Annotated in this window: 54 protein-coding genes (2 of these 54 cut by a window edge); 31 read left to right on the top strand and 23 right to left on the bottom strand. The window is 61.1% G+C overall.

Features of this window, described 5'->3' with window-relative positions; genetic code table 11:
* Together modC and MD273_RS00735 are read left to right on the top strand one after the other, a co-directional pair.
* A protein-coding gene (gene modC, locus MD273_RS00740; protein ID WP_239035865.1) for a molybdenum ABC transporter ATP-binding protein crosses the window boundary here: on the top strand, window positions 1–543 show its 3' portion. It extends 540 nt beyond the left edge of the window; only the last 543 of its 1083 coding nucleotides appear in the window; its start codon lies off the left edge, out of view; the stop codon is at window positions 541–543.
* Between the two features lie 98 nt (window positions 544–641).
* Window positions 642–1523, top strand: coding sequence for an alpha/beta fold hydrolase (locus MD273_RS00735; RefSeq protein WP_239035864.1), 882 nt, complete (start codon window positions 642–644; stop codon window positions 1521–1523).
* On the opposite strand, the gene crp is transcribed toward MD273_RS00735, so the two are convergent.
* Entirely contained in the window at window positions 1520–2161 is a 642-nt protein-coding gene (gene crp, locus MD273_RS00730; RefSeq protein ID WP_007153756.1) for a cAMP-activated global transcriptional regulator CRP, read from the bottom strand. The two genes, MD273_RS00735 and crp, sit on opposite strands and share 4 nt — an antisense overlap.
* A gap of 246 nt (window positions 2162–2407) precedes the next feature.
* Between crp and MD273_RS00725 the strand changes: the two genes are divergently transcribed.
* From MD273_RS00725 to MD273_RS00710, 4 genes are all read left to right on the top strand, one after another.
* On the top strand, window positions 2408–2830 hold the full coding sequence (locus MD273_RS00725) for an OsmC family protein (protein WP_239035863.1): 423 nt from the start codon (window positions 2408–2410) through the stop codon (window positions 2828–2830).
* 219 nt (window positions 2831–3049) lie between these two features.
* Window positions 3050–3841 (top strand): adenosylmethionine decarboxylase, encoded by a 792-nt coding sequence (gene speD / locus MD273_RS00720; protein ID WP_239035862.1) that lies wholly within the window; start codon window positions 3050–3052, stop codon window positions 3839–3841.
* Between the two features lie 154 nt (window positions 3842–3995).
* Complete coding sequence (locus tag MD273_RS00715) at window positions 3996–4598, top strand: FMN-dependent NADH-azoreductase (protein ID WP_239035861.1); 603 nt, start codon at window positions 3996–3998, stop codon at window positions 4596–4598.
* A gap of 38 nt (window positions 4599–4636) precedes the next feature.
* Window positions 4637–5482, top strand: a complete 846-nt coding sequence (locus MD273_RS00710; protein WP_239035860.1) for a pirin family protein — start codon at window positions 4637–4639, stop codon at window positions 5480–5482.
* Between the two features lie 4 nt (window positions 5483–5486).
* Here the strand turns inward: MD273_RS00710 and MD273_RS00705 are convergent, their stop codons facing one another.
* The gene (locus MD273_RS00705) at window positions 5487–6353 is read right to left on the bottom strand and encodes a phosphoribulokinase (RefSeq protein ID WP_239035859.1); all 867 of its coding nucleotides are present in this window, start codon (window positions 6351–6353) and stop codon (window positions 5487–5489) included.
* A gap of 19 nt (window positions 6354–6372) precedes the next feature.
* Window positions 6373–10128 (bottom strand): DUF1631 family protein, encoded by a 3756-nt coding sequence (locus tag MD273_RS00700; RefSeq protein ID WP_239035858.1) that lies wholly within the window; start codon window positions 10126–10128, stop codon window positions 6373–6375.
* Window positions 10129–10291: 163 nt separating this feature from the next.
* Here MD273_RS00700 and MD273_RS00695 point away from each other — a divergent pair, with 163 nt between their 5' ends.
* Window positions 10292–11362, top strand: coding sequence for an aminopeptidase (locus MD273_RS00695; protein ID WP_239035857.1), 1071 nt, complete (start codon window positions 10292–10294; stop codon window positions 11360–11362).
* Here MD273_RS00695 and argA read toward each other — a convergent pair.
* From argA to coaBC, 7 genes are all read right to left on the bottom strand, one after another.
* Window positions 11336–12643 (bottom strand): amino-acid N-acetyltransferase, encoded by a 1308-nt coding sequence (argA, locus tag MD273_RS00690; protein ID WP_239035856.1) that lies wholly within the window; start codon window positions 12641–12643, stop codon window positions 11336–11338. The two genes, MD273_RS00695 and argA, sit on opposite strands and share 27 nt — an antisense overlap.
* 13 nt (window positions 12644–12656) lie before the next feature.
* Entirely contained in the window at window positions 12657–13826 is a 1170-nt protein-coding gene (gene argE, locus MD273_RS00685; RefSeq protein WP_239035855.1) for an acetylornithine deacetylase, read from the bottom strand.
* A gap of 45 nt (window positions 13827–13871) precedes the next feature.
* Window positions 13872–15122, bottom strand: a complete 1251-nt coding sequence (locus tag MD273_RS00680; RefSeq protein ID WP_239035854.1) for an acetylornithine deacetylase — start codon at window positions 15120–15122, stop codon at window positions 13872–13874.
* A gap of 18 nt (window positions 15123–15140) precedes the next feature.
* Window positions 15141–16037 (bottom strand): acetylglutamate kinase, encoded by an 897-nt coding sequence (gene argB / locus MD273_RS00675; protein WP_239035853.1) that lies wholly within the window; start codon window positions 16035–16037, stop codon window positions 15141–15143.
* Window positions 16038–16100: 63 nt separating this feature from the next.
* Window positions 16101–18725, bottom strand: a complete 2625-nt coding sequence (locus MD273_RS19025; protein WP_285229107.1) for a phosphomannomutase/phosphoglucomutase — start codon at window positions 18723–18725, stop codon at window positions 16101–16103.
* Window positions 18726–18816: 91 nt separating this feature from the next.
* Window positions 18817–19278 (bottom strand): dUTP diphosphatase, encoded by a 462-nt coding sequence (dut, locus tag MD273_RS00665; protein WP_239035852.1) that lies wholly within the window; start codon window positions 19276–19278, stop codon window positions 18817–18819.
* The gene (gene coaBC / locus MD273_RS00660; protein WP_239035851.1) at window positions 19275–20471 is read right to left on the bottom strand and encodes a bifunctional phosphopantothenoylcysteine decarboxylase/phosphopantothenate--cysteine ligase CoaBC; all 1197 of its coding nucleotides are present in this window, start codon (window positions 20469–20471) and stop codon (window positions 19275–19277) included. The genes dut and coaBC overlap by 4 nt, the downstream gene beginning before the upstream one ends.
* A gap of 189 nt (window positions 20472–20660) precedes the next feature.
* On the opposite strand from coaBC, the gene radC reads away from it, so the two are divergent.
* The 3 genes from radC (at window position 20661) to rpmG (ending at window position 21958) form a co-directional block, all read left to right on the top strand.
* Window positions 20661–21335, top strand: coding sequence for a RadC family protein (radC, locus tag MD273_RS00655; protein ID WP_239035850.1), 675 nt, complete (start codon window positions 20661–20663; stop codon window positions 21333–21335).
* A gap of 219 nt (window positions 21336–21554) precedes the next feature.
* Window positions 21555–21791: a 50S ribosomal protein L28 gene (gene rpmB, locus MD273_RS00650; protein WP_008939672.1), complete on the top strand. Its 237-nt coding sequence runs from the start codon at window positions 21555–21557 to the stop codon at window positions 21789–21791.
* Between the two features lie 11 nt (window positions 21792–21802).
* A complete protein-coding gene (gene rpmG / locus MD273_RS00645) occupies window positions 21803–21958 on the top strand; it encodes a 50S ribosomal protein L33 (RefSeq protein ID WP_008939673.1) in 156 nt (51 codons plus the stop codon).
* Window positions 21959–22025: 67 nt separating this feature from the next.
* Here the strand turns inward: rpmG and MD273_RS00640 are convergent, their stop codons facing one another.
* From MD273_RS00640 to MD273_RS00630, 3 genes are all read right to left on the bottom strand, one after another.
* Entirely contained in the window at window positions 22026–22886 is an 861-nt protein-coding gene (locus MD273_RS00640; protein WP_239035849.1) for an endonuclease/exonuclease/phosphatase family protein, read from the bottom strand.
* Between the two features lie 57 nt (window positions 22887–22943).
* Window positions 22944–23579 (bottom strand): thiol:disulfide interchange protein DsbA/DsbL, encoded by a 636-nt coding sequence (locus MD273_RS00635; RefSeq protein ID WP_239035848.1) that lies wholly within the window; start codon window positions 23577–23579, stop codon window positions 22944–22946.
* A 157-nt stretch (window positions 23580–23736) separates the two neighbouring features.
* Window positions 23737–24345 carry a c-type cytochrome gene (locus MD273_RS00630; protein WP_239035847.1) on the bottom strand — a complete coding sequence of 203 codons (609 nt, stop codon included), beginning with the start codon at window positions 24343–24345 and terminating at the stop codon, window positions 23737–23739.
* A gap of 174 nt (window positions 24346–24519) precedes the next feature.
* On the opposite strand from MD273_RS00630, the gene yihA reads away from it, so the two are divergent.
* Window positions 24520–25158: a ribosome biogenesis GTP-binding protein YihA/YsxC gene (gene yihA, locus MD273_RS00625; RefSeq protein ID WP_239035846.1), complete on the top strand. Its 639-nt coding sequence runs from the start codon at window positions 24520–24522 to the stop codon at window positions 25156–25158.
* Window positions 25159–25351: 193 nt separating this feature from the next.
* Here yihA and MD273_RS00620 read toward each other — a convergent pair whose 3' ends face one another.
* Complete coding sequence (locus MD273_RS00620; protein ID WP_239035845.1) at window positions 25352–26020, bottom strand: TetR/AcrR family transcriptional regulator; 669 nt, start codon at window positions 26018–26020, stop codon at window positions 25352–25354.
* Between the two features lie 177 nt (window positions 26021–26197).
* Here MD273_RS00620 and MD273_RS00615 point away from each other — a divergent pair, with 177 nt between their 5' ends.
* The 5 genes from MD273_RS00615 to MD273_RS00595 all read left to right on the top strand — a co-directional run bounded on the left by MD273_RS00615 (window position 26198) and on the right by MD273_RS00595 (window position 30997).
* On the top strand, window positions 26198–27643 hold the full coding sequence (locus MD273_RS00615; RefSeq protein WP_239035844.1) for a coniferyl aldehyde dehydrogenase: 1446 nt from the start codon (window positions 26198–26200) through the stop codon (window positions 27641–27643).
* A 75-nt stretch (window positions 27644–27718) separates the two neighbouring features.
* Window positions 27719–28357: a hypothetical protein gene (locus MD273_RS00610; protein ID WP_239035843.1), complete on the top strand. Its 639-nt coding sequence runs from the start codon at window positions 27719–27721 to the stop codon at window positions 28355–28357.
* Window positions 28358–28383: 26 nt separating this feature from the next.
* Window positions 28384–29976, top strand: a complete 1593-nt coding sequence (locus tag MD273_RS00605) for a GMC family oxidoreductase (RefSeq protein ID WP_239035842.1) — start codon at window positions 28384–28386, stop codon at window positions 29974–29976.
* Between the two features lie 277 nt (window positions 29977–30253).
* Window positions 30254–30730, top strand: coding sequence for a pantetheine-phosphate adenylyltransferase (coaD, locus tag MD273_RS00600; RefSeq protein WP_239035841.1), 477 nt, complete (start codon window positions 30254–30256; stop codon window positions 30728–30730).
* A gap of 18 nt (window positions 30731–30748) precedes the next feature.
* Window positions 30749–30997 carry a YfhL family 4Fe-4S dicluster ferredoxin gene (locus MD273_RS00595; RefSeq protein WP_239035840.1) on the top strand — a complete coding sequence of 83 codons (249 nt, stop codon included), beginning with the start codon at window positions 30749–30751 and terminating at the stop codon, window positions 30995–30997.
* Between the two features lie 59 nt (window positions 30998–31056).
* Here the strand turns inward: MD273_RS00595 and MD273_RS00590 are convergent, their stop codons facing one another.
* The 4 genes from MD273_RS00590 to MD273_RS00575 form a co-directional block, all read right to left on the bottom strand.
* Window positions 31057–32226, bottom strand: coding sequence for a DUF945 family protein (locus MD273_RS00590; RefSeq protein ID WP_239035839.1), 1170 nt, complete (start codon window positions 32224–32226; stop codon window positions 31057–31059).
* A gap of 15 nt (window positions 32227–32241) precedes the next feature.
* A complete protein-coding gene (gene ppk1, locus MD273_RS00585) occupies window positions 32242–34386 on the bottom strand; it encodes a polyphosphate kinase 1 (RefSeq protein ID WP_239035838.1) in 2145 nt (714 codons plus the stop codon).
* 54 nt (window positions 34387–34440) lie between these two features.
* Window positions 34441–35463, bottom strand: coding sequence for a porphobilinogen synthase (gene hemB, locus MD273_RS00580; RefSeq protein WP_239035837.1), 1023 nt, complete (start codon window positions 35461–35463; stop codon window positions 34441–34443).
* A gap of 261 nt (window positions 35464–35724) precedes the next feature.
* On the bottom strand, window positions 35725–35946 hold the full coding sequence (locus tag MD273_RS00575; RefSeq protein ID WP_092003349.1) for a hypothetical protein: 222 nt from the start codon (window positions 35944–35946) through the stop codon (window positions 35725–35727).
* 275 nt (window positions 35947–36221) lie between these two features.
* Between MD273_RS00575 and MD273_RS00570 the strand changes: the two genes are divergently transcribed.
* The 4 genes from MD273_RS00570 (at window position 36222) to panP (ending at window position 41035) form a co-directional block, all read left to right on the top strand.
* Window positions 36222–36851, top strand: a complete 630-nt coding sequence (locus MD273_RS00570) for a TetR/AcrR family transcriptional regulator (protein ID WP_239035836.1) — start codon at window positions 36222–36224, stop codon at window positions 36849–36851.
* Between the two features lie 2 nt (window positions 36852–36853).
* Entirely contained in the window at window positions 36854–38554 is a 1701-nt protein-coding gene (locus MD273_RS00565) for an acyl-CoA dehydrogenase family protein (RefSeq protein ID WP_239035835.1), read from the top strand.
* Window positions 38555–38823: 269 nt separating this feature from the next.
* Window positions 38824–39165 carry a DUF503 domain-containing protein gene (locus MD273_RS00560; RefSeq protein WP_239035834.1) on the top strand — a complete coding sequence of 114 codons (342 nt, stop codon included), beginning with the start codon at window positions 38824–38826 and terminating at the stop codon, window positions 39163–39165.
* Window positions 39166–39358: 193 nt separating this feature from the next.
* Window positions 39359–41035: a pyridoxal-dependent aspartate 1-decarboxylase PanP gene (gene panP, locus MD273_RS00555; RefSeq protein ID WP_239035833.1), complete on the top strand. Its 1677-nt coding sequence runs from the start codon at window positions 39359–39361 to the stop codon at window positions 41033–41035.
* Window positions 41036–41273: 238 nt separating this feature from the next.
* On the opposite strand, the gene MD273_RS00550 is transcribed toward panP, so the two are convergent.
* Window positions 41274–41540, bottom strand: coding sequence for a hypothetical protein (locus MD273_RS00550; protein WP_239035832.1), 267 nt, complete (start codon window positions 41538–41540; stop codon window positions 41274–41276).
* 87 nt (window positions 41541–41627) lie between these two features.
* Window positions 41628–43190 carry an inorganic phosphate transporter gene (locus MD273_RS00545; protein WP_239035831.1) on the bottom strand — a complete coding sequence of 521 codons (1563 nt, stop codon included), beginning with the start codon at window positions 43188–43190 and terminating at the stop codon, window positions 41628–41630.
* Between the two features lie 205 nt (window positions 43191–43395).
* Here MD273_RS00545 and MD273_RS00540 point away from each other — a divergent pair, with 205 nt between their 5' ends.
* The 3 genes from MD273_RS00540 (at window position 43396) to MD273_RS00530 (ending at window position 47676) form a co-directional block, all read left to right on the top strand.
* Window positions 43396–44499, top strand: a complete 1104-nt coding sequence (locus tag MD273_RS00540; protein WP_239035830.1) for a GGDEF domain-containing protein — start codon at window positions 43396–43398, stop codon at window positions 44497–44499.
* Window positions 44500–44576: 77 nt separating this feature from the next.
* On the top strand, window positions 44577–45023 hold the full coding sequence (locus tag MD273_RS00535) for a flavodoxin (protein ID WP_239035829.1): 447 nt from the start codon (window positions 44577–44579) through the stop codon (window positions 45021–45023).
* A gap of 85 nt (window positions 45024–45108) precedes the next feature.
* Window positions 45109–47676, top strand: a complete 2568-nt coding sequence (locus MD273_RS00530) for an EAL domain-containing protein (RefSeq protein WP_239035828.1) — start codon at window positions 45109–45111, stop codon at window positions 47674–47676.
* Here the strand turns inward: MD273_RS00530 and MD273_RS00525 are convergent.
* The 3 genes from MD273_RS00525 to MD273_RS00515 form a co-directional block, all read right to left on the bottom strand.
* On the bottom strand, window positions 47673–48530 hold the full coding sequence (locus MD273_RS00525) for an acyl-CoA thioesterase (protein ID WP_239035827.1): 858 nt from the start codon (window positions 48528–48530) through the stop codon (window positions 47673–47675). The two genes, MD273_RS00530 and MD273_RS00525, sit on opposite strands and share 4 nt — an antisense overlap.
* Before the next feature lie 117 nt (window positions 48531–48647).
* A complete protein-coding gene (locus MD273_RS00520) occupies window positions 48648–49802 on the bottom strand; it encodes an FAD-dependent oxidoreductase (RefSeq protein ID WP_239035826.1) in 1155 nt (384 codons plus the stop codon).
* A gap of 17 nt (window positions 49803–49819) precedes the next feature.
* On the bottom strand, window positions 49820–49987 hold the full coding sequence (locus MD273_RS00515) for a rubredoxin (RefSeq protein WP_008173532.1): 168 nt from the start codon (window positions 49985–49987) through the stop codon (window positions 49820–49822).
* A gap of 298 nt (window positions 49988–50285) precedes the next feature.
* Here MD273_RS00515 and MD273_RS00510 point away from each other — a divergent pair, with 298 nt between their 5' ends.
* From MD273_RS00510 to rsuA, 8 genes are all read left to right on the top strand, one after another.
* Window positions 50286–50843 (top strand): hypoxanthine-guanine phosphoribosyltransferase, encoded by a 558-nt coding sequence (locus MD273_RS00510; protein WP_239035825.1) that lies wholly within the window; start codon window positions 50286–50288, stop codon window positions 50841–50843.
* On the top strand, window positions 50824–51369 hold the full coding sequence (locus MD273_RS00505) for a chorismate--pyruvate lyase family protein (protein WP_239035824.1): 546 nt from the start codon (window positions 50824–50826) through the stop codon (window positions 51367–51369). Before MD273_RS00510 ends, MD273_RS00505 begins: the two co-directional genes overlap by 20 nt.
* A gap of 84 nt (window positions 51370–51453) precedes the next feature.
* Window positions 51454–52341 (top strand): 4-hydroxybenzoate octaprenyltransferase, encoded by an 888-nt coding sequence (gene ubiA / locus MD273_RS00500; RefSeq protein WP_239035823.1) that lies wholly within the window; start codon window positions 51454–51456, stop codon window positions 52339–52341.
* A 76-nt stretch (window positions 52342–52417) separates the two neighbouring features.
* Window positions 52418–53110, top strand: a complete 693-nt coding sequence (gene phoB / locus MD273_RS00495) for a phosphate regulon transcriptional regulator PhoB (protein WP_239035822.1) — start codon at window positions 52418–52420, stop codon at window positions 53108–53110.
* 55 nt (window positions 53111–53165) lie between these two features.
* Window positions 53166–54488 (top strand): phosphate regulon sensor histidine kinase PhoR, encoded by a 1323-nt coding sequence (phoR, locus tag MD273_RS00490; protein ID WP_239035821.1) that lies wholly within the window; start codon window positions 53166–53168, stop codon window positions 54486–54488.
* A 177-nt stretch (window positions 54489–54665) separates the two neighbouring features.
* Window positions 54666–55871, top strand: a complete 1206-nt coding sequence (locus MD273_RS00485; protein WP_239035820.1) for a lytic murein transglycosylase — start codon at window positions 54666–54668, stop codon at window positions 55869–55871.
* 33 nt (window positions 55872–55904) lie between these two features.
* Window positions 55905–56933 (top strand): metal-dependent hydrolase, encoded by a 1029-nt coding sequence (locus MD273_RS00480; protein ID WP_239035819.1) that lies wholly within the window; start codon window positions 55905–55907, stop codon window positions 56931–56933.
* A 5-nt stretch (window positions 56934–56938) separates the two neighbouring features.
* A protein-coding gene (gene rsuA / locus MD273_RS00475) for a 16S rRNA pseudouridine(516) synthase RsuA (protein WP_239037579.1) crosses the window boundary here: on the top strand, window positions 56939–57200 show its start. The gene runs 437 nt beyond the window's last position; only the first 262 of its 699 coding nucleotides appear in the window; its start codon is at window positions 56939–56941; its stop codon lies off the right edge, out of view.

The raw sequence follows: 57200 nt of genomic DNA, 5'->3' as shown, positions 1-57200 counted from the left end.
AGGGATTCCCTGGCGATTCCGATCCTCTATGTCTCCCACTCCACCAGTGAGGTGGCCCGGCTGGCGGATCATATCGTGATGATGGATAACGGTCGGGTCATCGCCGACGGCCCGTTGCAAGAGACGCTCGCCCGGACTGATCAGCCTTTTGGCCTGGAAAAGGATGCCGGCGTCATCATGGAGGCGGTGGTCGGCGAGCGGGATCCGCAGTGGCATCTGTGCCGGGCAGACTTTGATGGCGGCCATCTCTGGCTTCGGGACGACGATGGACTCACCGCCGGCCAACGGATCCGGCTGCAGGTACTGGCCAGGGATATCAGCCTTGCCCTGGGCGAGCATACCGAGCAAAGCATTCAGAACCTGGTGCCGGCCACCATTGACGAAATCGCCTCGGACCTCAGTCCCGGAACGTCCATGGTCCGTCTGGTCGCCGGTGCTACGCCCTTCCTCGCCAGGCTCACCAGCCGCTCGGTGCATGCCTTGTCCCTGCAGCCAGGCCAAAGGGTCTGGATGCAGATCAAGTCGGTGGCTATTGTCGACTGACACCGGCTGACCGGCCGATGGCCCATTTGGCCGCAGCGTGGCCCGGCACCAACGGTTACCCTGTCCGTAGTCATCCAACGTCACCGACAGGAGTCGTCATGAACCGGGTCAATCATCGCGTGCGCAGTGGCAAGATCACGCTCCACGCTGTCACTGACGGCAACCCTGAAAACGAACCCCTTGTGCTCGTCCATGGCTACCCGGACAACCTCCATGTCTGGGACCGGGTCGTTGCCGAACTGGCCCGCGATTTTTACCTGGTGCGCTACGATGTCCGGGGGGCCGGCCTCTCCGACAAACCCCGCTGGACGCGGGACTACCGGCTCAGTGACCTGGCCGGTGACCTGGAGGCCGTGGTCGATCAGCTGTTGCCAGAGCGGGCCTTCCACCTCGCGGCCCACGACTGGGGCTCGATCCAGAGCTGGGAATCCGTGGCAGCGGGCCCTCTTCAAGGGCGGATTCTTTCGTACTCCTCCATCTCGGGCCCCTGTCTGGATCACGTGGGTTACTGGCTGAGGGAACAGGCCACAGACCTGCGCGGCGGCGGCACGGCCAGGGTATTCCGGCAACTGGCCAGCTCCTGGTACGTTTTTCTGTTCCAGGTGCCCGTCTTGCCCGAAACGCTCTGGCGGCTGGGGCTGGACCGGCTCTGGCCGGGTATCCTGAAGAGATACGAGGGTGTTGCCGATGCCCGTTTCAGCGAGCTTCAGAAAGGAGACGGGAGGTTCGGCGTCAAGCTCTACCGTGCCAACTTCCTGCCCCGCCTGCTGCGACCGGCAGCGCGATACGCGCAGTGTCCGGTCCAGCTCATCATCCCCAAAGGCGACAACTACGTGGGAGCACAACTGTTTGATGGCCAGGCCCGCTGGACAGGCAAGCTGACCCGAAGGGAGGTGGACGCGCCGCATTGGGCGCCACTGACTGCGCCCGGCCTGGTGGCGGACGCAATCAGGGAATTCGCAGGGGTTCGCGGGGCTTAACGGGTACCGTAGACCACCATGGTCTTGCCCTTGACCCGCACCAGTCCCTGGTCTTCCAGGGTCTTCAGCACCCGGCCCACCATCTCCCGGGAGCAACCGACGATGCGGCCGATTTCCTGACGGGTAATCTTGATCTGCATACCGTCGGGATGGGTCATGGCATCCGGCTCCTTGCACAGGTCCAGAAGGGTCCGGGCCACGCGTCCGGTAACATCAAGAAACGCCAGATCACCCACCTTGCGGGTCGTCTGCCGCAGGCGGGAGGCCATCTGCTCGCCAATGAAGTACAGCACCCGGGGATCCTGCTGGGCGATTTCCCGGAACTTGGTGTAGCTGATCTCGGCCACCTCGCACTCGGTCTTGGCTTTCACCCAGGCGCTGCGGGAGTCCATGTTGTCGAAGAGGCCCATTTCGCCGAAAAAGTCACCGGCATTCAGGTAGGCCATGATCATCTCACGGCCATCGTCATCCTCGATAATGACGGTGACGGAACCCTTGACGATGTAGAACAGGGAATCACTCTTGTCACCAGCGTAGATAATGGTGCTCTTGGCGGGGTAACGCCGGCGGTGGCACTGGGACAGGAAATAGTCCAGGTGCTTGGTTTTCTGCTCAACCGGCTTGACGATGGTAGCCATAGTGCGAGTCATGCCTCCTCAGATACTGGCGGGTCCCGATGGTTATTATTCACCCGGCTTTCCCTGCGGGTTCGTTACTTTTTCTTCAAAAACACGCCAACTTATAACAAGAAGGCCAATGCCGGGCAACCGGAAAGAGCGCACACCTTGATCTCGATACCGTTTTCGGCAGCTGCCCGGGGACTCTGACTGTGCTAGCATCCGGCCTCATTATCCCTTGTTCTGACCAACGGAGACCCTCACGATATGAAAGCAACCGTCGACTGGACCGGCAATGCCAGTTTCAGGGCCACCAGTGGTACCGGCCACAGCGTGCAGATTGACGGACCGCCGGATCATGGCGGCCAGAATCTGGGTCCCCGCCCCATGGAGTTGTTGCTGATGGGTCTCGGCGGATGCTCCTCCTTTGATGTGATGAGCATACTCAGGAAGAGCCGCCAGGACGTGACGGCCTGCCACGCTGAACTGGAAGCGGAACGCGCCGACGCCGTGCCGGCAGTGTTTACCCGAATCCACCTGCATTTCGTGGTTACCGGGCACAACCTCAAGGAAAAGCAGGTACAACGGGCCGTAAGCCTGTCGGCGGAGAAGTACTGCTCTGCCTCCATCATGCTGGAAAGTGCCGGGGTTGAGATCACGCACAGCCACGAGATCCGGGAGGCCGAATAGAGCCTCACCGGCAGTCCGGAACCGACGGAAACTACGAATGCTAAAATGTCATTGCAAATACTATTCAACGTCACTTGCGGTGTGCATAATACGCGCCTTCTCCGCCGGTCTGCGCAAAAGGTATACAAACCTGGTCAGTAGTCGGTGGCGGCCTCGGCAGGGCTAACCCCAAGGTAGAGCCCTGCAGTCATTCATCTCCAATGTCCGGAGGGGCTGAGCATGGAAACCAAACTCCAACTGCACGGTTTCAACAACCTGACCAAATCACTGAGCTTCAACATCTACGACATCTGTTACGCGCAGACCGAAGAGCAACGCGAAGCCTACATCGATTACATCGATGAGATGTACAACGCCGAGCGACTGACCCAGATTCTGACCGACGTGGTCAAGATCATCGGCGCCAACGTCCTCAACATCGCCCGACAGGATTACGAACCCCACGGGGCGTCCGTGACCATGCTCATCGCCGAGCATGAACTGACCGACGGCGAAGCCAACAACGAGGAATCTCCGGGTCCGCTGCCGGATACCATCGTTGCGCATCTCGACAAGAGCCACGTCACCGTTCACACCTATCCGGAGAGTCATCCCCACGATGGCGTCAGCACCTTCCGGGCAGACATCGACGTCTCCACCTGTGGCCTGATCTCGCCGCTGAAGGTACTGAACTACCTGATTCACAGCTTCGACTCCGACGTGGTGACCGTGGATTACCGCGTACGCGGCTTCACCCGGGACGTGGACGGCACCAAGCATTACATCGATCACGACATCAACTCGATCCAGAACTATCTGACAGAGGATACCCAGAATGCGTATCAGATGATCGATGTGAACGTGTACCAGGAAAACCTGTTCCACACCAAGATGATGCTGAAGAACTTCAAGCTGGATAACTATGTGTTCGGCGTCAATGCCAGCGATCTGGACCCGGAAGAAGCCCAGTCAATCGAGGATCGGCTGCGTCGCGAGATGCTGGAAATTTTCTACTCCCGGAATGTGGAATAGCCGGCCCTCGGTCCGGCCTGGCGCGCCCCGCGGGGCGCGCCGGACACTCCATCAAATATTCTGAATAAAGCCTGCAAGATTCTCCGATTTCATCTTTTTCCCCCTCGCAGTTCAATAGCCTCATACCCATTGAGTTCCCGCAGAGGCCTTGAACATGAAGAACATTCTCGTTATTACCGCAAGCATTTTCGGGCAGGACGGACAGTCCTCCCAGCTGGTCAACCGGACGCTGGAGCAGCTTCACCAGAGCCATGGGCCAACCCGCATCACGCACCGTGATCTGGCCGCCGAACCGGTGCCACACCTGGACGCCGACCGCTTTGGCGCGTTCCTGAGCAACCCCGACCATCGCGACCACAACCAGCAACAGGTAGTGGCTTATTCAGATTCGCTGATCCAGGAAATTGCAGATGCAGACATCATTGTCATGGGTGTGCCCATGTACAACTTCGGTATCCCGTCACCCCTGAAGGCGTACTTCGATCATATCGCACGGGCCGGTGTAACCTTCCGCTACACTGAAAATGGTCCCGTGGGGTTGCTGGAAGACCGGCCGGTTTATGTCCTGGCAGCGCGTGGCGGCATGTATGCCGGCACCCCGAATGACTCGCAGACGCCGTACCTCAAGTCGTTCCTGGGTCTACTGGGTCTGAAGGACGTGCATTTCGTCTACGCCGAGGGCCTGAACATGGGCGAAGAGCAGAAAGAAGCCGCCCTGCAGCAAGCCGACCGCAGCATTGAAACCCTGACCGCCTGAACCGGCGGTTCCCGGATCCTTTTGGCAGGAGGTCAGTCATGACAGAACGCAACGTGGCACAGGTCATTCCCGGTGCCGAGACATCCGACGGCGCCGGAGTCCGCATCAAGCGCTCCCTTGGACAGCACCCTTCGGTGCGTCTGGACCCCTTCCTGATGCTGGATGAGTTCGGTTCGGCCGACGCCGCCGACTACATTGCCGGCTTCCCGTCCCATCCCCACCGGGGTTTCGAGACCGTCACCTACATGATCGAGGGACACATGCTTCACGAGGATCATCTGGGTAACCGGGGTGATCTCCGCAACGGCGGGGTCCAGTGGATGACCGCAGGCCGTGGCATCATCCACTCGGAGATGCCCCAACAGGAAGAAGGGGTCATGCGCGGCTTCCAGCTATGGCTGAACCTGCCCGCTGCGGAAAAGATGACCGCCGCCGGCTACCGTGACATCCAGCCGGAAGACATTCCGGAGATCGCCTTGGACGGCGGCCGCATCAAACTGATCGCCGGCACGATCACTGTTGACGGGGCCCTCCATCGGGGCGCGGTTGCCGATCGCAGCACCCAGCCCATTTATGCCGATATCCAGCTGGGTTCCGACGGTCGCGTCAGTCTGCCGGTGCCGGAGAGCCACAACGCCATGCTGTATCTGTATCAGGGTGAAGCCCGGCTCGGTGAAACGGCACTCAGGTCCAGTACCGCCAGCATTCTTGGCCAGGGTGACCGTATTACCGTTACTACCGGAACGGCCGGCGCCCGCCTGCTACTGATCGCCGGTAAGCCTATCGGTGAACCGGTAGTCCAGTATGGTCCGTTCGTGATGAACACCCGTGAGGAAATTGAACAGGCGCTTCGGGACTACCGGGACGGCCGGTTAACCGCGTGATGGTTCAGGCGTAGGTCCTTCGACTCATCAGGCGCTGGACCATGGGGCGCAACACCAGGTCCATCGCCAGCGCCATTTTGGGGCCCGGAACCACCAGGGTATCGTGGCGCGACACGGTACTGCCGGAGATCAGTTGCAACATCTGGGTGAACTTCACTTCCGAAGGGTCCCGGAACCGGATCACCACCATGCTCTCGTCCTCGGTGGGTACATCCCGGACCACGAACGGGTTGGAGGTGTCCACCAGTGGCACCCGCTGGAAGTTGATGTGGGTATGGGAGAACTGCGGCACGATATCGTGGACGTAGTCGTCCATGCGGTTGACGATCGTCTGGACGACGGCTTCCTGGCTGTAGCCGCGCTTGTGGGTATCCCGATGGATCTTCTGGATCCACTCCAGGTTCACGATGGGAACGACCCCGATCAACAGATCCACGTACTGGGCGATGTTGTAGGTATCGCTCACCACCCCACCGTGCAAGCCCTCGTAGAACAACAGATCGGTATCTGCCGGCAGCGGCCCCCAGGGTGTGAAGGTACCCGCCTTGTGCCCGGCGCTGATCAGGGCGTGATCCTCGTCATGGACATATTGTCGGTAGCGGCCATTACCGGTATGGCCATAGTCGTAGAACAGGGCCTCAAGCTTGTCGATGTGGTTGGCCGCCAGCGCAAAGTGGTTGCGCTCGCCAAACTGCCCCTTGGCGGCCAGTCGGGCCATCTGCTCCCGGTTATAGCGGTGGAAGCTGTCCCCGCTGACCATGGCGGCGCGCAGCCCCTCACTGGCGAACATGCGACTGAAGATCTGCCCGGTTGTCGTGGTGCCCGCACCACTGGAGCCGGTCACGGCAATAATCGGATGACGCTTTGACATGCACTCCGCCTGTCCCGGTTTACAGAAGGCTGTCGAGGGATCGGGGTTTCTCCACCACGAATCCCTGGGCGTAATCCACGCCCAACTGCCTCAGCATATCCAGAACCTCGCGGGATTCAACCTTTGAGGCAATGACCTCCCGTTTCATGTAATGGGCCATCTCCACCATGGATCTGACCATCGCCCGGTCCATCTCGCTGGTGGTGAGCTGGCTGGTGAAAGCGCTGTCGATCTTGATCAGGTCCACCGGCAGTGAGCGCATGAAATTGAACGAACTGGGACCACTGCCGAAATTACCCAGGCAGAACCGGCAGCCCAGCTCCTTCATCTCGCGAATGAACTCTGCCACCGACTCGATATCGTTGATGGCCGATGCTTCCGTGAGTTCAAACCAGATCCGTTCTATTGGCGCATCCTTTTTGCTCAGCTTCTCGTAGATGAACTCCAGAAGAGTCTGGTCATTCAGACTGAAGCCGGACAGGTTGATACAGACGCCCCCCAGATGACGGGGATCCGGCTGACGCTCCCTGAGCCAATCGAGCATCCGTCCGACCACCCAGCGATCCACCGCCTGCATGCGGTCGTAGCGTTCGGCCATCCGGACAAAATCCCGTCCCGTGATCAGGTTCCCGGCATCGTCGTACATGCTGATCAGGATCTCGTACTGGGGCGACATGGAAGTGCGGCCGTGCAACGGGATGATCTTCTGGCAGCGGAGCAGCATGCGCTCCTCGTTCAGGTCTCCAAGGCTGGCGACCTTGGCGGCAATCTGTTCCTGACGCGCCTGGTCATTGGCATCCGGCACGTATTCCACCACCTGGCCATGCCCCTGCTGCTTGGCTTTGGCCAGCGCCTGCTCCGAAGCCCGCAACCAGCGTTCGGCGTTCACCAGACCCGGCAATGCCGGCACGATACCGACACTGGCGGACAAACGGTAACTGCGCCCGTTGAAGCTGAATTCGGCTGACTCGATCGCCTGGATCAGGCTACCGGCAATTTCCCCGGCATCCTCGCCGGGCACCAGCATCGCAAATTCGTTGCCCGCCAGGCGCGCTACAGGCATCCCGTCACCCACATGGCTGCAAAGAAGATCCGCCACCTGTTTCAGGGCATCGTCTCCGGCCTGGTAACCGGCCGTATCGTTGAGAATCCGGAAGCGTCGGAGATCCAGCCGCACCAGTGCCCGCTCGTCTTCTCGACGGGCCAGCTGCTGATCCAGCATGCGTTCGAATTCCCGACGCCCCAGGAGGCCGGTCAGCTCGTCGTGCGTGGAGGCCCAGGACAGCTGGTCATAAACCTTCCGCACCATGCGATCGATGCTCTCATCCACCAGTGGGCGCTCGTACTGGTTATCCGGCACGATGATACCCTTGCGCATCTGCCGGGCCAGAGCCTCCAGCTCCAGCTCCACCACCCGCATACCCTGGTGGTTCACAAACACGAAGCGACTGAACCCACGGGCAACCCAGACCAGTCGGATATACTGGGGCTTGTCCGGATTTTCCTGGTCCCTCAACCAGTCCCCGGTGCGCAGCTGCTGGGCACGGTTGATCCAGCGCTGGAGACTGCGCTGCTCACGGTCGGAGACTTCCCGTTGCTCATCCGCGTCGGTGCGGGCCGGCGGCACCTCCACCATCTCCGGCCGCTGATCGGGCCGGCGCACCAGGAACTGCTTGAGTTCGTTACGGATCTGGGAAGAGGGCATGTGATTGCTGGATATCGAGGCGAGACCATCCTGGATCATCCGAAGCAATTCCGGGAGATTGATGCTGCTGCCCGGATCGTCGCCGAAGGCCAGCAGCGAATCGACCACGGACAGGTAGTCGTGCCAGAGCTGACTGTCCGGACCCTGCCGGATCCAGGTCAACGACAGCAGATCCCGCCAGCCACCATCAAGCAGGCTGAGAACCGCTTTCGGCACCTTGCGGCCTGCCACCCGCTGGTTGAGCACCTCGGCCACCGCCTTCTTGGACTCCGCCACCTTCTGGGCCCCCTCGGCGGCGGCAGTAACCCGTTCTACATTGCGGCGGTATACCAGGTTCTGGCGATCAATCAGGACATCCAGCTCCTGGACGGTCTGTTCGAAGACACCGGTGTCCTGCTCAAAGTCCGTGTTGATCCGCTGGATCAGCTCATCAACCTTGCGCTGCACCACCGGATTCACCCGGCCGCCTTTCACGCCAAGCTGGGCCAGGCGGTTCATGACGCCGCGTACCGGGCTGTCCTGATCGTCGAAAAAAGCCGGATCACGCATGACCACCTTGAGGACCGGAACCTCCAGCTGGCGTATCCGGTTCTGGGCATAGTCGCTGAGCTTGGGGCTTTCCACCACGCTGCGGAAGAAGCGGTCGACCACGTCCACCGTTTCCTCCTGCTCTTCGTCCAGGCGGTGATCGCCGCACTCCCTTACCCTCTCGATCACACGCTGTTTCAGGGGCACATCCGCCGCCACTGGCTCCCGCTCCTGTAGCTGAAGCTGCTGCAACTCGCGCTGGAGCTCACCCGCTGATAACGGCTGGGCATTGGGTGGAAAGGGCATGGGCTCCCCGTCGCCGCTCGCGATCCGGCTAGCAGACAGGGTGGAAATCAGATTGCGTACCGTGGCGAAGGCGGTCTGGGCGGCCTGTGCGTAGCCGCGAAATTCCTGACCCGCGCGCCCGACAGAAGCGCTGGCGCGTCCGGTAGTCGCTTTACGGATCGGCTCTACCCGGGAGGGGGCCGGCTTCGGGCCTTCGGGAACCGGCTCGGGCTGCTTCGTTTTTTCGGGCGTGGCTTTCCGGACGGTTTTCTCACTGAGGTACTTGCTCAGATCCAGGTCCGGCAACACACCATGACGGATGAGAATGTTGTTGAGCTCCTTATACAGGGGCCCCAGCTGTTGCAGCACCGTCTGCTCGAACACTTTCAGGCACACTTTCTCCACTTCCCGGGACAGCTTCAGCTGGCTGAGGCCGGCGTGAAAGGCTTCGCACACCAGTGCCGGCCCGAGCGGATTGTGATGGCCGGTGGCATTGGCAATCGCGAGCTTGTCCAGGCGCAGCTTCAGCTGCAACAGGTCACCCCGGTACTGGGTATCCGCCTTGGTCACCATCACCCGGATGGTCAGCCAGTCCTCGAACTCGCCCTTGTCGACGATGGAGAGCTCCGACCCCGGAAAGCCTTTGGGAGCCGGTTTCAGGGGAGACTCCAGGTTACGCGACATATGGTGCCAGATGACCCGCTGCCGGGCCTGGATCTGCCCCGTGGAATCCATGAACTCGTTTGCGAGCTGGTCGTTGGCGGCCTTCTGGGCCGCCTGCTTCAGGCCGGCAACCATCTGGACAAAGCAGGCATCCATCAGGGGCTCAATGAATTGGGTCACGGCCTTCGCGCACTGGTGCAGGACAAACTGGATGCGGTCATTCGGGGCATGCAGTGAGGAACGTTCCTGGTGACGGGAGCTGCCGCACTGGGCAAGCATGGCGTCCAACGCGTCGGGATTCGAGCGGGTGAAGTTCACACCCATGGCACCGTCGATACGGCGCACGATACTGACATGCAGTTCGTGAGCCCGGTGCCCTTCGGCACCACGGAAACGCACGATCAGCTCGGGCTTTGCGCCCCGGGCGAAGAGTTGGTCCAGCTTTCTGGAGGTGTCAGCGGAATAACGGACAAACAGACCTTCTGCACAAAAGTCCGCGATCTGGCAAGGCCAGGATTCACCACCTCCCAGATCGATCTGGGCTGCCAGCTTGATCGGTTGGCGGGGACTTCTACGACGTTCTCTTGATTCCATGAACAACCTGATTTTTCGTACCACCATCCGACCCTGGAACACCCCGAGTCCGGTTTGGGTCCCTGAAACGGTGGATAACGCCACCGGCTACTATGGGCATTACAGCTGTACTATAGTGGCGAAATCCCGACGGGAAACCGACCCAAGTATAACACCCAGTTCCATGAAACAGCTTAGTCAGATCTATCTTCTTTTGCTACTGATAACCGGCCTTACCGGGTGTACGACCATTGGCTACTACACCCAGGCAATTTCCGGTCATTTCAGCCTGATGACCCGGGCCGAACCGGTGGCCGAGGTTATCGGTGACGCAGAAACACGCTCCGAGCTACGGGAAAAACTGGAACTGGCACTGGAGGCCAGACGTTTCGCCGGAGAACGACTGGCGCTGCCGGTGGGCGAAGCCTACCTGGAATACGTGCAACTCGATCACCCCTGGGTGGTGGTAAACCTGGTGGCGGTACCGGAGTTTTCCCTGAAACCCCACAGCTGGTGCTACCCCATGGTCGGTTGCCAGGCCTACCGGGGTTACTTCAGCCTCGACGATGCCAGGCGCGAGCAGGCCGGGTTCCGGGATAAGGGTTATGACACCTTTATCGGAGGCGTTACGGCCTACTCCACTCTGGGCTGGTTTGACGACCCTCTGCACAGCGGGTTTACCCGTCTTGATGAGGACCGGATGGTCGCGCTCATGTTTCACGAACTGGCACACCGGGTGGTCTACATTTCCGAGGACACCACATTCAATGAAAGTTTTGCCACTGCGGTCGAGCTGGAAGGACTGCGAACCTGGCTGGAGCACCGCGGGGAGGCGGATCGGTTCGAGGAGGCGCTGGCCAGACTGCAACGGAGGAACCAGACCCTGGCACTGGTCCGGGAGGCCACCAGCCAGCTGGACCAGCTCTACAACCAACTGGAGACGTTGGGACCGGAAACTGTGCGGCAACGGAAACAGGGGATCCTGGCCCGACTGGCCGAGGCTTACGGGGAGCTCTCCCGGTCCTGGACCGAACCCGGACCGTTCGGACCGGCCCCGGTCACGCTGAACAACGCCAACCTGGCCCTGTTCCGGCAGTATAACCAGTTCGTACCCGGGTTCCGCCAGCTGTTGTCAGATCATGATCATGATTTCCCGGCCTTCTACCGGGCCGTGGAAGAGCTGGGACAGCAACCACCGGCCAAGCGTGAGGCGGCGCTGGCCCAGCTTTCACAAAGGTTTGAAGAAGACCTTTGAGTTGCGCTGGCTGTTATACGAGGCCAGCTTGGGGCCCGGCAGGGACTGGACACCTGAGGGCAGGAAACCGCGTTCCCGGAACCAGTGCTCGGTCTGGGTAGTAAGAACAAACAACTTCTGGATGCCCTGACCACGGGCCAGCCTCTCGATCATGGCCAGGATGTCATCACCCCTGCCAGCCCGGCGATAGGAAGGGTCAACGGCAAAGCAGGAAAGCTCTCCCGCGCTTTCCTCCGGATAATGGTACAGGGCGGCACAACCGACAATAGTGCCGTCCCGCTCTGCCACCACGAACCGGTCGATCTCGGTCTCCAGCATTTCCCGGGAGCGCCGCACCAGAACGCCCTGCTCTTCGAGGGGCTGGATCAATTCGAGGATGCCACCGATGTCTTCCACCCGGGCCTGGCGGATCTGCTCGTAGGTGTCACCGCTGACCAGGGTACCGGACCCGTCCCGGGTGAACAGTTCGCCCAGCAACGCCCCGTCGTCGACGTAACTGATGATGTGCGCACGACGAACACCCTTGACGCAGGCATCGCAGGCCGCCTTGAGGAGATCCGCATCGTGCCCCGTGACAGCACCTGCCGCCAGGCGCTCCGAGGCCTGCCGGGCCGACAGTTCCCGGATCAGGGTGCCGTCCTCCTCCAGCAGCCCCTCATCATCGATGAACACAATCAGTTTCTCGGCCTGCAGCGCCGCCGCCACCTGACTGCCCACATCCTCATAGGACAGGTTGAAGGCATCGCCCGTGGGCGAGTAGCCCATGGGGGGCAATATCACGATGTGGCCCAATTCCAGCAGCTTCTCGATACCGCTGGCATCGATCCGCCGGACCCGACCGGTGTAACCGAAGTCTACCCCGTCCAGCACACCCACGGGGCGGGCTGTGACGAAGTTGCCACTACTGACCCGGATCCGGGCATTGTGCATGGGAGAGTTGACCAGTCCCATGGACAGCTGGCTCTCCAGGTAGGCCCGAAGACCGCCAATGGCTTCCATCACCATCGACAAATGCTGTTCGGGGGTGATCCGCAGGCCACGTTCAAAACGGGACTGTACACTGGCGCCGTCCAGACGGGCCTGGATCTGTGGGCGGGCACCAAAGGCCACCACCAGACGCACACCCAGACTGCTCAGCAGGGCAATATCGTGAATGATATTGATAAAGTTGCCGTGCTCGATGGCGTCGCCCGGAATGGTCAGCACCACCGTCCGGCCACGATGGGCATTGATGTAGGGTGATGAATGACGGAAACCGTGCAACCAGTCGTTCGAATTCAATTCCGTTTCTCCGTCACAGGCAAAACTCCTCGATCAGTCCCCGGAGTATCCGCACTGTGGGTTCCAGTTGGGACAGCTCCAGGTATTCGTCCGGCTGGTGCGCCTGGTCAATGGACCCCGGCCCCATCACCAGAGTCTCCAGGCCCAGCTTCTGGAGCCACGGTGCTTCCGTGGCAAAGGCCACGGCATGGGCGGTATGCCCCGTGAGTTTTTCACAGGCTCGCACCAGCGCGGCATCGGCGGGCGTCTCGAACGGTGGCACACCGTCGAACAGGGGTTCGAAAACCAGCCCCAGATCCCGCCGCTCGGCAACCGGCTGGACCCTGGCCAGAATCGCCTGCCGAAGGTCCTCCATGGCCATGCCCGGAAGCGGCCGGAGGTCGAAGTGCAGCTCGCACTGGGCACAGATGCGGTTGGGGTTATCCCCGCCATGAATGCAGCCCAGGTTCAGGGTGGGAAACTGGACTTCAAAGTTGGCATTCCGGTATTTCTCCTGCCACTGACCCCGAAGCGCCAGCAGTTCGGTCAGGGCCTCGTGCATCCCCTCCATGGCATTGCGGCCGAGGGCCGGGTTGGAGGAGTGGCCGGACTGCCCCTCGAACTTCAGGCGCTCCATCATGATGCCCTTGTGCATCCGTACCGGCCTGAGGCTGGTGGGTTCACCGATGACCGCATAGCGGGCCTCGGGCTTGCCGGCCTCGGCCAGCGCGCGGGCGCCGTTCATGGAGCTCTCTTCATCCGCCGTGGCGAGAATGATCAGCGGTTGTTTGAGCGTCGTTCCCGAATAGGCCCGTGCCGCCTCGATCGCCAGCGGGAAGAAGCCCTTCATGTCACAGGTACCCAGCCCATACCAGCGGTTGTCCCGCTCGGTCAGGGTGAAGGGATCGCTTTGCCAGCGCTTGTCATCGAACGGCACGGTATCGGTATGGCCAGACAACACCAGCCCGCCCGGCCCCCGCCCAAGAGTGGCAATAAGGTTGAACTTGCCGGGCATGCCCGGCACTTCGAGGATCTCCACCACGAAGCCCAGGGGTTCCAGCCATTCGGCAAGGGTACGAACCACCGCCTCATTACTGTGATCCCACTCGGGCGAAGCACTGCTGATCGAGGGCAAGGAAATCAGCCGGGCCAGCATTTCCCTGAGTTCCGGGACCGCCGCCCCGGTGTCTGCGGACTGTGCCATAGTTATCTCTCAACCCCATCCGGGGTGACCAAGGGTAATCGGATGTCATTCACTCCGGCCACGGCGCCAGACCTCGAATCCGGACACCGCGCGCAACAGCATCGGATAGGCCACCTCGCCGCCGGCCACTACCCGGGCCACTTCCAGCTCACGATCACTGACGCTGACCAGGCGACCTTCCACCACATTATCATTGGAAAGGGTAACCCTGACCTGCCGTCCGATCCACTGCCCGGCGGTCCCGACAGGCTCGACATACCACTCCTGCACCGCCGGGTTTCCGTTGGTATCCGGGGACTCTTCCTCGCTTTCCCCAGCCGTCTCAGGCTCCGGCGGCAGGATCTCCAGGTATATGTCCGGGACACCCGCCCCATTGTACGCCACTTCCCAGCCAGCCCCCTGACCTTCTGAGTCCGCTTCCCTGACCGGGATTCCCAACCAGGGCTCTGAGGGCTCGATGGCAAATTTCAGCTCACCCCCCTCCAGCAGCCACTGCCGGTAAAGTGCAAGCAACTGCTCACTGGCGGCAAGCCCCCGGGCATTCAAACCTTGCTCCAGGGCGCCGGTAGCGCGGCGGGCCCACTCCATGGTGTCCAGCCCCGCCTCCCGGGAACAGTAGGCGGCGACACGACGCATCAGACCGCCATCCCTGACGGTGATCGCCATCGGAGCATCCGAACTGGCCAGCGTATCTTCCGGCGCCATGAGATCCAGCCGGGCACCTGGCCAGTCCAACTCCAGACTGCCGGTACCAGCGGTGTTCAGTTCTCCATACAGCCCGTTGGCGGTCTGCTGCACCAGAAGCTCACCGGCCAGGCCAGTGATGCCCATCCGCATCAGATCACCACTGCCCAGTTGTTGTCGCGGATCCGGCGCACAGGGCAGCACCAGCAGTGCCGGGTCTCCCTCTACATTGGTGCCTTCGGCCGTTACCCAGTTCCGGAACATGGTGGCGTCAAGCTTTAACCCCAGCCCCTCAGCCCGGAGCAACCACTCCCCAGGCAGCTCGCCCGGGTCGGCCAGGGCGGTCAGCAGCGCCACCGGCGAGCCGGCGTCGAATTCGACACGCCCCGACTCCAGGGGCTGGGTCAGACGAAAATCCTGCCACCGTCCGTTGGTCAGTACCAGCCGCCCGTCGGCACCGGACCCGATACTGCCCCGCTCAAGCACCCCGTACTCGTCCAAGGCCAGACGGGCCTCTGCCAGGCGCTGGTCTGCCAACCACCAGACAGCCCCCTTGAAAGCCGCAAAGGTCAGGAAGACGAGTACAATCAACAGGGTCAGCAACCGCTTCATCCGGAAACTCCTCGGGAATCAGTTGCGGGAAATCAGGGTGCCGACACCCTCATCGGTAAAGATTTCCAGCAGGCAAGCGTGGGCAACCCGTCCATCAATGATGTGGGAAGTACGGACTCCGTTCTCCACCGCACTCAGGGCGCAGCGGATCTTGGGCAGCATGCCACCATGGATGGTGCCGTCCTCGATCAGCTCGTTCACCTGTTGCGCAGTCAGGCCGGTGAGAACCTTGTCATCCTTGCTCTTCAGACCGGAAACGTTGGTCAGCAGGATCAGCTTCTCCGCCTTCATGGCTTCCGCGACCTTACCCGCCACCAGATCGGCATTAATGTTGTAGGAGGCGCCATCCGGCCCCACCCCGATGGGTGCAATCACCGGAATCACATTGCTGCGGGTCAGCATCTCGATGACTTCCACGTTTACACTGGCCACCTCGCCAACGTGGCCGATGTCGATGATTTCCGGGCGCTCCAGCTCCGGGGACCGGTTGACCACCTCGAGCTTGCGGGCCCGGATCAGGTTGGCATCCTTACCGGTCAGACCCACTGCGGTGCCGCCATGGGCATTGATCAGCGATACGATTTCCTTGTTGACCTGACCGCCGAGCACCATCTCCACCACATCCATCGTCTCGGAATCGGTGACCCGCATACCGTTCACGAACCGGGATTCGATATTCAGGCGCTCCAGCAGTTCGCCGATCTGGGGCCCGCCGCCATGAACCACGATCGGGTTGATGCCCACCAGCTTCATCAGCACCACGTCCCGGGCGAAGCTGCTCTTGAGATCCTCGTTCTCCATGGCGTTGCCGCCATACTTGATCACCACCGTCTTGCCGGTGAACCGTTGGATATAAGGCAGGCCCCGGCTCAGTACCGAGGCCACCTGCATTGCTGTTTCACGATCCAGCGCCATGTTGTTCCTTACCTTTGAAAAAACGTTGACAACCCGCCCGGGCCACCGGGGCATTCAGCAGGGTCAGAAGTCGGTCACGATATCGGGAGCCACCCGCTGCAACTGCTCCCGGAACACCTCCCGGATCCGGTCCAGGGCCTCTTGGGTCTCACCTTCAAACCGGAGTACCAGCACCGGCGTGGTGTTGGAGGCCCGGCACAGACCCCAGCCGTCGGCATAGTCTACGCGAATACCGTCAATGGTACTGATGCTGCCATCACCAAAATCCCCTTCGGCACCCAGGCGCTCAATGATGTCGAACTTGCTGCTCTCGGTCACTTCGACATTGAGCTCGGGAGTGCTCACATCCTCCGGGAAATCCTCGAACACCTCGTCACAGTGACGATCCTCGATACCCAGGATTTCCAGCAGCCGGGCCGCAGAATAGAGCCCGTCATCGAACCCGTACCAGCGCTCGCCAAAGAAGATGTGACCGCTCATTTCGCCGGCCAGCAGGGCGCCCGTTTCCTTCATCCTGGCCTTCATCAGCGAATGACCGGTTTTCCACATGATCGGCCGGCCGCCGGCTTCGGAGATCACATTGGCGAGCAGGCGGCTGCACTTGACGTCGTAGAGCACATCGGCACCGGGATTACGCGACACCACATCCCGGGCAAACAGCATCAGCAGCCGGTCCGGCCAGATGATTTTACCGGTATTGGTCACCACGCCGAGCCGGTCGCCATCACCGTCGAAGGCAACACCGAGATCCGCGCCCTCGGCCTGGACCCGGGCAATCAGGTCTTCCAGGTTGGCCGGCTTGCCAGGATCCGGATGATGGTTGGGAAAATCGCCGTCCACCTCGCAGTACAGGGGAATTGCCTCACACCCCAGCTCCTCGATAAGTATCGGCGCCAGCTCCCCGGCGATGCCGTTACCGGCATCGACGACCACCTTGAGAGGCGCGGCAACCGCAATATCCCCCACAATCCGGTCGAGGTAGGCCCGGCGCACGTCCTGGCTGGATTCCTCGCCCTGCCCGGTAACCAGATCACCGGCCTCAACCCGCTGGTACAGTTGCTGGATGGCCTCACCGGAAAGCGTTTCCCCGCCGAGCATGATTTTCAGACCGTTGTAATTGGCCGGATTGTGACTGCCGGTCACCATCACGCCAGAGCCGGTCTGCAGTTCATGGGTCGCAAAATAGAGCACCGGGGTGGGCACCGCGCCGATATGGATGACATTACAGCCCGCTGCCATGACGCCCTGAGCCAGCGCATCCGCCAGCCCGGGGCTGGAATGGCGCCCGTCATACCCGACACAGAGCGCTCCGACACCCCTGGCAACCGCTTCAGAACCGATGGCCTGACCAATAACGCGAACCACATCCTCGGACAGGGTCTCACCGACAATGCCGCGGATATCGTAGGCCCGGAAGATCTCGGGAGACAGCTGCAGGTCCGGACCTTCGGCAGGGAAGGCTTGCGGAGTGGCTTCACGCTCTGGCGGACTGGTGTCGCCACTGAAACCCAGCACATCCTCGTCCCCGTCCATCATATCGATGTCGAGCACATCCTTGTCCTGGAACAGCGGCTCTTCCTCCGCTCCCGCTTTCGGCGGACGCACCCCCTGTTTGGCAGTTGCCGCACCCGAGCTACGGGCCATACGTTTGTCCACGGCCTGGGACAACCGGTACAGGACCTCACCGGTGGAGGCAATCATGTCCCAGCGGAAGCCGGGCGGCCTCGAACGCTCGCCGCCGAAAACCTTCTGGGCCCACTGGACCAGGGAAGCCACATCCTGCCGCAGACTGCGCTGGGCGCTGCCCAGCAGGAGCCACACCGCAACAGCGGCGATCAGCACAGGCACACCCACCATCAGGGCGATGACCATCGTGTCCACCGGCGGGGCCGGCACCCGAGCCGGCCTATAGGCCACAGACCAGTCGGGATTAACCAGGGTGCGGCTGACCGGCTCGCCATTGCCGGCTCCCTTGCTCACAACGGTCCTTGCAGTACCGGAGACCGTCTGTACCAGCGCGAGCTGGCCGCCCAGATCCGGATTGACCACGGACAACAGCGGCTGCAGCCGTGACGCTTCGAATACCATCAGCAAACTGCCGATGGCGGCGCCGCCCCCGGGATTGCGAACGGGGCTGGCGACCTGCACGAACCAGCGATCGTCTCTCGGGAAAGCATCCGGATAAAGCTTGCCACCGGCTTCCGCCGTGCGTGCCAGCTCGAGGCCGGCGAAACCCAGCAGGGCATCATCATCGACGGAGCGGGGAATGGCTCCGGCCGGAAAGAGGTACGCGGCCTGGACACCCGGCAGGGCTCCCGCGAGCTGCTGCTCCGCCTCGCCTTCCGATCCTCCGCCCTGCACGGACTGCCTGACGTAGGCCTGGGACGCCAGGCCCTCGACGCCCTGTTGCAACAGCTCGAGATAGCGGTTCAGTCGCTCGGCCGCAGCCTCCACCTCGTGGTTTTGCTGGATCTCGAGGCGCTCGCTGCCGGAGGGCAGGACCACCATGAAGTGCAGCAACGCGACGGAGGCGATCCCGGCCAGCACCACGATCAGAGCCTGGCCGGCCGCGATGGAAGTCAGACGCTTGAGCCGGGGCCCGGACGTCTTGCCCCTGCCCGTCGCTTTGCTTTTCGCTGGCTTTTCGCCTGACCTGTCTTCTGAAGACTTTTTCCAGCCGAGCTTCATAATCTATCCTGCGCTGTTATTTTTCGTCCTGAACGAGCCGTCATCCGCAAAGTATAGCCGGCCCGAAAACAGCCGGTATGCCCCGGGGCAATCAGTGGCTACCTGTGGAGCCGAAGCCGCCCTCCCCCCGGTCACTGGCATCAAATTCATCCACTACCTCAAAATCGGCCTGCACCACCGGCACCAATACCAGCTGAGCGATCCGCTCGCCAACATTCACCGTGAACGTGGTGTTGCCCCGGTTCCAGCACGAAACCATCAACTCGCCCTGGTAATCGGAGTCGATCAGGCCCACCAGATTGCCAAGCACAATACCGTGCTTGTGGCCCAGCCCGCTGCGGGGAAGAATCATGGCCGCCAGGGCGGGATCGGCAATGTGGATCGACAAACCTGTGGGGATCAGATCGGTCTGGCCCGGCTCCAGCACGAGCGGCTCTTTCAGGCAGGCTCTGAGATCCAGCCCCGCAGAACCTTCAGTTGCATATTCGGGGAACGGGATACTGGTACCGATCCGGTCGTCAAGGATCCGGACTTGCAGGGTCTTTTTGGTCATGAAGTTGCTTCCAGGTGTTCGCCAATCAGGGCCACCAGCCGGGTGGCAATGGTGTGTTTGCGGTCGGGTCCGATATGCTCCTGCCCCCCGGGCCAGAACACCGTGACCGCGTTGTTGTCGCTATTGAAGCCCAACCCGGGTGCAGAAACGTCATTGGCGACGATCATGTTCAGCTTCTTCCGGGCCATCTTGTCGGTGGCATAGCGGGCCACATCGGTCGTTTCTGCCGCGAAGCCCACGGTAAAGGGTGCATCGGCGCGCGCTGCCACCGTCGCCAGCGTGTCGGGATTGCGCACCAGCGCCAGGGACATGGCCTCACTGGCCTTCTTGATCTTGTCATCGGCGCAGGTCTGTGGGCGGTAATCCGCCACCGCGGCGGTCGCGATAAAGACATCACAGCCCTCATCGACCGCGGCCATGGATTCGGCGAGCATGTCTTCGGCAGTCATTACCGGGCGGACGTCCACTCCCGGTGGCGGCGCAATCGTCACCGGTCCGCTGACCAGGATGACCCTGGCGCCGGCAGCCCTGGCGGCATCGGCCAATGCATAGCCCATCTTGCCCGAACTATGGTTGCTGATGTATCGGACCGGGTCCAGCGGCTCCCGGGTCGGACCCGCGGTAATCACCACCCGCTTGCCGGTCAGCGGACCCGACCTTTGATCCAGAATCAGTGCTGCCAGGGTCTCCGGCTCCAGCATCCGGCCGGGCCCCGTATCACCGCAGGCCTGCTCGCCCTGATCAGGGCCCCAGACCGTTACCTGGGGGTCCTCATTCAGCATCGCCAGATTGCGCTGCGTCCGGAAATTGCGCCACATGGCCTGATTCATCGCCGGCGCGATGGCAATGGGTGCATCGGTCGCACAACAGACGGTGGTCAGCAGGTCATCCGCCAGGCCGTTGGCCAGGCGGGCGATGAAATTGGCCGAGGCCGGTGCCACGACGACCTGCTCTGCCCACTTGGCCAATTCGATATGGCCCATCCCGGCTTCGGCCTCGGGATCCAGCAGCGACGTCCGCACCGGCTCGCCGCTGAGCGCCTGGAAGGTCAGCGGCGTCACGAAAGCCTCGGCGCCAGAGGTCATCACCACTCGAACCTCGCAGTCCGCTTTTTTCAGCAGTCGCACCAGCTCGGCGCACTTGTAGGCGGCAATGCCACCGGTCACTCCCAACAGAATTCGTTTGGCGCCCATACCGGCTCCACAATTCCTTATATTGAAAAGGGTTATAAGATAGCACGCCCGGTTATCGGGAACAGCAGGGCGCAGGAATCTTAACATTTACCGAATGTTACTTTTTCAAGTAACCTTTGTAACCCTGAGAAACCAACCACGGTGCAGGAAGCACCGGCACGACTCAAACCGGATGCAAGGAAGCCAAGCATGCCCACCCCCTTCTGGCCCGCCGACGAGCGCCCCCGTGAGCGCCTGTTGGCTCACGGCCCCGAATCCCTGTCCGATGCCGAATTACTGGCCATCTTCCTGCGCACCGGGACCACCGGAACGCCGGTGATGACTCTGGCGAGGCACCTGATTGACGAGTTTGGCGGCCTGCGGGGCCTGCTGACCGCCTCGCGCCGGCAATTCTGCCAGGTCAGGGGGCTGGGCACCGCCAAGTATGCCCAGGTAAAGGCGGCCATGGAGATGGCCCGGAGGGTGATGGACGAGCCTTTACGACAGGGCGACCCGTTGCGCTCACCGGCAGACACCCGCCGGTTTCTGACCAGCCGGCTCGGGACCTACCCCCATGAAGTCTTTGCCGGCCTGTTCCTGGACAACCGCCACCGGGTCATCCACTACCGGGAGCTGTTCCGTGGCACCATCGACGGCGCCGCCGTCTACCCCCGGGAGGTGGTTCGCCAGGCCCTGGAGGACAATGCCGCCGCGGTGATCTTCGCCCACAACCATCCCTCGGGTGTCGCCGAACCCAGCCAGGCCGACATTTCCCTGACCCGTCGCTTGAAGGAGGCCCTGGGCCTGGTGGATATCAGGGTTCTTGACCATATGGTTGTCGGCCACGGTGAGGTAATATCGCTTGCCGAAAGAGGACTGATGTAACTGTCAGCAAAATGACGCCCCGGAGGCTGGCCAAATTCCCAACAATTTTTTGCGTTGGGGGGCGAGTTCTGGTATAAAAGCGTCCCTTTCTGGCGGCGTCTGGCAGGCAGCGTTCCGTTTAAAGGCGCGAACAGGGAGCGAACGGGCTCCCCGGCAACCAGAGACGCATTAAAAACGAATTCGTATTGATTGAGACCACTGCTCAGGTCGGAGGCAAGTATGTCCAGAGTTTGTCAGGTTACCGGTAAGCGTCCGGTATCCGGTAACAACGTATCCCACGCGATGAACCACACTCGTCGCCGTTTTCTGCCGAATCTGCAGAACCACCGTTTCTGGGTTGAATCCGAGAAGCGTTTCGTGAAGCTGCGCGTTTCCACCAAAGGTATGCGCATCATCGACAAAAAAGGCATTGACGCTGTGCTGGCCGATCTTCGTGCCCGCGGCGAGAAAGTATAAGGAGCCGCATCATGCGCGAGAAAATCAAGCTGGTATCTTCAGCAGGCACTGGTCACTTCTACACGACCAAGAAGAACAAGCGTAACACTCCGGAAAAGATCGCTATCAAGAAGTACGATCCGGTTGTACGCAAGCATGTCGAGTACAAGGAAGCCAAGATCAAGTAATCCTGATCCGGCCTTCACAAAAAAACCCGGCTCCTGCCGGGTTTTTTTTGTGCCTGCACGCCGAGTGTCAGAAGGTTTCCAGATAACCCTTTGGCAGCGCCACGTCCATGGCAATCGGCAAGTGGTCGGAAACCGGGTAACTCACCACCTCTGAACGGCGGATTTCCAGGCTCGGGCTGACCAGGATATGGTCAAGCGCCTTCTCCGGTCGCCAGCTCGGAAAGCTGTGAGCGGTATCCGGCAGAGGCACCAGGTCCGTTTCTCTCAACGGCGTATTGGTCAACAACTGTTCGGCGTGAGCGTTCATATCGCCCATCAGCACCACGTGCTGATAGTCGGCAATCTGCTCCCGGATATAGCCCAGCTGCCGCTGCTGCGCCGCCTTGCTCAGGGACAGGTGCATAAGGACCAGCACCAGCGGATCTTCTTTCACGCCATAGCGGGCTATGATTGCACCCCGCCCCGGAATCAGCCCTGGCAAACGGTGCTCGGTTACGTCGAGGGGGCGAAACCGGCTGAGCAGGCCATTGGAGTGCTGGGCGATCTGCCCCATATTACGGTTCAGCTGCTGGTACCAGTAAGGAATCCCGGCGGCCTCGGCCAGATACTGCACCTGATTGATAAAACCACTGCGCAGGCTGCCGCCATCACATTCCTGCAGTGCCACCACGTCGTAATTGCTGACCAGCCGGGCAATTCTGTCCAGGTTCTCGATGCGATTGCGGTGGGGCAGGACATGCTGCCAGCTGCGGGTTACATAGTGGCGGTAGGAGGTGGTGTTAATACCCACCTGGATATTGAAGGTCAGTAGCCGGATGTGTCGGTGCGGTTCGAATTCCGGAACGTGCTCAAAGCCGGAACAGCGACCTCTCGGTTCATGCTCCGACTTCAGAAACCCACCAATCTGTTTGCGAATACGCTTGTACATAGGCCGGCAGTCTCTTCCTGCCCGTAAGGCCCGGCGGCAAGGCCACCGGGCTATGTCTTATTGCCCGGCGTTATGCTCCTTCTCCACCAGGTAGTCCACAACTTTCAGCACGGCCTCATGACCGCCCGCCATGGAAGCGGTGACCGCATACTTCCCATCAACCAGCATAGTCGGTGTCCCGGTAACGCGCGCACCCCGAATCTTGGCCTGGGCCTGCTGCATTTTCGCGTTCACTCCGAAGCTGTTGTAATTCTTCAGGAACTCTTCCGGGTCCACACCATGATCAGCCACGAAATCCGCCAGGGATTCACCATCGTTCAGAGGCCGACGTTCCCCCGCCAGGGCGTCAAACAGCGCATCGTGGACCTTTTCCCGCTCACCCATGGCCTCCAGCGCGTAGAACGCCCGGGCATGGGGCTCCCAGGAACGACCCAACGCGGCCGGAATGCGAACGTAATTCACGTAATCCGGTGCATCGGCTTCCCAGGCTTCGGCCAGCGGCTTGAAGTTGTAACAGTGGGGGCAGCCGTACCAGAACACCTCGGCCACCTCGACTCCGCTCTCGCTTGCGGTACGGACCGGAGTCTCGAGCTTGCGATAATGCACACCTTCTTCCCAGCTCTGGGCACTGGCGGTTCCCGTGACGGCGACGGCCATCGCCAGAAAAGCGGCCATTCCAAGTGATCTGATCATTCAACGTCTCCGATTTCCTGAATACATTTTGTGGGGGATTATGACCCAGCAATCGGCAAAAGTTCCACAAGGGGGCCGACGGCGGCGCATTACAGGATGGTAAGCAAGCAACAAAAAACCCCGCCAGGGCGGGGTTTTCTTACGATCAGGTCCGTAATCAGTTCAGACCGGAAACGTAGTTGGCAACGGCCTCGATCTCGGCGTCTGTCAGCTTGGCGGCGACGTCCATCATGATCGCGGCGTTGGAGCCCGCGTTCCGGGTGCCGTCACGGTAGGCTTTCAGCTGCTTGGTCACGTACTCCGCGTTCTGACCGCCCAGGGCCGGATAGCCGCCCGGCTGGTTACCCTTGCCCTGCGGGTTATGACAGCCGGCACAAGCCGGTACGCCGGTTGCCAGGTTGCCGCCGCGATAGAGCGCCGCGCCCTGCTCGATCAGATCCGGATTGGCCTGACTGACAACCATATCCTGGCTATCGAAGTAAGCCGCCAGGTCCTGAAGGTCCTGGTCCGACATGTTATCCAGCAAACCGGTCATCTCCGGGATGGCCCGGTCACCGGACTTGATGTTTTTCAACTGGCTGTACAGATACTTCTCGCCCAGCCCCGAAAGCTTCGGGTACACGCCCATGACCGGCTTCTGGCCACCCTGGCCATGGCAGCCAGCACATACCGCTGCGTTCTGTTCACCTGCCTGGGGATCTCCTGCTCCGTGTGCCAGCGTTGTAAGGCTTACACCAAGAACAACTCCTGCGATCAGTTTTTTCATGCTCGCTCCGCTTCTCTCATCTTAAAGGTATTCTTCATCATGCAGCCGGCAGGCGCTGACCAGGCAGGCTCAAAACCGGGACTGACAGCGGCCACGCACAGCGCGCCGCCCGGAATTGGTGTAGCATTATACATTAATCGCCAATAACTGAAATCCAAAGGAAAGCCAACTGCTGTGGACCCTGATCTGACTCAAAAATCGATCTCTTTTAACAGCGCCAGATTCCTGATCAGCGCCTCCCGCCTGGAAGAGTGTCCGCCCGACATCGGGGCCGAAGTCGCGTTTGCCGGCCGCTCCAACGCCGGCAAGTCCAGCGCGCTCAATGCCATCACCGCCAACGGCAAACTGGCGCGAACGTCCAAGACGCCGGGGCGCACCCGCCTGATCAACTTCTTTTCCCTGAACCGGGAAGGATCCAGACTGGTGGACCTGCCGGGCTATGGCTATGCCAAGGTATCCCGGGACATGAAAGACGACTGGCAGCAACACCTCGGGCATTACCTGAATGACCGGCGGTGCCTGCGAGGCCTGGTCCTGGTCATGGATATCCGCCACCCTTTAACCGACTTCGACCAAATGATGGTGGAATGGTGCGAACATAACCACCTTCCGTTGATGATTCTTGCCACCAAAGCCGACAAACTGAAGTTCGGGCAGGCCAAGACCGCAATGCTGGGCATCGCCAAAAAGCTGAAAACCTATCAGTGCGTGGAGCACCTCATCATGTTCTCTGCCACCTCCAAGCGCGGCGTCGAGGAATGCCGGGACGCGCTGAGTGACTGGCTGGAAGGGGAAGCCTCGGAACTGGCATAAAAAAACCGGTCTGCCAGGCGACAGACCGGTGAAACGTCAGGGTTTGCGACGTGCTAAAACCTGAGAACTCACTCAGGAGACGCAAGGAATGTCCGAATTCCCAACGTCACTTTTATGATCTGCATGCGCGCAGGAAGTTCCCGGATCGATCATTTTTTGCTCAATATTGCGCCTATCACTTACTCAGAGCGACTCAGACCACCGCCCCGGAAGGCTCCGGAAGCGACGGCCGGTATCGTTCCCGCAATTCCATGACCCGCTCCCGATAGGCGGGCGTCAGATAGGGAATCTCCAGCGTGAGCACCTGGTAGATGCCCTGCTTCAGCTCGGTCAGGCTGAGGCTGGCCGGTTCATCCGCTGCGTGAGCCGTTTTCAGGAACGCCATCCAGTTGGTGATCACCAACCAGACATTCAGCGACATGGCCGACCTCAGTTCTTCGGGCTGGGGCTCGATAATGCCGGCCTCCGACATCTTCTCGAAGATCTGGCTGATCGCCGCGAGGCAGCGATTGGTGAATTCCCGGTAGTCCTTACGCAGACGCGGATCGCTGTCGAGCAGGTATTCCAGATCCCGGTGGAAAAACCGATAACTCCAGAGCCCGTCAAACACGGACTCCAGGTAGAACGTCAGGTCCTCCAGCGTCAGCGACCGGTCCTGAGGAATATCCAGGTAGTAATCCACCAGCTTCTCGTATTCAAGGAAGATCTCGTAAATGATGTCCGACTTGTTGCGGAAGTGGTAATAGAGATTGCCCGGCGAGATCGCCAGATGGGCGGCAATGTGATTGGTGGTGACATTGCGTTCGCCACGCTCATTGAACAGCTCAAGGCTGGAAAGAATGATTTTTTCTCTTGTTTTCATAGGGTTGAGAGCACTTTTTGTGGTCTTTCGGTTGACTGGCCCGATCGGCCATCGGCGCTTGCTTGACTGCCTAGAGTATATACTCTAATAATACTCCCTGATGCAAACTGGCTGTTTTTTGGCCACACAACAAAACAGGTTACCGGCCCGCGATGCCGGTTGCCCAGGGAGAATGTCATGGCTGCTACCGTCGTCCAGCTCACGGAAAGCAAGAAGCACATCCAGCATACCCACCGGGTCTTCAAGGCACAGAAAAAGGCCTTTCGCGGCAATCCCTCGCCCTCGCTGACCGAGCGACAGGACAACCTGAAGCGCCTGAAGCGCGCCCTGCTCAGCAATCAGGACCGGCTCGTGGAAGCCATTGACCGGGACTTCAGCTGCCGGTCCCGGGACGAATCGCTGATCGCGGAGGTGATGCCGTCGATCCAGGGCATCAACTACACCCTGAAGAACCTGGCCGACTGGATGAAGCCGTCAAAGCGCCATGTTTCGGTGCTGTTCCAGCCCGCCAGCAACAAGGTCCACTACCAGCCCAAGGGCGTGGTGGGCGTGATCGTGCCCTGGAACTACCCGCTGTACCTGGCGGTTGGTCCGTTGGTGGCCTCCCTGGCAGCGGGTAACCGCACCATGATCAAGATGTCCGAGTACACCCCGCATACCTCGGCATTGTTCAAGGAAATCATCGAGGACAATTTCGCCGAGGACCTGGTCGCCGTGATCAATGGTGAGGCGGATGTGGCGGCGGATTTCTCCGCCCGGCCTTTCGACCACCTCCTGTTCACCGGATCCACCTCGGTCGGCAAGCTTGTGATGCGTGCTGCTGCCGAGAATCTGACCCCGGTGACCCTGGAACTGGGCGGCAAGTCCCCGGCCATCGTCTCTCCGGATGTGCCCATGGAGGACGCGGCCCAGCGCATTGCCTTCGGCAAGGCCTTCAACGCCGGTCAGACCTGTGTCGCGCCCGACTATGTGCTGTGTCCGGCAGACCGGGTGCAGACGTTTGTGGATGAATTCCGCACCCGTTTCGCAGAAATGTATCCGAGCCTGCGGGACAATGACGACTACACCGCGATCATCAACGAGCGCCAGTACGACCGTCTGCAGGGCTACCTGGAAGACGCCAGGGAGAAAGGCGCAGAGCTGATCGAGATCAACCCGGCCCGGGAGGACCTGAAGGATGGCACCCGGAAGATTCCGCTGACGCTGGTTCTGAAAGCAAATCCGGACATGAAGGTGATGCAGGACGAGATATTCGGTCCGATCCTGCCGGTGGTGGGCTACGGCACCCTGGATGAGGCTATCCACTACATCAATGACCGTCCGCGCCCGCTGGCGCTGTACTTCTTCGGTTACGACAGGAATGAACAGCAGCACGTGGTGGAGAACACCCACTCCGGCGGCATGTGCATCAACGATGCGCTGATGCATGTGGCTCAGGACGATCTGCCGTTCGGGGGTATCGGAGATTCCGGCATGGGCCACTACCATGGCCGCGAAGGCTTCCTGACTTTCTCCCATCACCGGGCGATCTTCACCAAACAGAAGTTCAACAGCGGCAAATATGTCTATGCCCCGCACGGGACCGCCATGCACAGGCTGGTTTACCGTTTCTTTATTCGCTGATTCTTTTAGCCTGCCAGCCGGAGTGCCTGTCGGTGATGGGCATTCCGCATTACAACAATAAATGAGAAAGGTCCGATGAACGATCAGTCTGAGGTACGTTCAACTCCCTCCGGTTTTGCCAACCTCGACCGCCGCAGCTTTTTGAAAACCGGCCTCGGCGGCGCGTTATTCCTGAGCACCGCCAGCGTCACCGCGGGCCTCAGCGGTTGCGGCTCCGCGCCTGCCGGCCGGGTCAGTGCGGTGGGCACCCGCATGGACGCGAGTTACGAGTTCCGTTTCCTGACCACCGACGATATCCAGCTGTTCGAGGCCCTGCTCCCGGCGATTGTTGGTCCGGCGTTGCCCGAGCAGTCCCAGGCACAGCGCGTGGCGATCGCCGGTACCATCGAACGGATCGATGCCGGCATCCATAACTTCGGCCCAGCCAACCAGAAGGAACTCCGGCGCCTGTTTGACCTGCTCAATTTTGGTCTGACCCGAGTCACAATTGCCCGGGTCTGGTCGAGCTGGCCCAACGCCACCACCGAAGAGGCGAATGCTTTCCTCGAGCGCTGGCGGACCAGCGGCATCGGCCTGTTCAACAACGGCTACATTGCGCTGACCAAGATCAGCAACGTGGCGTTCTATGGCCACGAGGACTCCTGGCACCTCTCCGGTTACCCGGGACCGCCACAATGGGCAGTGGATACGCTGCCCCAGTTCCAGAGCGCCTGACCTACCGCTGATTGACGGAGCCAACCATGCAGTTAAAAGATCGTATTGCCCGGGGCCTGGAATCCGGCTGGAAAGTCACCGATGGCGCCACCCTGACCGAAAACCGCACCCTTGAAGCGGATGTCGTGGTAATAGGTACCGGTGCAGGGGGCGGCACCACCGCCGAGATACTGGCCCAAAGCGGCCTCTCGGTCATCCTTGTGGAAGAAGGCCGGCTGTATTACCAGAAAGATTTCAAGATGGACGAGCTCAGCGCCTACGCCAGCCTCTATCAGGAAGGCATGAGCCGGGTTACCAAAGACGGTGCCATAGCGATCCTCCAGGGCCGCTGCGTAGGCGGTTCCACCACCGTGAACTGGACCAGCAGCTTTCGTACTCCGGATGCCACCCTGAACTATTGGGCTGAACGCTTCGGGCTCAACGCCCTCGCCCCGGATGCCATGGCTCCCTGGTTTGACGGTCGCGAACAGCGCCACAACATGGAACCCTGGGCCGTGGAGCCCAACGTTAATAACGACATCCTGCGCCAGGGCTGCGACCGCCTCGGTTACAGCTGGCAGGTCATTCCCCGTAACGTCAAGGGTTGCTGGAACCTGGGCTACTGTGGCGTCGGCTGCCCCACCAATGCCAAACAGGGCGCCCTGCTGACCACGGTCCCGGGAGCGCTGGACAACGATGCCCACCTGATCCACGGCCTGCGGGCGGACAAACTCGTGATGGCACAGGACCGTATCGACCATCTCCGGGCCAGCGCCATGGCCGCCGACGGCATCACACCTTCGGGCGTCACCGTCACCCTGAAAGCCCGACACTTCGTCGCCGCCGCCAGCGCCATCGGGACCCCGGGCCTGCTACTGCGCTCCAACATACCCGACCCACATGACCGCATCGGCAAACGCTCCTTCATCCACCCGGTCAACGCCTGCATCGCGGAAATGCCCGAAAAGGTAGAGCCGTTCTACGGCGCGCCGCAATCCATTTATTCCGACCACTTCAACTTCAGCGGCGGCGTCGACGGCCCGGTGGGTTACAAGCTCGAAGTCCCCCCCCTGCACCCGGCGATGTCCGCCGGCGTCATCCCCGGCCACGGCGACCCCCAGATCAACACCATGGCCCGCCTGCCCTGGATCAACTCCGTCATCGCTCTGCTCCGGGACGGCTTCCACCCCGACAGCCCCGGCGGCACCATCGGACTGCGCGACGACGGCAGCCCCTATCTGGACTACCCGGTCACCGACTACCTCTGGGATGGCCTGCGCCGCGCCTTCCACACAATGGCCGAAATCCAGTTCGCCGCCGGCGCCAAACGCGTCCGCCTCATGCACCTGGACTCTGACTGGTACACCACCCTGGCCGACGCCAAAGCCGCCATCGATGAACTCCCCATGGAACGGCACCGCGTCCGCCTGTTCACCGCCCACCAGATGGGCGGCTGCGGCATGGGTGCCAACCCCGAGGAATCCGTCGTCAACGGCTTCGGGGAACACCACCACGTCAGCAACCTGAGTATCCACGACGCCTCGATCTTCCCGACCAGCATCGGTGCCAATCCGCAATTGTCGGTCTATGCCCTTTCAGCGCGGAACAGTGCAAGACTGACCAATCGACTCAAGGCCTGATCGAGTCAGCATACCTGCTCTTCCCAGAAATTCGGAGAGGCCTGCAACACTGCTCGTCGGGCCGATCGGGTGGGGCTTTCCGGAAATGTGCGGAGCCATGGATGGCGGAGCCCAAGCGCACATGGATGTGCTCGTAGCGGTTTCCGGAAAGCCCCACCCGATTGGCCCAGCCACAAAGTTAGTTCCCCTACTCCAAAGCCCCGGAATACCGGCGCGGCAACTACAGAACAACCAGTAATGCTGATATGATTGCACCCAGCGAAGAAAGGAGCTGTGCATGTCCAAAGTCATCTATCCGGGCACCTTCGACCCAATCACCAACGGCCACACCGACCTCATCGAACGCGCCGGCCGCATGTTCGACGAAATCGTCGTCGCCGTCGCCTACAACCCCAAGAAGCAGCCCCTCTTCGACCTCGAAGAACGCTGTGAACTGGTCAGAAAAGCAACGACCCACCTGCCCAACGTGACCGTCACCGGTTTCAGCAACCTGCTGGCCGACTTCGTCCGGGAACAGGGCGCCACCGTCATCCTGCGTGGCCTCCGTGCGGTCTCCGACTTCGAATACGAATTCCAGCTGGCGGACATGAACCGCCGACTGGCCCCGGAAGTGGAGAGCGTCTTCCTGACGCCCTCGAATCACCTTTCCTACATTTCATCCACCCTGATCCGGGAAATCGCCTCCCTGGGCGGAAATGTTTCAGAATTCGTCGATCCTGCCGTTGAGACTGCCTTGAAACAGAAGTTCAACTGAGCCTGAGGTATCCGAAAGATGGCCCTGATGATTACCGACGAATGCATCAACTGCGACGTCTGCGAACCGGAATGCCCGAACGAGGCAATTTCCCCGGGTGATGAAATCTATGTGATTGATCCGGACAAGTGCACCGAGTGCGTCGGCCACTACGACGAGCCCCAGTGCCAGCAGGTATGCCCGGTGGACTGCATCCCGCTGGATCCCGAGCGCCAGGAAAGCCGTGAACAGCTGATGGAAAAATACCACCGCCTGACCGGCAACTGAGTGACCGAAAACTGAAAAGCCCCGGGATCCGGGGCTTTTCCTGTCTGGACCTGAAGTCATCAGAGCAGCGGCGGCAACGGAATCTCGATACCATTGACCGTCAGCAGCAGATCTTGCATGCGCCCCTGCATCACCAGACGATCTCCCTCCCGCACAAGAAACCCCTGCTTGATCAGGGGCGCCAACTGCATCATGACCGCCGGCTGCTGCTCCACCAGGGCCAGAGGCAGATTCAGGTAAAGGTCCCCTGTCAGCCCCTGCATCACCAGCAGCATCGCCGTCTGCTGTCCCGGCGCCAGCTCAGGATGACGAATCTCCAACCGGCCCCGGATTTCCCCTTCCGGAGTGGCCACACTGAGCTCCGGTATCGCCACTGAAAAGCCCGAGGCGGCCAGCTGCCTCAGGGCCTTGTTGACCTCCTGCATGGCCTGCATCTGCGGTTCAAAGCCGGCGCTCCGGCCGGCCTCCAGGGCAGTGCTCTGGAGTGTGGTCATAGCAGACGCCAGCTGGTTCCAACTGGCAACATCCAGATTATCCAGAACGGCGCTCACCCGATGCGGACCGTAACTGCCATCGCCAACATCCACTTGCCCCAGAGCGATCTCGACCCGCGAATCCAGACGAGTGTCATTGTCCACGGACTCACTGGAACTAACGACCGTCAGGTCGGACAAGGCCAACGGGGCTGCATCGTCAGCGGAAACCTCAAGGGAATCCAGCCGCAGCTCACCCTGCCCTGTCCAGACATCACCACTCAGATGCTCCAGGGTCTGATCCAGGTGCAGCCCCGCAACCCGGACATCCAGAGCCGGATCGGAAATCTTCAGCTCTGGCAGGTCCAGCGTCACCGTCACCTCGCCCCACAGATGGGTCTCCAGGGTCAGCCGGGGCTCCGGCCCGGGGAACCAGTCAGCGCCCGGTGAGGACCAGCCATTTGCCGGCTCGAAGGTCATCAGGCTGCCAGTAACACCGTGTGTAACGTGGGCAACAAACTCCAGGGGTCGGGTTTCACCGGCTTCAGGGTCCAGCAATGCCAGGGTTCCAGTCACCTCGGCGCCCAGAAGGCCGCGTTGATACTCCCGGGTCCGCAGCTCCATAAACGGCTGGGTCTCATTCACCTCGGCCACCGCCTGCTGCCATTGATACTCGGTCAGGTACCCAACCAACCAGGGCACGACACCACCACCGGCCAACAGCACCACACCGGCCACAATCCATGCGCGCTTCACTGGCGCCTCCGTTTATCAGGTTTTGCCAGTCAGCCGTTCGAGCAGGACCAGCTGGGACGCAAAGCGTTCTTCTCCCTCACCGGGCTGATTCTGGATGTAGCTACCATCCGGCTGCAGCATCCAGGCCTGGCAGTTGTCGGCCAGGTAGGTATCAAGGTCTTCCCGGAGCCGGGCCACCAGTGCCGGATCCTCGATGGGAAACGCGGTCTCCACCCGGCTGAGCAGATTCCGTTCCATACCATCAGCGCTCGAGCAGTAGACCTCCGGGCGCCCGTTGTTGCCGAAGTAATAGACCCGGGTGTGCTCCAGAAACCGGCCAACGATCGAACGCACCCGGATGTTATCGGACAAACCGGGTACCTCGGGTCGCAGGCAACAGATCCCCCGAATGATCAGGTCAATCTTCACGCCGGCCTGCGAGGCCCGGTACAGGGCCTTGATCAGCTGGATTTCGGTCAGGCCGTTGAACTTGAGAATGATCCGGCCCTTTTCCCCAAACCCCGCTTCCCGATCAATCAGGCTCAGCAGCCGGCTGTGCAGGGTGAACGGTGAATGGAACAGTTTCTTGATCTTCAGGGCCTTGCCCATGCCGGTGAGCTGCTGGAACAGCTTGTTGACATCATCCCCGATGGATTCGTCGCAGGTCAGGAAACTGTAGTCGGTATACAGGCGGGCGTTGGCCGCGTGGTAATTGCCGGTGCCCAGATGCACATAGCGCCGCAGGCGGCCCTCTTCACGACGTACGATCAGGATCATCTTGGCATGGGTCTTATAGCCCACCACGCCATACACCACAATCACCCCCGCCTCCTGCAGCCGGCTGGCCAGCTCCAGGTTCTCGGCCTCGCTGAACCGGGCCCGCAGCTCGATGACGGCAGTGACTTCCTTGCCGCGCCTTGCGGCATCCGCCAGCGCCTCAACGATCTCGGAATCGGCGCCCGTGCGGTACAGGGTCTGGCGAATGGCCAGCACCTGGGGATCCTTGGCCGCCTGACGCAGCAAATCGACTACCGGGCTAAAATTCTCATAAGGGTGCAACAGCAGGATCGGACGCTTGCGGATGGCGTCAAACATCGACTCCTTGCTGCGGATCTGCCGGGGAATGGAGGGCGAGAAGCCGGAATAGGTCAGATCCGGCCGATCCACCAGGCTGCCGACGGCCATCAGCCGGGTGAGGTTCACCGGCCCATGCACCTGGTACAGGTCCCGCTCGGTCAGCCCGAATTCGGTCAGCAGAAACTGCACCAGCTCTTCCGGGCAGTTGTCGGCCACCTCCAGGCGGACACCGTCGCCGAACCGGCGGCTGAGCAATTCACCACGCAGGGCCGAGGCGAGGTCCTCCAGGTCATCCTCCAGCTCCAGGTCCGCATTACGGGTAAGGCGGAACTGGTAACACCCCTTCACTTCCATGCCCGGGAACAGCTCATCGGCATGGGCGTGGATCATCGAAGACAGGAACACCAGGTTGTCGCCGCCGTTACAGACCTCGTCCGGCAGGCGCACCAGCCGCGGCAGGGACCGGGGGGCCGGCACGATGGCCATACCGGTCTCCCGTCCGAACGCGTCCTTGCCATCGAGTTCAACAATGAAGTTCAGGCTCTTGTTGACCAGGCGCGGGAACGGGTGCGAGGGGTCCAGCCCGATAGGACTGACCACCGGCAGAATCTCGTCCTCGAAGTAATTTCGTACCCACTCGGCCTGTTCCTGCGTCCATTCCCGGCGGCGGACAAAATGGATATTTTCCCGCTCCATCTCCGGAATCAGAACATTGTTGAGGATATCGTACTGCTCATTGATATATTCATGGGCGACCCGGCTGATCTCGCCGAGCGCCTGCTCCGGCATCATGCCGTCGGCACCGATGGTTTCACGGCCGTACTTCATCTGCTGACGCAGGCCGGCAACCCGGATCTCGAAGAACTCGTCCATATTGCTGCTGAAAATGCAGCAGAAAATAAGGCGGTTGATCAGCGGGTGGGTCGTATCCAGTGCCTGCTTCAATACCCGGTAATTGAACTGCAGCAGACTCAGCTCCCGGTTGAAGTAGTTTTCGCTGGCATCCAGATTGATCTCCTCACCGGTGGGAGGGACTTCCACCGGTGCCGGGACACTCTGGTCGCCATCAACGACCGCCTGCGATTTCGCCGTATCAGTTGTCATCGTTCCTCGATTCCGCACATGCGCCCCGGACAACCGGGGCTGCGTTCCAGTAGGTCAGGATCCGCGCCGCTGTTCCCGCATCAGGCGGGCGGCGCGAACCGCAAAATAGGTCAGGATGCCGTCAGCTCCGGCCCGACGCATGGCCATAAGGCTCTCCATCATCACTGCATCGCCATCCAGCCAGCCGTTCTCCGCCGCGGCCATGTGCATGGCGTACTCACCACTCACCTGGTAAACGAAGGTGGGGACCTGAAGCTCCTGCTTTACCCGATGCACAATATCCAGATAGGGCATGCCTGGCTTGATCATGACCATGTCGGCACCCTCTGCCAGGTCCATGGCAACCTCATGCAGGGCCTCATCGCTGTTGGCGGGGTCCATCTGGTAGGTCGCCTTGTTGCCTTTGCCCAGGTTGGCAGCCGAACCCACTGCATCCCTGAACGGTCCGTAGTAACTGGATGCATACTTGGCAGAATAGGCCAGGATCCGGGTATTCACATACCCGGCAGACTCCAGAGCGTCACGGATGGCAGCGACCCGGCCATCCATCATGTCCGAGGGTGCCACCACATCGGCACCGGCATCGGCGTGGGACAGTGCCTGGTTTACCAGGGCTTCCACGGTGACGTCATTCAACACATAGCCGTCATTATCGATGATGCCGTCCTGGCCATGGGTAGTGAACGGATCCAGTGCCACGTCGGTTATGACTCCCAGGTCCGGATAGGCTTCTTTCAGAGCACGTACCGCGCGCTGGGCCAGGCCATCGGAATCCCACGCACCGGAGCCCGACAGGTTCTTCTTCTCCGCCGGCACCACTGGAAACAGCGCCACCGCCGGAATCCCCAGGTTCACCAGTTCCGCGGCCTGCTCGACCAACAGGTCGACACTGAGACGCTCAACACCCGGCATGGATGGCACCGCCTCTCGCTGCCCCTCACCTTCCAGCACAAACACCGGGTAAATCAGGTTATCAGGCGTCAACTGGTTTTCCCGGACCAGGCTGCGCGAAAAGTCACTGGCCCGATTGCGGCGCAAACGGGTCGCGGGATAAGAGCGGGGAGTGGGACTCGGCACGGATAACCTCCTGGTAAAGCAACAGTGTAGGGATGAACTGGTTGCCTGGCGACGTAACGCCTTGCTCCCGCCATGATACACGCCAAAGACCCGTGGTTGCAGTTGCGGGAGTGATCCTGACGGGAATCGATGACGGTTTGGTGACAGCACACCCCGAAAGCTTAGCGGGCGGAACGCGCAAACAAGAGTCCAGCTGCTATTATCTGCATCGATACCAAGAGGAACGACAGGGGGCGAGCCTGACACTGCCCCCGGCCGAAATCAGAGGGAACGGTTATTGAATCCCACTTCCACCTTGCGAGGTGAGTCAGAGCGGAAGGCAGTATCCACTTGCTGGATTTGGCCGCCCTGCTGCAAAAAGGCTGCAATATCAGCCTCCAGCTGCGCACGCACCCGGGCCCGACCGGCGACGGAATGGGTGTCGTCGCTGTCGCTGCTCCAGTTTCCTGACTGCTCCAGGTTGCTTTCGTCGAATTCACTCATGGTCTTTTCTCCATCAACGAAAACAGGTCCGAAAGTGATGTCCGGCCCGATGGGCGAACACACTCAGTCTCGACGAAAATACCGCCTGCGGCCTCGTCTTGGCGTCTTTATAATCCCGATTCGGTTGCCGCGCTATTTCCTGGCAAAGGGTTTTTTGTAATTTTTTGTAACTACCAATAAGGCCATGATTTTACATGGCAAAATCAGGGGGATCGCGCACCCCGATTCATTGACACAAGAAATGAATAGTGATTCACTGCTTATAAGGAGCCGGCATGGCCTATCGCGAAACGGAAAAAATGCGCCAGCGCAAGGCGCAGGCACGCCAACGCATCATCGATTGCACGTACGAATGCGTCGCCAACGGAGGATTCAGGAGTGCCCGCATCACTCGCATCGCGGGCCTGGCGGGCGTGGCCACGGGAACTATTTACCGGCACTTCGAATCCAGAGAAGACCTGTTTGCCGAAATTTTCCGGACCGCCACCCAACGCGAAGTGGATAAGGTGGCTGAAGCACTGAACACCGACGGTGATGCGGTCGTCAGACTCGAAGCCGCGCTCCGCCAGTTCGCAGAACGGGCCCTTCGCGGGCCGATGATGGCCTGGGCACTCATTGCCGAACCGGTGGACCCGAAACTGGAAGAGGAACGCCTGGTCTATCGCAGGGCCTATGCCGAACTGTTTGAACACGCAATCCGGAGTGGCATTGAAGAAGACTGCATTCCGGATCAGGACGCCCGTCAGAGCAGTACCTGTCTGGTAGGCGCCATTGCTGAAAGCCTGGTGGGCCCGTTGTCACCGACGCTGGCCGGCCAGATAACCATTGCCGATATCGACAAAAACAAACTGGTCGACTCCATCATACGTTTCTGCATGCAGGGGTTGACCGGCACCAGGAGATAGCCATGACCGCCCGCCAGTCCAAACCCGAAGCCAACTCCCCCTTTACCGGGGACCGCTACCTGGCGGTGACCCATGAAGTCACCAACCAGCCGCCGGCACTGGAAAACTACAACCTGTTCGATCACGATCAGGCTCTGCAGGAGGCCGCGGAACGGGAAGGCGCCGGCCACGCCGTGGACACCCTGCGCGCCTTCGGTGACCTGGCGGGCAACGCCGCCACCATCGATCTCGGCTTTCGCGCCAACGCCAACAAACCGGTCTTCAGCACCCACGACCGGTTCGGCCACCGCATCGACGAAGTGGATTTCCATCCTTCCTACCACGAACTGATGCGCATCGCGCTGGAAAACGGCCTGCACAGCAGCCCCTGGACCAACCCCGGCACTGGCGCCCATGTCACCCGCGCCGCCCGGTACTACATGCACTCCCAGGTGGAGGCAGCCCACTGCTGCCCGGTCACCATGACCTTTGCCGCCATTCCCTCGATCCGCAAACAACCGGAACTGGCCCGGGAATGGGAACAGAAAATCCTGGCCAACAGCTACGACCCACGGAATATCCCCCACACCGAAAAGAATTCCGTCACCATCGGCATGGCCATGACCGAGAAACAGGGCGGCAGCGATGTCCGGGCCAACAGCACCCTGGCCTACCCGGTCGGCAGCGAAGGTCCCGGTCAGGCCTATGAGCTGGTGGGCCACAAGTGGTTCGTCTCTGCCCCCATGTGCGATGCCTTCCTGGTCCTGGCCCAGGCACCGGGCGGATTGTCCTGCTTCCTGATGCCGCGCTGGCGCCCGGATGGCAGCAAGAACCCGTGGCAGGTCCAGCGCCTGAAGAACAAGATGGGCAACATCGCCAACGCCTCCAGCGAAGCGGAACTGCGCGGTGCGCTGGCCTGGATGGTCGGTGAGGAAGGCCGGGGCGTGCCCACCATCATCGAGATGGTGGCCATGACCCGCTTCGATTGCATGATCGGCAGCTCCGCCGGCATGCGCCAGGCCGTGGCCCAGGCCACCCACCATTGCCGCCATCGCAGCGCCTTCGGCAATCGCCTGGTCGACCAGCCCCTGATGCAGAACGTACTGGCCGACCTCGCCCTGGAAAGCGAAGCCGCGTTGGCCTACACCATGCGCATCGCCCGCGCCCTGGACAACCAGGACCAGGAACACGAACGCCTGCTCGCCCGCCTGGCCACCCCGGTCGGCAAATACTGGATCTGCAAACGCACCCCCAACCATGCCTACGAGGCGATGGAATGCATCGGCGGCAGCGGCGTGATGGAAGACTGCATCATGCCCCGCCTGTTCCGGGAATCCCCGGTCAACGCCATCTGGGAAGGCAGCGGCAACGTCCAGTGCCTGGACACTCTTCGGGCCATGCAGAAAGAACCCGACACCCTCGAGGCCTTCTTCCGCGAAGCCGCCGAGGCCAAAGGCACCGACGCACGCTTCGATCGATTCCTGGCACAGCTGCAGAACGACTTCGCCGACATCAGCGATTTCCAGTACCGCGCCCGCAACCTGGTGGATCGCATGGCCCTGGCCATGCAGGCCTCACTGCTGATCCGCAACGCCCCGAGCGCGGTGGCCGACGCCTTCTGCGCCTCCCGGCTGGAGAGCAACGGCGGCATGAACTACGGCAACCTGCCCTCGGGCACTGACTCTGAGGCCATTATCAAACGGGCGACGCCTGTAGTAGGCTAACGGATGTGTCTCCCGGGCTCTGAAGACCCGGGGACTCCACCTTATTTGTTGCCGAACCAGCGGGGATGGCTTTCCAAAACTGTGCGCAGCCATGGATGGCGGAGCTCAAGCGTCACATGGGTGAGGCCGAGCGCTTATGAAGCAGAGCTTCATGCGACAGCTGAACGACTGCAATCTAAGATTGCAGGCTGGACCCCGAAGGGGTGCCGTAAGGAGCGGGTTTTGGAAAGTCATCCCCCGCTGGTTCCTGCACCCTGGCCGGAACAGCTATGTCTGAAGCACTCAGAAAACTGCTCAACGAAAGCAACCGACAGCAGCCCGTCATCACTCCCCATGTGGGCGTGATGACCCTGCACTTCCAGCTCTATGGCTGCGAAGACCTCAAAGCCAAACGCAAGGTGTTCACGGCCCTGCGGGCCGTATGGGGCAAAGAGCCAGACCTGGCAGTGGCCGAGACGGCCGATCAGGAAGCCCTCGACTGCGCGACCTGGACCGTCGCGGCATTGGGCACCTCCTCCCAGCAGATCAGTCAACGCCTGGACATGATTGAAAAAGCCATCCAGGACCGCATAGATGCTGCCATACTGGAAGTGCAGCGCGAAATTCTCTGACCTCTCCGACGGTAACGTAGTCATGGCGTGTAGCGCAGCTGCCTGCCACGCCGTATACTACGCCCCCTCAGGGACGTCAGCGCACCTGCCAGATGCAGGTTTACAGTATGCCAATGCCGGACATGGATCCGGCCGAACCCGGGGGGCATCCGGAACAAGCCCCGCGGACGACCACTGATTCTGTGTGGTGCCTATGACCGGAAAGAAAAAATCCGCCCAGGCCTCGGTTGAGGCAATGTACCGTGTATTCACAGTGCCCGAGGCACCGGAATCCACCCTCAGCCGCATTGACCAGGACATCTCCCGCAATCTTGCAGGCTTCCTGCAGGAGCACATCGTCGCGGTCGAACGGGACCTGTCGGAAGTCGAGAAAGACTTCGCCGAGTACAACATCCCGGAGAAACCCGTGTTCGTGTCCGAGCAGGCCCAGTTCCTGCTGGACAAACTCGTGGCCAACTCGGTGCATACTGCCTCACCGGCTTTCATCGGGCACATGACTTCGGCGCTGCCCTACTTCATGCTGCCGTTATCCAAGATCATGATCGCCCTGAACCAGAACCTGGTGAAGACCGAGACCTCCAAGGCGTTCACGCCCATGGAGCGCCAGGTGCTGGGCATGATTCACCGGCTGGTGTACCAGGAGGACGGCTCCTTCTACCGCAAGTGGATGCACGATCCCCGACATACCCTGGGCGTCATGTGCTCCGGCGGCACCATTGCCAACCTGACTGCCCTGTGGGTCGCACGCAACCGTGCCTTCCCGGCGGAGGGCAGCTTCCGCGGCCTGCACCAGGAGGGTCTGTTCCGGGCCCTGAAATACTACGGCTACGAGGGCGCCGCTATCCTGGTGTCCCGTCGCGGCCACTATTCCCTGCGCAAGGCCGCCGATGTGCTCGGTCTGGGCCGGGACGCGCTGGTACCGGTTGACACCGATGACGAGAACCGTATCCAGCCGGATGCCCTGCGGGACAAGTGCCTGGAACTGCACAAGCAAAGGATCAAGGTCATGGCCATATGCGGCGTGGCCGGTACCACCGAAACCGGCAACGTCGATCCACTCGATGCCGTGGCCGACATAGCCCGGGAGTTCGGTGCCCATTTCCACGTGGATGCCGCCTGGGGCGGACCGACCCTGTTCTCCCGCACCTACAAGCCCCTGATGCGCGGCATCGAGAAGGCGGATTCGGTCACTTTTGACGCCCATAAACAGCTGTACGTGCCCATGGGCGCCGGCCTGGTCGTGTTCAAGGACCCCACCCTGGCAAGCGCGGTGGAGCACCACGCCCAGTACATCATCCGAAAGGGCTCCCGGGACCTGGGCAGCACCACCCTGGAAGGATCCCGGCCGGGCATGTCCATGCTGATCCACTCCGGCCTGAAGATCCTCGGCCGTGAGGGTTACGAAATCCTGATCGATCAGGGTATCGAAAAGGCCCACACCTTTGCCGACATGATCAACGCCGAGCCGGATTTCGAGCTCGTAACCAAGCCGGAGCTGAACATCCTCACCTACCGCTACTGCCCGGAGGACGTGCAACAGGCGCTGGCAGTGGCGGACGAACTACAGGCGGAAAAGCTGAACACCTGCCTGAACCGGATCACCAAGTTCATCCAGAAGACCCAGCGGGAACGGGGCAAGGCCTTTGTCTCCCGGACCCGGCTGGAGCCGGCCCGGTATTATCGATTCCCCTGCATCGTCTTCCGGGTGGTACTGGCCAATCCGCTGACCACAAAAGACATCCTGGCCGATATTCTGAAGGAACAGCGTGAGCTATCGAAGGATGAAGGGATTTCAGACGAGATGACCATCCTGCACCAGATGGCCGAGGCGGTGCTGAAGCAGCACGAGCCGAGTGCACGGCAGGCCTGAGGTCTAAGACGCCAGAAAAGCTTTAAGCCGGCGGGTTAACCAACTCCGTGGAGAAGGGTGCGACTGCCACCAAGCGAGCCTGGCGGACGAATCATAGCTTCGGTGAGCCGGGCGGGGGACGTTTCAAAAACTGTGCGGAGCCAGGGATGGCGGAGCCAAGCGTACAGGGACGTATTCACAGCGTGTTTTTGAAACGTCCCCCGCCCGGCTCGCTTCTCCGAAACTTGCAGGCAAGACTTCAGTAAAGCGCCTCTTCGTCATCCAGTACATCATGGATGATATCCAGGAACATCTTGTCCGCCTCACTCCAGTTCTCCGGAATCCGGATGTTGGTGCTGGCACTGATTTCCTCGGCGATCAACTCGTTGGCGTTGGGCTGGCCACGGTGCTTGCGGGCAATCTCCATGGATTTGACCGCAATGGTCGGATCGCTCAGGACCTTCTTGATGAAGACCCTCAGCTCGTCAATCATCTTGGCCTGACGGCTTTCAACGGATGAACTCATACTTCACTCCCCGGACGAATTTGCTCGGGGGTGAGACACCCCCTTTTCAGATAGTATGACCAAACTGGTTTTATACAACCAGCCCGGTCAGATCAACAAGCCCCGGAGCGTGAAGAACAGGATCGCGGCCATGATGGCCGATGCCGGAACGGTGATGATCCAGGCTGCAGCAATCCTGACCAGGTGGGAGCGCTTGACCATTTCTTCCTTGTAGATCTTCTTGAGGCGCTTGCGCTCGGACTTGGACAGGGGCACTTCCCGCTTCTGTTTCTTGGCCTGCTTGAGCAGGCTTTCCATCTCTTCCACTGAGGCATTGCGGAAGTCGTCGAGAAAGGGCTTGAGGCGCTCCTGCTCTTCCGGGTCATGGTGCTCGACGATCTTGTGCAGCTGAGTGGCGTAGTTGCTTTTCAGGTATTCACGCAGGAAACCGACGCCGAAGACACCACCGATGGCAATGTGGGTGGAGCTGACCGGCAGGCCCAGCTGGGAAGCGAGGATGACTGTCAGCGCCGCTGACAGGGCAATACAGAAGGCCCGGGTCTTATCCAGTTCGGTGATCTCGCTGCCCACAGTCTTGATCAGGCGCGGACCGAACAGCATCAGACCGACGGCGATGCCCAGGGCTCCCACCATCATAACCCACAGCGGAATGGCCGCGGACGTGACGACAGCGCCGCCGGACAGGGCATCATTGATGGCCGCCAGCGGACCGATAGCGTTGGCGACGTCGTTGGCACCGTGAGCAAAGCTGAGCAGGGCTGCGGCAAAGATCAGCGGCCAGGTAAAGAGGGTGTTTACACCGGCGGAGCTGTTTTCCATGGTAGAGGCCTTGCGGCCAACCAGAGCCCGCACCGCCACAAAAACCACGGCGGCCGCGACCAGGCCGACCAGGGAAGCTTCGAGGAAGTCCACCTTGATGACTTTCTTGACGCCCTTGACCATCAGGTAGGTGCCGAAGGCCCAGGCCATGATCGCTACCAGCCAGGGTACAAAGGTACGGGCTGCCGGCACCACGTCCTGACGGTAGAGCACGGTTTTCTTGATGGCGAACAGGAACAGGGCCGCAAGCGCACCACCCAGTACCGGAGAGATAACCCAGCTGGCGGCAATCTTGCCCATGACCGCCCAGTCGGCAATGCCCCAGCCACCTGCTGCGATACCGGCACCGAGTACGCCGCCGACAATGGAGTGGGTGGTGGATACCGGCGCGCCCATCCAGGTCGCGAGGTTCAGCCAAAGGGCACCGGCCAGCAGGGCCGCGGTCATCAGCCAGACAAAGGCGCGGCCATCGTCCAGGGTGGACGGATCGATGATGCCGCCCTTGATGGTGGACACCACGTTCCCCCCGGCAATCAGTGCCCCGCCAGCCTCGAAGACAGCAGCTATAAGAACCGCCGCCCCCAGTGAAAGGGCTCCGGAGCCCACCGCGGGGCCCACGTTGTTGGCAACATCGTTGGCGCCGATGTTGATCGCCATGTAACCACCGATGACGGCCGCAGCCATCAACAGCATGCTGCCGGGCATTCCATCGCTGAAAGAACCAACAGTCAGCCAGATGCCGAGGAGGAACAGCAGGCTGATTCCGACCCTGTATCTTTCCGTGGAAGGGCTGGTGAGGACGGTATCCAGGAATCCGGTTGAACGGGCCATAACAGATCGAGTCTCATTTGGTCAGAATGTAATCAGGCCGGATGGCCGCGCGGAAACTATAGTTTTTTTGCCACAAAATTGAAACCGGGCCGTCATGTGGGCAAGCAGCGTCCTCAACTGTGAACCATGGCCGCGAACGTCTCGTCAAGAGGCGCATAATGAGCAGATGTGACGCCTATAAATACAATAAGACGCCAAAACCGCCATGAGCCAGCCCAACTCAATCAGTCACCAGGCCGCCGGTGCGCGCGAAGATGCCCAGGTTTCCCGATTGCTGACATGGCTGTCGTTCGCAGCCATCGTGTTCCTGCTCGGCATCGGTCTCAAGGCCTGGTACTCCGGCCACTTTTTGCATGCCTGGGTGCTCTGGACCTGCTCGGTCATGGTCACACTGAACATGGTCTACTTTGCCTTCACCGGCGACGCCGCCCGCCAGAAGGGCGGCCTGATCGTGGTCGTGGGTGTGCTGTTCGTCTACCTCATCGCCTCAGGCGGCGAGAGCAACACCGGCCCACTGTGGTTCTATGTCTTTCCACCACTGCTGTTTTTCCTGACCAGTCTGAAGGCCGGCACGGCGGTTCTGCTGTTTTGTTACCTCGTCGCTGCCGTGGTGTTCCAGTTCCCGGATTTCCCGTTCATTACGGCCGAATACTCCAGCGATTTCAAAATCCGCTTCTTTGCCACCCTCACCTTCGAATCCATTTTCTGCTTCGTCCTCGAGGCTGGCCGGCTGAAAGCACGCAATGAACTGCTGGAACTGGTGGTTACCCACGAGCATGCGGCCCGGACCGACGAACTGACCGGGCTGTCAAACCGCAGGGACATCCAGCACCGGCTGGCGAGCGAATTTTCCCGGTACCAGCGTTCCGGTCATCATTTCTCCATCGTGCTTATCGATCTCGACCTGTTCAAGACCATCAATGACGACTACGGCCACGACGCCGGCGACGCCGTTCTGCGCCAATTTTCAGCCCTCGTACGCGACGTCATCCGCCTGACCGACGTGGCGGCCCGATGGGGGGGTGAGGAGTTCCTGCTGCTCCTCCCGGACACGTCCCTGCTCCAGGCCCTCACCCTTGCAGAACGGCTGCGGGCAAAGGTTGCCGAGGCCCGATTCAGCTTCAGGAACCAGCGCCTGCCGGTGACGATCAGTGCCGGCGTCTGTTCCATTGCCAAGGCCGCCTCCATCGATGACCTGTTGAAACAGGCCGATCTGAACCTCTATAACGCCAAGGACTCCGGGCGCAACCAGATCGCACCACGGGTTCGCAGCCGGGAGGAAGACCGGCCAGTGGGTTCACCATCTTGAGGCCGGTCAGATCGATCGCTATGATCAGGCGCGACGCGGGCACATGCCCCAATACGCCAACTTTCACAGGACTCATGATGACAGCAATCCGTATTCTGGTCGGGAGCGTTTATGGCGGTGCCCTGATGACCGCAAGGGAGATCAGCAAGGCGCTCGAAACCGACGGGCATCAGGTTACCGTGCTGGAGAACCCCAGGCTTGCGGACATCACGTCCAACGAGGAGCCCTTGCTGGTCTGCACCTCCACCACGGGTCAGGGTGAGATCCCGGAGAACCTGCTGCACTGCTATGTTGAGCTGAAAGAACAACTGCCGCAGCAACCCGGACGCCCCTTCGGCATCATCGTGCTGGGAGACAGCTCCTACGGCGACACCTTTTGCGGTGCTGGCGAACTGATGGAGGAAGCCCTGTATGAGACCGCCGCCCGGAAAGTCGGGGACACCCTGCGCATCGATGCCATGGAGACCACGGAACCGGAGAATGAGGCGCTGCCCTGGGTCAGGGACTGGATCGCGCAACTCTGAGCGGAACCGGCACACACCCTGAAGCTGGATCCGGCGCTTGAGCCGCCGGTAACGAGGGGGCATACTCGGGGGACAACGATAAGAAATGCGACAACCTGTGACCTTGACCCGCCCGCTCCAACTTCTGTTCACCCTGATGGTCCTGTCGGCACTGGCGTTGCCCTCCCATGCCGCCGGCAACAGTGTGCGTCCGGCCATGGACTTCCTGCTGTTAAGCCCGGATGCCTCTGTGACTCCGGAACAGGTCCTGGCAATGGATGGCTGGCAGTCACTGGAGGACCCGAGTCCGAACTTCGGTTATATCCGGAAATCCGTCTGGCTGCGATTTACGGTTCCCGACCGCGGGGACATCAACCTGCTGGAAATCGGCTATGCCCATCTGGACCATATCCGCTTCTTCCTGCTGGAAAACGGCAAGGTGGTGAGTCGGGCCACGGCCGGCGACCAACTGCCCTTCGTTGAGCGCCCGGTACTCTACCGCAACTTCCTGTTCCGTTTTGACCCTGCGCCGGAATCAAACCAGCAGATCCTGCTTGAAATCAGCACCAGCGGTGCCGTACAGGTTCCGGTATACCTCTGGCACGACAAGGACTTTTTTGAAAGCGCGTTCTTCGAGGATCTGGTCCATGCCGTCTATTACGGCATACTGATTACCGTCATCTTCTTCAACCTGTTTATCTTTGCCGCGCTGCGCGAAAAGATCTACCTCCTGTATGTGCTCTCGACCCTGGGCTACCTGGTCATCATCGGCAGCCTGAATGGCATTGCCTACCAGCTGCTCTGGCCGGCCAATCCCGAGATACAGAACCGGTCGATGGTGCTGGGAATCCCCTTTGCCATGATCTTCACACTCTGGTTCGCCCATGCCTTTCTGAGGCTTCGCAACCAGAGCCCGCTGACCGCACAAGTCGTGAGTTTCGCGATCGCGCTGAATATTATGGCGGCGGCAGCGACCTTCCTGACCGATTACAACACCGCTATCCGGCTGGTGGTTGCACTGACGATCCCCAGCTGTCTGTTACTGACACTGCTCGGGCCGCAGCAGTGGCTCCGGGGTAACCGGCAGGCAATCTATTACACCCTGGCCTGGGGCGCGCTCACGCTGGGCAGCGCCGTGACCGCGGCCAACAAATACGGCCTGTTGCCCAACAGTTTCCTGAGCGTCTATGCCATGCAGATCGGTTCGGCGCTGCAGGCGGTCCTGCTCGCCCTGGCCATGGCCATCCGGATCTACCAGGAACGGCAGGACAAGGTGCTGGCCCGGGAGGCGGAACTCCGGGCCCTTGAAGCGCGCCGTACCGTGGAACTGAGACTGATGGACCAGGCCCTGCACCATCCCCTGACCGGCCTTCCGAACCGCAGCAGCTTCGAGATGATGCTCAATGACCTGATCATGCGACACCCTGAAAAGCGCTACGGGGTCGCCGTGGTTCACCTGAATAACCTGCCCTCAGTGACCAAAACGCTCGGCCACCGTAACACCGACCGGATCCTGGAACTGACCGCCCGGCACTACAACTCCGTGGTCCAGGCCGTACCGGGTGCCCTGCCTGTCGAGCAGACCGATGAACGCAATTACTTCCTGGCTTCTCTGGATCAGCAGTCCTTCGGATTTATCGTGGATGCGACACTGGCGGAATCGGCACCCAAATCCGTGGTGCTCGGTCTGGACAGCCTGCGCCAGTCAATTGATTACCTGGGGATGCAGGTGCCACTGGATCCGCGCATGGGCGTGGCCGTGTTCCCCGACCATGGCGCGGACGCCAACACCCTGATCCGGCGGGCCATCATCGCCGAAGGCTCGGATCGAGCCCGGGATCGCGGCATGGCTTATTACAAGCCTTCGAGGGACGCTTACAGCGCCGACCGGCTGACCATGGTTTCGGAGTTGCGAAAAGCCCTGGACGACAACCGGCTGGCCCTTTACCTGCAACCCAAGCAATCCCTGATCACAGGCCGGGTGGTGGGCATGGAGGCCCTGATCCGGTGGCCGGAGCGCCAGAACACGGTAAGCCCGGACGAGATCGTCCTGCTGGCCGAGCAGACCGGGCTGATCAAGCCTCTGACCCGCTGGGTGCTGGAGGAATCGCTGCGCCTGCGCACGCGACTGCTGGAGCAGGGCTGGGATCTGGAACTCTCGGCCAACATCTCCCCCAACAATCTGCGGGAGGCCGACTTTTCCCTCTACGTGCAGCGGTTGATGACCCAGTACGATGGCCACCGGGGCGCGGTCACCTTCGAGGTCACCGAGACCTCGATGATGCTGGACCCGACCAACTCGTTGCAGGCACTCAACGCCCTGAATTCAGCCGGCATACGGGTCTCCATCGATGACTTCGGCTCCGGCTACTCCTCACTCTCCTACATCAAGCAGTTGCCCGCCAGCGAGATCAAGATCGACCGGTCACTGGTCACGGAACTGCCGACCCAGGCGGAGGACCGGGTCATTGTCCAGACCACCATCGATATGTGCCATAACCTGGGCTATCAGGTCGTGGCAGAGGGGGTGGAAGATCGGGCGACCGAGGATCTCCTGCGGGAGATGGGTTGCGACATGATCCAAGGATACCTGGTCACGCCGCCGCTGCCCGTGGACGAGTTCCTGGACTGGCTCAACACCAACGGTCACCAGCCAGCCAGGAAACTGGGTTAGGAGCGCCTGCGGATCAGGGCTTCCTGGGTAGTGGATGCGACCAGCACACCCTCCCGGTTGAAGAAGTTGCCCCGGTTGAAGCCCCGCCCTCCAGAGGCGCTTGGACTGTCCTTGTCATAGAGCAGCCACTCGTCCATCCGGAAATCCCGGTGGAACCAGATGGCATGGTCCAGACTCGCCACCTGCATGTTCTTGCTGGTGAAGGTCAAGCCGTGGGGCTGCATGGACGTGGCCAGGAAGTGGAAGTCGGAGGCATAGGTCAACAGGCACCGGTGCAAAACCGGATCATCGGGCAACGGCCCCTGTGCGCGCAGCCAGCTCTGTCTGTATGGCGGACGCTTCTCCGGTTGCAACGGATTGACCGGGTTCACGGGACGAATCTCGATCGGCCGATCCCGGGTCAGGGTCTCACGGAACCGCTCCGGAACCTGGGGCGCCAGGATTCGCCCCAACTCCTGCTCGGACTTCAGGGTATCCGGTTCGGGCGCACCGGGCATATCGAACTGGTGCTCGAAACCTGGCTCGTCACCCTGGAAAGACATGGAGCCGGTCAGGATTTCTTTACCACCCTGGCGCGCAATCACCCGGCGCACGGAAAAACTGCCGCCGTCCCGCACCCGCTGGACCTCATAGTCGATCGGCATGCTGTGGTTGCCCGGCCGCAGGAAATAGGCATGAAGGGAATGGCACAGACGATTCTCAACGGTACGACTGGCCGCCATCAACGCCTGGCCAAGCACCTGGCCGCCAAACACGTTGGGAAAACCCAGGTCTTCGCTATCGCCCTGGAAGTGATCGTCGCCGATGGGCGAAAGGTCCAGCAGCTCAACCAGCTTCTTTGTGACTTCTAGCATGCCTGCTCCTGTCAATTAATTAGCTCACGAAGAGGTTTTCTACCCCAAGTGCACTTTTTTCGCAATGACAAGCAGGCACGGTCCGCGACGGCAGCGACGCCACAGACCCCGGAACGATCAGCTATGGATAGGAGGCACTTCCTTCGCCAGCGCTTGCTTCTCCATGGCGAAGCGACCTGTGACCGCAAATCCCAACACTTCACCCGCATCACTCCGGAACAGCGCGCGTACGCTGGTCCCCTCGGTTTCGACATCCCACTGGCCGTCGACCCCGGACGGAGGCGGACACACGGCAGTCGGACAGCACGGCGTCTTGATCATCACCGGCATCGTGCCATAGCTTACCTCTGTGCGTTCGCCGGTGAGGGTTTTCGCCAGTGCCCGGGCACAAGCCATCAGCGGCAGCACGTACAACAGCACATGGCCATCCACCTCGGCACAATCACCCAGGGCATAGATATCCGGCGCGGACGTTTCCAGTGCGCGGTTCACCCTGATGCCCTTGCCGACCTCAAGACCGGCCTCCCCGGCCAGCCCCGTACGGGGGCGCAGGCCGACTGCGGAGATGACAATATCCGCCTCGAGACTGTCGCCGTTGGCCAGTGTCAGCCTGACCCCGTCATTGTGACGATCAATCCGCTCGACTACGGTCCCGAGGTGAAACCGGACGCCCAGGTTCTCGAGTTCCTGCTGTACGGCGTTGGCAGCCGGTTCGGGCAGCAGGCCGGGCATCACCACCTCCGAAGGCGCAATGACGTCAACCTCGTAATCACCGTTGCGCAGATCGTTGGCAAATTCGCAGCCGATCAGTCCGGCGCCCATGATCGCAACCCGCCGGCCTCCGTGCAGCGCCTTGCGGAACGACCGATAATCCATCAGATCGTTGATGGAGAACACATGCTCCTGGCCATCACCGGCAATGGACAAACGGATCACATCCGCGCCCCACGCCAGCACCAGCTTGCTGTACTTCAACCTGTCGTCGCCGAGAATCAGTTCGTGGGCCTCGGGATCGATGCCGGTCACCGTCGTGAAGGGCCGGAGCTGCACATCCAACTGTTCCGCCATGGCTTCAGTGGAGGCCTGGGCCAGACCATCGGCATCTTTGCCCTTGGTGAATCCGGTGGACAACATGGGCTTGGAATAGCTGACACCGTCGTCGGCAGTGACCATGATCACCGGGGTGTCCTTATCCTGTTTCCGGAACTCCCGAGCCAGGGAGTAACCGGACAAACCGGTCCCGACAATCACGATGGGGGCCTGTTCGGACATAGCTGTACTCCCGTCGGTTATCCGATCTCGATCATCTCGAAGTCTTCCTTGCCCACGCCGCAATCGGGGCACACCCAGTCCTCGGGGACGTCTTCCCACTTGGTGCCTGGTTCGATACCGTCCTCCGGCCAGCCCTCGGCCTCGTCATAGATCAGTCCACAGACCACGCACTGCCACTTTTTCATCAAAACTCTCCCGAAGATTTACTTGTGGATGAATCGCTGGGCGCATATTAATTGTCAAACAATCATACACGCAAGCTTTTTGCCTGCTCCGCGGCCGTCGCCACCAGTCATTGCGGGCCACCATGGCTTCAGGGATCATCATACCGGCCGCCTTCCCCGACACCAATGCCATTACGGACGGTCCCCGGCAGAGTTTTCTGCCAATAGCCACAAATACAGATATTCCCTCTCAAACGGGCCCTCCCTTCTGGCCATCCACTTCGGTATAATCGCCCGTTTTAGACAGGATCCGACCGTTATGACCGATACCGTCGCCGAAATGAACCAGGTCATGGCCGAGGCCGATTGCCTGGTTGATGAACAGCAGGTACAGGCTGCCATCCGCAACCTGGCCGACGACATCACTGCCCGGCTCAAGGACAGCAACCCCCTGGTGTTCTGTGTTATGAATGGGGGCCTGATCCTCACCGGCCAACTGCTGACCCGGCTGACCTTCCCGGTGCAGGCGGAGTATCTGCACGCCACCCGCTACCGCCAGGAAACCACCGGCGGCATTCTGGAGTGGAAACTCCAGCCCGAAGCCGACATGAACGGTCGTACCGTGCTGATCGTCGACGACATCCTCGATGAAGGCACCACCCTGTGTGCGATCGCGGACTACTGTCTGGCCCATGGTGCGGCCGAGGTCCTGACCGCTGTGCTGGTGGACAAGCAGCATGACCGCAAAGCCCGCTCGGGCCTCAAGGCTGACTTCACCGGACTCGAAGTCGAGGACCGCTTCCTGTTCGGCTACGGCATGGACTACAAAGGCTACTGGCGTAACGCCCCCGGAATCTATGCCGTCAAGGGACTCTGAGCACCAACCGGGAATCCCTCTGACCCGCTGGTATCGCTCCCTCGCTGCGGCAGGCCTTCGTAACCCCGATGTCCACGGCCCGGCCCGCTACTGGCTCCAACTGGAAGGCTCCTTTACCCGCGCCCTCCAGCAGGAATGCCGGCGGTCCTTCCACGTTGAGATCCGGCAGGAAGGCTTCGGCCGTCCGACACCGGAAGAGGCGCAGCGGCTCGCCATTCCCCAGCGCGAACAGGCGTGGATCCGCGAGGTGCGGCTGTGCGGAGACGGCCACCCCTGGGTCCTGGCCCGTACCGTCATCCCGCTGCCCTGCCTGGCAGGGCGCAACCGGATCCTGCGCAACCTCGGCAACAAGCCGCTTGGCGCCTACCTGTTCAGCAGTCCACGCTGGCAACGCGGCCCCCTGGAAACCGGCTTGTGCGTGCCACACGGCCACGGTCAGCCACGGCTGGCCCGGCGTTCGATTTTCCATGACGGTCATCATGCCCTGCTGGTCGGCGAGTACCTGCTTCCTGTCCTCTATTCCTGAGCCCGGCCTTTAACCGGCCCGAACAGGCTGGCTATAATCCGCACATCCCTTGGTTCTCCCATTCGCCGCAACCGGACAAGCACCATGATCCTGAACGCCATGCCCGAACACGTCCAGAGCCGCCTGACTGATTACGCCCGACTGCTGCGAATCGATCGCCCCATCGGTTCATTGCTCCTGCTCTGGCCCACCTATTGGGCGCTCTGGCTCGCCGGTGACGGCAGTCCCGGCCTTGGCAACGTCATTGTGTTCACCCTCGGTGTCTTTTTCATGCGCGCCGCCGGCTGTGCCATCAATGATTTTGCCGACCGGGACTGGGACAAACACGTCAAGCGGACCAGGGACCGGCCGCTGACGGCCGGACGCATCCACGCCTGGGAGGCCGTTGCGCTGTTTGCCGGTCTGTGCCTGATTTCGTTCCTGATGGTGGTTCTGTTCACCAACACCCTGACACTGTACCTGTCCTTTGGCGGCGTCATCCTGGCGTTCATCTATCCGTTCATGAAACGCTTCACCCACCTGCCTCAGCTCTTCCTCGGCACGGCCTTCTCATGGGCCATTCCCATGGCCTGGGCGGCGCAAGCCAACGAACTGAGCCAGCTGACCTGGCTGCTGTTCACCGCCAACGTACTGTGGACGGTGGCCTACGACACCCTCTACGCCATGGTCGACCGGGATGACGACCTGAAGGTCGGCATCAAGTCCACCGCGATCCTGTTCGGGGACGCCGACAAGGCCATCATCGGCATGCTTCAGGCGCTGGTCGTCCTGATCCTGGTGATGGTCGGCCATCGGGCCGGGCTTGGGGCTTTCTACTACCTTGGGGTTGCCGTCATGGCCGGCCTGTTCGTGTACCACCAATACCTGGCAAAAGACCGCGCACGGGAAGGCTGTTTCAAGGCCTTCCTGAACAACAACTGGGCCGGCTTTGCGGTTTTCACGGGGCTGGTGATCGACCTGCTGTTCAGCTGAGCCTGTCATATACTTGTCATACTTCGACGTTGTAATGAGGCAGCAACAAATCAAGGTCTGACACAGGTTACAAACCATGAACGGAAAAACTGTCCTGATCGTCGATGACGAGGCCCCCATCCGGGAAATGATTGCGGTGGCCCTCGAAATGGCAGATTACGACCACATTGAGGCAGCGGATGCCCGGGAAGCCCATGCCCTGATTGTCGACAAACAACCGGATCTGGTCCTGCTGGACTGGATGCTGCCCGGAACCAGCGGCGTCGAGCTGGCCCGACGACTGAAGAAAGACGAGGCCACCGCCGACATCCCGATCATCATGCTCACGGCCAAGGTCGAGGAAGACAACAAGATACAGGGCCTGGAAGTGGGGGCGGATGACTACATCACCAAGCCGTTCAGCCCCCGAGAGCTGGTTGCCCGTCTCAAGGCGGTGCTGCGCCGGGCCACCCCACCGGGCGTCGACAGCCCGATCGAGGTGGAAGGTCTCACCCTCGACCCGGTCGGCCACCGGGTAACTACCGAGGAGGGCGCCCTGACCATGGGCCCGACAGAATACCGCCTGCTTCAGTTCTTCATGACGCACCAGGAAAGGGTCTATACTCGCTCCCAGCTTCTGGACCAGGTCTGGGGCGGCAACGTCTACGTGGAGGAACGGACGGTGGATGTGCACATCCGGCGGTTGCGCAAAGCCCTCGGGGAAAAATACGACCACCTGATCCAGACCGTGCGGGGAACCGGATACCGTTTCTCCACCAGAGCCGCATAAGCACTGCCGGCCACCCACCCTGCATCAGGCCGGAACTGAGACAAGGCAGCTTTCGATGCATCACAACTGGTCACGCTACCTGCGGATAATCATTGCCGGGCTCGCCATGACGACCCTGGTTGGCTTCATTTTCGACAGGCCGCTGTGGGGCCTGACCTTTGGCCTGGTAGTCTATCTCTGGTGGACCCTGGTGCAGGCACGCCGCCTCTATCATTGGTTGGCCAGTCCCAGCGGCACCGATGAAGCGCCCCAGAGCATCGGCATGTGGGGCGATATATTCGATGGCCTGAACAAGCTCCACCAGAACCATCTGCGCACGCAGGATCGACTCCGGGCACAGATAAACCGGGTTCAGGAATCCACCAACGCCATGCGGGACGGGGTCATCATGACCGACTCCCGCGGGGCCATGGAATGGTGGAATGGATCTGCCGAACACCTGCTGGGCTTTCGCCGCAATACCGACCAGGGGCAATACATCCATAACCTGATCCGTACCCCCGCGTTCAAGAACTACTTCGATTCACGGGACTACCGGGAACCACTGGAAATCAATTCTCCCGCCAAGCCCCACATCCATCTGCAGATCCAGATCAGTCTGTTCGGTGATGACGACCGCCTGATTGTCGCCAAGGACGTCACCCGCCTGTACCAACTGGAGCAGATGCGACGGGACTTCGTCGGCAACGTGTCCCACGAGATGCGCACTCCGCTGACGGTGATCAGCGGGTACCTGGAAACCCTGGTGGACCACGCCGACGAACTCCCCCCCAAGTGGCGGCGCGCCGTCAACACCATGGCTGTACAATCCTCCCGGATGGAAGCCCTGATCACCGACCTGATCCTCCTGTCGCGAATCGAAACGGGCGAGCAGACGGTGGACGATTCACTGACCGACGTCGATGCCCTGATCGAACAGATCTGCCATGACGCCAGGGCGCTCAGTGGCGACAAGCAGCATGAGTTCACCGTAAACATCACCGACCACCGCCTGTTGCGCGGTGATGAGGGCCAGCTGCGCAGCGCCTTCTCGAACCTGGTCTTCAATGCCGTCAAATATACGCCGGCCCGGGGTCACATCATCGTTTCCTGGAGCACCGATCGCGACGGTGCCCACCTCTCGGTCAGGGACACGGGCATCGGGATCGACCCGGTACATATCCCCCGGCTGACCGAACGCTTCTACCGTGCTGACCCCAGCCGCCACAAGGATACCGGAGGAACCGGCCTCGGCCTTGCGATCGTCAAGCACGTCCTGCTGAACCATGACGGCAACCTGGAAATCCGCAGCCGTATTGGCGAAGGCAGCGAATTCATTTGCCACTTCCCCCGGGAAAGACTGGTTGAACGGGCACCGGAACCCGCCGGAGAGGAATAACCGCCCCCGGTGGAACCGGAAGCTTAAACAATTGTCATCCCCTCTTGGGCATTGCGGTGTTTTCACACCCTGAAAACACGCTACCATGATCATCATAACGTCCATCCAAGACTATCCGGTTCGAGGTATCGAGTGCGCTTCACTCTCTCAACGACATCCCGTGGGCCACTGGCCCTGATGATTACCAGCATCCTGGGCTCATTTGGCGGCACCGTGCATGCCCAGACCGAGGGGCCCGCTGAGCCCATCAATCAACAGGAGTTTGTCGAGTGCAAGGTGCGACTCGAGCAACGGGCCGTTGAGGCCGGCGTCAGCCCGGGCACCGCCAGCGAAGTGATGGCACAGGCCGAGCTTCTGGACCGGGTGATCGAACTGGACCGCCGGCAGCCGGAATTCACCACCACCTTCGCCGACTACCTGAACCGACGGGTAAACGAGGCACGGGTCAGCAAAGGGCGTGAGATGCTCGCCGAGCATCGGGAATTACTGGAACGGGTGACCGAGGAAACCGGCGTCCCTGCGCCCTACCTGGTGGCGTTCTGGGGCCTTGAAACCAACTTCGGCAGTTACTTCGGCAAAATGTCCGTGCCCAGCGCACTGACCACACTGGCCTGCGATCCCCGCCGCAGCAACTTTTTTACCCAACAGCTGATCGCAGCCCTGCGCATCATCGACGAAGGCGCCATTCCCGCTGATCAGATGGAGGGTTCCTGGGCCGGCGCCATGGGACACGTTCAGTTCATGCCCACGGTGTTTTTGCAGCACGCGGTGGATGCCGATGGCGACGGCCGGCGCGATCTCTGGAACAGCCTGCCCGATGCCATGATGTCAGCCGGCAAGTTCCTGCAGTCCATGGGTTGGGATGGGGATTACCGCTGGGGGCGTGAGGTGCTGCTGCCCGATGGCTTCGACTACAGCCTCGCCGATGGCCGGCGCCTGCCTCTGGACCAATGGCGGAAACTGGGGATCACTGATGCCTTTGGCAAGGCCCTTGCCCGCGCAGACATCAAGGCAAAACTCGTGGTGCCTGCAGGCCATCGGGGGCCGGCCTTTCTGGTCTATGACAATTTCCGGGTGATCATGGGCTGGAACCGTTCCGAATTCTATGCCATTGCCGTCGGTCACCTGGCCGACCGGGTAGCCGGTGCCGGCAAGCTGCAAAACCCGCCGCCAGAGGATGCTCCAGCCCTGTCCCGCAGCAATATCATGGAGCTGCAGCAGGCCCTGAGTGACCGCGGATACGACACCGGCAATCCGGACGGCATCCTGGGGCCAGCCACCCGATCGGCCATTCGCAAGTTCCAGGCCGCCTCGGGCATGGTCGCCGACGGCTATCCGGGACAAGCCGTTCTGGCCAGACTGAACGTATCTACCGGTAACTGATTCGATTCGTAAGCCGGAGGTCGCAGGTACACCATGGATTCCATCACCCAGGTCGCTCTCGGCGCTTCCCTGGCCGGGGCGGTAGCCGGTAAGACCCTCGGCCGCTCGGCTCTGCTGATCGGCGGTGCGCTGGGCACGCTGCCGGATCTGGACGTGGTCATTGACTATGGTTCCGCGGTGGCCAACTTCACCCAGCACCGGGGTTTCAGTCACTCGCTCTTTGTCCTGGCCCCCGTGGCACTGCTGCTTGCCTGGCTGCTTTGGCGGTGGCAACCCCGTCTGGGTTTCCGGCGCTGGTTACTGCTGACCGGCCTTATTCTCCTGACCCACCCGATACTGGATGCCTTTACCACCTATGGCACCCAGCTTTTCTGGCCATTCGGCGGCCCCGTGGCCATCAACAGCATTTTCATCATAGACCCGGCCTACACCTTGCCACTGCTGGCCGGCTGCCTGTTGTTTCTGGTGCGGCCGCCGGCTCCCAAAGCCATCGCTGCGGGTCTGACACTCTCCACTCTCTACCTGGGCTGGACATTGGCAGCGCAACAGATCATTACCGACCGGGTCACGCCTGCCCTGACTCAGGCTGGCATGGAGAACGCCAGGCTGATGGTTCAGCCGATGCCGTTCACAACGGTGCTTTGGCGGGCCACCGCCGTCAATGACGAGCGGCGGGTGGAGATCGTCACCGGCTTCCTGGACGGTGATCAGCCACTGACGCTGGAGACCTTCCCCCGCGATCCGAAGCTGGCACAGGCAGTCGCGGATCTGCCCGAAGTACGCCGCCTGGAATGGTTCACCGGCGGCTTCCTGGACTACGCCACCGACGGTGACCGGGTGACCGCCACCGATATCCGCCTTGGCCTGCCAGGTGCGCACCCCTTCACCTTCGTGGTCGCCCGTAATGACGGCGGCCACCTTGTGCCGGTCACCAGCCGGCGTCTGCCCAGGCCCACCGTCAATGACCGGGCAGTGGCGCAACTCTGGGCCCGGGTGACGGGACAGACTTCAGTCCTGTGTCTGGCAACCCTGAGCACACCGGGACCGGGACAAAGCTGCTGATGAATCTGCGTCTGGACCAGTTCGTCGCCAATTGCACAGGGCTGTCCCGCAAGGAGGCCAAGCGAGCGATCGGCGGCGGCGCAGTTACCGTCGAGGGCACCGCCTGCAAAACCGCCAACAGGAGGATCTCCGACGATGCGCGGGTCGCACTGAATGGCACGCCCCTGACGCTTCCCGGCGAACGCTACCTGATGATGAACAAGCCCCGGGGTGTGGTCAGCGCCACCCGGGACAGCGACCATCCGACGGCCCTGGACCTGTTGCCGG

Source organism: Marinobacter sp. C7 (assembly GCF_022343555.1).
Taxonomy (GTDB): Bacteria; Pseudomonadota; Gammaproteobacteria; order Pseudomonadales; family Oleiphilaceae; genus Marinobacter.
Note: the sequence above shows the minus strand (reverse complement) of the source record. Positions and strands in the feature narration are given on the sequence as shown.

Bases quoted from the DNA above. Each gene is read 5' to 3' on its own strand.
- crp (WP_007153756.1), bottom strand. From the start codon at position 2,161: ATGGCTACCATCGTCAAGCCGGTTGAGCAGAAAACCAAGCACCTGGAC.
- MD273_RS00505 (WP_239035824.1), top strand. From the start codon at position 50,824: ATGCCGTCAAGGGACTCTGAGCACCAACCGGGAATCCCTCTGACCCGC.
- argE (WP_239035855.1), bottom strand. From the start codon at position 13,826: ATGGCACAGTCCGCAGACACCGGGGCGGCGGTCCCGGAACTCAGGGAA.
- MD273_RS00735 (WP_239035864.1), top strand. From the start codon at position 642: ATGAACCGGGTCAATCATCGCGTGCGCAGTGGCAAGATCACGCTCCAC.
- MD273_RS00565 (WP_239035835.1), top strand. From the start codon at position 36,854: ATGACCGCCCGCCAGTCCAAACCCGAAGCCAACTCCCCCTTTACCGGG.
- MD273_RS00575 (WP_092003349.1), bottom strand. From the start codon at position 35,946: ATGAGTGAATTCGACGAAAGCAACCTGGAGCAGTCAGGAAACTGGAGC.
- dut (WP_239035852.1), bottom strand. From the start codon at position 19,278: ATGACCAAAAAGACCCTGCAAGTCCGGATCCTTGACGACCGGATCGGT.
- MD273_RS00635 (WP_239035848.1), bottom strand. From the start codon at position 23,579: ATGATCAGATCACTTGGAATGGCCGCTTTTCTGGCGATGGCCGTCGCC.
- MD273_RS00615 (WP_239035844.1), top strand. From the start codon at position 26,198: ATGGCTGCTACCGTCGTCCAGCTCACGGAAAGCAAGAAGCACATCCAG.
- MD273_RS00530 (WP_239035828.1), top strand. From the start codon at position 45,109: ATGCGACAACCTGTGACCTTGACCCGCCCGCTCCAACTTCTGTTCACC.
- MD273_RS00715 (WP_239035861.1), top strand. From the start codon at position 3,996: ATGAAGAACATTCTCGTTATTACCGCAAGCATTTTCGGGCAGGACGGA.
- MD273_RS00570 (WP_239035836.1), top strand. From the start codon at position 36,222: ATGGCCTATCGCGAAACGGAAAAAATGCGCCAGCGCAAGGCGCAGGCA.
- MD273_RS00540 (WP_239035830.1), top strand. From the start codon at position 43,396: ATGAGCCAGCCCAACTCAATCAGTCACCAGGCCGCCGGTGCGCGCGAA.
- MD273_RS00705 (WP_239035859.1), bottom strand. From the start codon at position 6,353: ATGTCAAAGCGTCATCCGATTATTGCCGTGACCGGCTCCAGTGGTGCG.
- MD273_RS00525 (WP_239035827.1), bottom strand. From the start codon at position 48,530: ATGCTAGAAGTCACAAAGAAGCTGGTTGAGCTGCTGGACCTTTCGCCC.
- MD273_RS00545 (WP_239035831.1), bottom strand. From the start codon at position 43,190: ATGGCCCGTTCAACCGGATTCCTGGATACCGTCCTCACCAGCCCTTCC.
- MD273_RS00630 (WP_239035847.1), bottom strand. From the start codon at position 24,345: ATGAAAAAACTGATCGCAGGAGTTGTTCTTGGTGTAAGCCTTACAACG.
- coaD (WP_239035841.1), top strand. From the start codon at position 30,254: ATGTCCAAAGTCATCTATCCGGGCACCTTCGACCCAATCACCAACGGC.
- MD273_RS19025 (WP_285229107.1), bottom strand. From the start codon at position 18,725: ATGAAGCTCGGCTGGAAAAAGTCTTCAGAAGACAGGTCAGGCGAAAAG.
- panP (WP_239035833.1), top strand. From the start codon at position 39,359: ATGACCGGAAAGAAAAAATCCGCCCAGGCCTCGGTTGAGGCAATGTAC.
- MD273_RS00700 (WP_239035858.1), bottom strand. From the start codon at position 10,128: ATGGAATCAAGAGAACGTCGTAGAAGTCCCCGCCAACCGATCAAGCTG.
- radC (WP_239035850.1), top strand. From the start codon at position 20,661: ATGCCCACCCCCTTCTGGCCCGCCGACGAGCGCCCCCGTGAGCGCCTG.
- MD273_RS00515 (WP_008173532.1), bottom strand. From the start codon at position 49,987: ATGAAAAAGTGGCAGTGCGTGGTCTGTGGACTGATCTATGACGAGGCC.
- argB (WP_239035853.1), bottom strand. From the start codon at position 16,037: ATGGCGCTGGATCGTGAAACAGCAATGCAGGTGGCCTCGGTACTGAGC.
- MD273_RS00520 (WP_239035826.1), bottom strand. From the start codon at position 49,802: ATGTCCGAACAGGCCCCCATCGTGATTGTCGGGACCGGTTTGTCCGGT.
- ppk1 (WP_239035838.1), bottom strand. From the start codon at position 34,386: ATGACAACTGATACGGCGAAATCGCAGGCGGTCGTTGATGGCGACCAG.
- MD273_RS00620 (WP_239035845.1), bottom strand. From the start codon at position 26,020: ATGAAAACAAGAGAAAAAATCATTCTTTCCAGCCTTGAGCTGTTCAAT.
- MD273_RS00710 (WP_239035860.1), top strand. From the start codon at position 4,637: ATGACAGAACGCAACGTGGCACAGGTCATTCCCGGTGCCGAGACATCC.
- MD273_RS00640 (WP_239035849.1), bottom strand. From the start codon at position 22,886: ATGTACAAGCGTATTCGCAAACAGATTGGTGGGTTTCTGAAGTCGGAG.
- MD273_RS00550 (WP_239035832.1), bottom strand. From the start codon at position 41,540: ATGAGTTCATCCGTTGAAAGCCGTCAGGCCAAGATGATTGACGAGCTG.
- MD273_RS00680 (WP_239035854.1), bottom strand. From the start codon at position 15,122: ATGAAGCGGTTGCTGACCCTGTTGATTGTACTCGTCTTCCTGACCTTT.
- MD273_RS00535 (WP_239035829.1), top strand. From the start codon at position 44,577: ATGACAGCAATCCGTATTCTGGTCGGGAGCGTTTATGGCGGTGCCCTG.
- ubiA (WP_239035823.1), top strand. From the start codon at position 51,454: ATGATCCTGAACGCCATGCCCGAACACGTCCAGAGCCGCCTGACTGAT.
- rpmB (WP_008939672.1), top strand. From the start codon at position 21,555: ATGTCCAGAGTTTGTCAGGTTACCGGTAAGCGTCCGGTATCCGGTAAC.
- MD273_RS00595 (WP_239035840.1), top strand. From the start codon at position 30,749: ATGGCCCTGATGATTACCGACGAATGCATCAACTGCGACGTCTGCGAA.
- MD273_RS00480 (WP_239035819.1), top strand. From the start codon at position 55,905: ATGGATTCCATCACCCAGGTCGCTCTCGGCGCTTCCCTGGCCGGGGCG.
- MD273_RS00510 (WP_239035825.1), top strand. From the start codon at position 50,286: ATGACCGATACCGTCGCCGAAATGAACCAGGTCATGGCCGAGGCCGAT.
- phoR (WP_239035821.1), top strand. From the start codon at position 53,166: ATGCATCACAACTGGTCACGCTACCTGCGGATAATCATTGCCGGGCTC.
- coaBC (WP_239035851.1), bottom strand. From the start codon at position 20,471: ATGGGCGCCAAACGAATTCTGTTGGGAGTGACCGGTGGCATTGCCGCC.
- MD273_RS00610 (WP_239035843.1), top strand. From the start codon at position 27,719: ATGAACGATCAGTCTGAGGTACGTTCAACTCCCTCCGGTTTTGCCAAC.
- phoB (WP_239035822.1), top strand. From the start codon at position 52,418: ATGAACGGAAAAACTGTCCTGATCGTCGATGACGAGGCCCCCATCCGG.
- MD273_RS00485 (WP_239035820.1), top strand. From the start codon at position 54,666: ATGATTACCAGCATCCTGGGCTCATTTGGCGGCACCGTGCATGCCCAG.
- MD273_RS00605 (WP_239035842.1), top strand. From the start codon at position 28,384: ATGCAGTTAAAAGATCGTATTGCCCGGGGCCTGGAATCCGGCTGGAAA.
- MD273_RS00695 (WP_239035857.1), top strand. From the start codon at position 10,292: ATGAAACAGCTTAGTCAGATCTATCTTCTTTTGCTACTGATAACCGGC.
- MD273_RS00560 (WP_239035834.1), top strand. From the start codon at position 38,824: ATGTCTGAAGCACTCAGAAAACTGCTCAACGAAAGCAACCGACAGCAG.
- speD (WP_239035862.1), top strand. From the start codon at position 3,050: ATGGAAACCAAACTCCAACTGCACGGTTTCAACAACCTGACCAAATCA.
- rpmG (WP_008939673.1), top strand. From the start codon at position 21,803: ATGCGCGAGAAAATCAAGCTGGTATCTTCAGCAGGCACTGGTCACTTC.
- MD273_RS00725 (WP_239035863.1), top strand. From the start codon at position 2,408: ATGAAAGCAACCGTCGACTGGACCGGCAATGCCAGTTTCAGGGCCACC.